At 64.4% G+C, this 56,707-nt stretch carries 54 protein-coding genes and 2 pseudogenes (1 of these 56 cut by a window edge); 39 read left to right on the top strand and 17 right to left on the bottom strand.

Going from position 1 to position 56,707, the window contains the following annotated elements:
- On the top strand, positions 1-135 hold the end of the coding sequence (locus AKN84_RS31230; protein ID WP_050424327.1) for an MBL fold metallo-hydrolase. 705 nt of this gene lie to the left of the window's left edge; only the last 135 of its 840 coding nucleotides appear in the window; its start codon lies off the left edge, out of view; the stop codon is at positions 133-135.
- Between the two features lie 174 nt (positions 136-309).
- Positions 310-1,425 (top strand): helix-turn-helix transcriptional regulator, encoded by a 1,116-nt coding sequence (locus AKN84_RS31225; protein WP_050424326.1) that lies wholly within the window; start codon positions 310-312, stop codon positions 1,423-1,425.
- On the opposite strand, the gene AKN84_RS31220 is transcribed toward AKN84_RS31225, so the two are convergent.
- Genes AKN84_RS31220 through AKN84_RS31210 form a run of 3 tightly spaced genes read right to left on the bottom strand, consistent with a single transcriptional unit; the run spans position 1,422 to position 4,904 of the window.
- The gene (locus AKN84_RS31220) at positions 1,422-2,042 is read right to left on the bottom strand and encodes a DUF1254 domain-containing protein (protein ID WP_050424325.1); all 621 of its coding nucleotides are present in this window, start codon (positions 2,040-2,042) and stop codon (positions 1,422-1,424) included. The two genes, AKN84_RS31225 and AKN84_RS31220, sit on opposite strands and share 4 nt — an antisense overlap.
- Positions 2,039-2,617 carry a DUF1214 domain-containing protein gene (locus AKN84_RS31215; protein ID WP_050424324.1) on the bottom strand — a complete coding sequence of 193 codons (579 nt, stop codon included), beginning with the start codon at positions 2,615-2,617 and terminating at the stop codon, positions 2,039-2,041. Before AKN84_RS31215 ends, AKN84_RS31220 begins: the two co-directional genes overlap by 4 nt.
- 1 nt (position 2,618) lies before the next feature.
- Positions 2,619-4,904, bottom strand: coding sequence for a transglycosylase domain-containing protein (locus tag AKN84_RS31210; RefSeq protein WP_050424323.1), 2,286 nt, complete (start codon positions 4,902-4,904; stop codon positions 2,619-2,621).
- Positions 4,905-5,192: 288 nt separating this feature from the next.
- Between AKN84_RS31210 and AKN84_RS31205 the strand changes: the two genes are divergently transcribed.
- From AKN84_RS31205 to AKN84_RS31175, 7 genes and pseudogenes are all read left to right on the top strand, one after another.
- Positions 5,193-5,714, top strand: coding sequence for a YcgN family cysteine cluster protein (locus AKN84_RS31205; protein ID WP_050424322.1), 522 nt, complete (start codon positions 5,193-5,195; stop codon positions 5,712-5,714).
- A gap of 192 nt (positions 5,715-5,906) precedes the next feature.
- Positions 5,907-7,501 (top strand): annotated as a pseudogene (locus AKN84_RS31200) (MDR family MFS transporter).
- Between the two features lie 458 nt (positions 7,502-7,959).
- Positions 7,960-9,183, top strand: coding sequence for an ABC transporter substrate-binding protein (locus AKN84_RS31195; protein ID WP_050424321.1), 1,224 nt, complete (start codon positions 7,960-7,962; stop codon positions 9,181-9,183).
- Positions 9,184-9,277: 94 nt separating this feature from the next.
- Complete coding sequence (locus AKN84_RS31190) at positions 9,278-10,153, top strand: branched-chain amino acid ABC transporter permease (protein ID WP_050424320.1); 876 nt, start codon at positions 9,278-9,280, stop codon at positions 10,151-10,153.
- A gap of 1 nt (position 10,154) precedes the next feature.
- Positions 10,155-11,081 (top strand): branched-chain amino acid ABC transporter permease, encoded by a 927-nt coding sequence (locus AKN84_RS31185; RefSeq protein ID WP_050424319.1) that lies wholly within the window; start codon positions 10,155-10,157, stop codon positions 11,079-11,081.
- Complete coding sequence (locus tag AKN84_RS31180; protein WP_050424318.1) at positions 11,081-12,562, top strand: ATP-binding cassette domain-containing protein; 1,482 nt, start codon at positions 11,081-11,083, stop codon at positions 12,560-12,562. The genes AKN84_RS31185 and AKN84_RS31180 overlap by 1 nt, the downstream gene beginning before the upstream one ends.
- A 38-nt stretch (positions 12,563-12,600) precedes the next feature.
- Positions 12,601-13,844: pseudogene (locus tag AKN84_RS31175) on the top strand (ABC transporter substrate-binding protein).
- 118 nt (positions 13,845-13,962) lie between these two features.
- Here AKN84_RS31175 and AKN84_RS31170 read toward each other — a convergent pair.
- Entirely contained in the window at positions 13,963-15,177 is a 1,215-nt protein-coding gene (locus AKN84_RS31170) for an NAD(P)/FAD-dependent oxidoreductase (RefSeq protein WP_050424317.1), read from the bottom strand.
- An 82-nt stretch (positions 15,178-15,259) separates the two neighbouring features.
- Positions 15,260-16,894, bottom strand: a complete 1,635-nt coding sequence (locus tag AKN84_RS31165; RefSeq protein ID WP_050424316.1) for a thiamine pyrophosphate-requiring protein — start codon at positions 16,892-16,894, stop codon at positions 15,260-15,262.
- Between the two features lie 323 nt (positions 16,895-17,217).
- Between AKN84_RS31165 and AKN84_RS31155 the strand changes: the two genes are divergently transcribed.
- Positions 17,218-17,382: a Flp family type IVb pilin gene (locus AKN84_RS31155; RefSeq protein ID WP_050424338.1), complete on the top strand. Its 165-nt coding sequence runs from the start codon at positions 17,218-17,220 to the stop codon at positions 17,380-17,382.
- A gap of 30 nt (positions 17,383-17,412) precedes the next feature.
- Here AKN84_RS31155 and AKN84_RS47840 read toward each other — a convergent pair whose 3' ends face one another.
- Positions 17,413-17,562, bottom strand: a complete 150-nt coding sequence (locus tag AKN84_RS47840; RefSeq protein WP_162240916.1) for a hypothetical protein — start codon at positions 17,560-17,562, stop codon at positions 17,413-17,415.
- A gap of 55 nt (positions 17,563-17,617) precedes the next feature.
- A complete protein-coding gene (gene ku / locus AKN84_RS31150; protein WP_050424314.1) occupies positions 17,618-18,595 on the bottom strand; it encodes a non-homologous end joining protein Ku in 978 nt (325 codons plus the stop codon).
- A 254-nt stretch (positions 18,596-18,849) separates the two neighbouring features.
- Here ku and AKN84_RS48210 point away from each other — a divergent pair, with 254 nt between their 5' ends.
- The 8 genes from AKN84_RS48210 (at position 18,850) to AKN84_RS31110 (ending at position 23,423) form a co-directional block, all read left to right on the top strand.
- Positions 18,850-19,002 carry a hypothetical protein gene (locus AKN84_RS48210; protein ID WP_167351887.1) on the top strand — a complete coding sequence of 51 codons (153 nt, stop codon included), beginning with the start codon at positions 18,850-18,852 and terminating at the stop codon, positions 19,000-19,002.
- Positions 19,003-19,448: 446 nt separating this feature from the next.
- Positions 19,449-19,607: a hypothetical protein gene (locus AKN84_RS48205; protein ID WP_167351886.1), complete on the top strand. Its 159-nt coding sequence runs from the start codon at positions 19,449-19,451 to the stop codon at positions 19,605-19,607.
- A 176-nt stretch (positions 19,608-19,783) separates the two neighbouring features.
- Positions 19,784-19,981 (top strand): hypothetical protein, encoded by a 198-nt coding sequence (locus tag AKN84_RS31135; RefSeq protein ID WP_050424311.1) that lies wholly within the window; start codon positions 19,784-19,786, stop codon positions 19,979-19,981.
- Positions 19,982-20,142: 161 nt separating this feature from the next.
- Entirely contained in the window at positions 20,143-20,463 is a 321-nt protein-coding gene (locus AKN84_RS31130; RefSeq protein WP_050424310.1) for a hypothetical protein, read from the top strand.
- A gap of 55 nt (positions 20,464-20,518) precedes the next feature.
- Positions 20,519-20,935, top strand: a complete 417-nt coding sequence (locus tag AKN84_RS31125) for a hypothetical protein (RefSeq protein ID WP_050424309.1) — start codon at positions 20,519-20,521, stop codon at positions 20,933-20,935.
- Positions 20,936-21,032: 97 nt separating this feature from the next.
- The gene (locus AKN84_RS31120) at positions 21,033-22,061 is read left to right on the top strand and encodes an NAD-dependent epimerase (RefSeq protein ID WP_430649945.1); all 1,029 of its coding nucleotides are present in this window, start codon (positions 21,033-21,035) and stop codon (positions 22,059-22,061) included.
- Between the two features lie 60 nt (positions 22,062-22,121).
- Positions 22,122-22,376, top strand: coding sequence for a hypothetical protein (locus AKN84_RS31115; protein WP_050424308.1), 255 nt, complete (start codon positions 22,122-22,124; stop codon positions 22,374-22,376).
- A gap of 837 nt (positions 22,377-23,213) precedes the next feature.
- On the top strand, positions 23,214-23,423 hold the full coding sequence (locus AKN84_RS31110; RefSeq protein WP_050424307.1) for a hypothetical protein: 210 nt from the start codon (positions 23,214-23,216) through the stop codon (positions 23,421-23,423).
- A gap of 186 nt (positions 23,424-23,609) precedes the next feature.
- Here AKN84_RS31110 and AKN84_RS31105 read toward each other — a convergent pair whose 3' ends face one another.
- Positions 23,610-23,798: a hypothetical protein gene (locus tag AKN84_RS31105; protein ID WP_050424306.1), complete on the bottom strand. Its 189-nt coding sequence runs from the start codon at positions 23,796-23,798 to the stop codon at positions 23,610-23,612.
- A gap of 667 nt (positions 23,799-24,465) precedes the next feature.
- On the opposite strand from AKN84_RS31105, the gene AKN84_RS31100 reads away from it, so the two are divergent.
- Positions 24,466-24,840: a helix-turn-helix domain-containing protein gene (locus AKN84_RS31100; RefSeq protein WP_050424305.1), complete on the top strand. Its 375-nt coding sequence runs from the start codon at positions 24,466-24,468 to the stop codon at positions 24,838-24,840.
- 14 nt (positions 24,841-24,854) lie between these two features.
- Here AKN84_RS31100 and AKN84_RS31095 read toward each other — a convergent pair whose 3' ends face one another.
- Positions 24,855-25,160, bottom strand: coding sequence for a hypothetical protein (locus AKN84_RS31095; RefSeq protein WP_050424304.1), 306 nt, complete (start codon positions 25,158-25,160; stop codon positions 24,855-24,857).
- A gap of 128 nt (positions 25,161-25,288) precedes the next feature.
- On the opposite strand from AKN84_RS31095, the gene AKN84_RS31090 reads away from it, so the two are divergent.
- Positions 25,289-26,698, top strand: a complete 1,410-nt coding sequence (locus AKN84_RS31090) for an undecaprenyl-phosphate glucose phosphotransferase (RefSeq protein WP_283805551.1) — start codon at positions 25,289-25,291, stop codon at positions 26,696-26,698.
- Between the two features lie 54 nt (positions 26,699-26,752).
- Here the strand turns inward: AKN84_RS31090 and AKN84_RS31085 are convergent, their stop codons facing one another.
- Together AKN84_RS31085 and AKN84_RS31080 are read right to left on the bottom strand one after the other, a co-directional pair.
- Positions 26,753-27,337, bottom strand: coding sequence for a hypothetical protein (locus tag AKN84_RS31085; RefSeq protein ID WP_050424302.1), 585 nt, complete (start codon positions 27,335-27,337; stop codon positions 26,753-26,755).
- Positions 27,338-27,341: 4 nt separating this feature from the next.
- The gene (locus tag AKN84_RS31080) at positions 27,342-27,944 is read right to left on the bottom strand and encodes a metallophosphoesterase (RefSeq protein WP_347337371.1); all 603 of its coding nucleotides are present in this window, start codon (positions 27,942-27,944) and stop codon (positions 27,342-27,344) included.
- A 23-nt stretch (positions 27,945-27,967) separates the two neighbouring features.
- On the opposite strand from AKN84_RS31080, the gene AKN84_RS49425 reads away from it, so the two are divergent.
- Entirely contained in the window at positions 27,968-28,156 is a 189-nt protein-coding gene (locus AKN84_RS49425; RefSeq protein ID WP_244485609.1) for a hypothetical protein, read from the top strand.
- Here the strand turns inward: AKN84_RS49425 and AKN84_RS31075 are convergent.
- From AKN84_RS31075 to AKN84_RS31065, 3 genes are all read right to left on the bottom strand, one after another.
- Positions 28,128-29,420 (bottom strand): hypothetical protein, encoded by a 1,293-nt coding sequence (locus AKN84_RS31075; protein WP_050424301.1) that lies wholly within the window; start codon positions 29,418-29,420, stop codon positions 28,128-28,130. The genes AKN84_RS49425 and AKN84_RS31075 overlap by 29 nt on opposite strands.
- 124 nt (positions 29,421-29,544) lie before the next feature.
- Positions 29,545-29,808 (bottom strand): hypothetical protein, encoded by a 264-nt coding sequence (locus AKN84_RS31070; RefSeq protein WP_050424300.1) that lies wholly within the window; start codon positions 29,806-29,808, stop codon positions 29,545-29,547.
- A gap of 130 nt (positions 29,809-29,938) precedes the next feature.
- Complete coding sequence (locus AKN84_RS31065) at positions 29,939-30,241, bottom strand: hypothetical protein (RefSeq protein ID WP_128971292.1); 303 nt, start codon at positions 30,239-30,241, stop codon at positions 29,939-29,941.
- Positions 30,242-30,494: 253 nt separating this feature from the next.
- Between AKN84_RS31065 and AKN84_RS31060 the strand changes: the two genes are divergently transcribed.
- The 11 genes from AKN84_RS31060 (at position 30,495) to AKN84_RS31010 (ending at position 42,929) form a co-directional block, all read left to right on the top strand.
- Entirely contained in the window at positions 30,495-31,652 is a 1,158-nt protein-coding gene (locus tag AKN84_RS31060) for a polysaccharide biosynthesis/export family protein (protein ID WP_050424298.1), read from the top strand.
- A 76-nt stretch (positions 31,653-31,728) separates the two neighbouring features.
- Entirely contained in the window at positions 31,729-33,141 is a 1,413-nt protein-coding gene (locus AKN84_RS31055) for an O-antigen ligase family protein (protein ID WP_244485607.1), read from the top strand.
- Between the two features lie 115 nt (positions 33,142-33,256).
- Complete coding sequence (locus AKN84_RS31050) at positions 33,257-33,913, top strand: hypothetical protein (protein WP_244485605.1); 657 nt, start codon at positions 33,257-33,259, stop codon at positions 33,911-33,913.
- Positions 33,914-34,042: 129 nt separating this feature from the next.
- The gene (locus AKN84_RS31045; RefSeq protein ID WP_050424296.1) at positions 34,043-36,316 is read left to right on the top strand and encodes a polysaccharide biosynthesis tyrosine autokinase; all 2,274 of its coding nucleotides are present in this window, start codon (positions 34,043-34,045) and stop codon (positions 36,314-36,316) included.
- A complete protein-coding gene (locus AKN84_RS31040) occupies positions 36,300-37,142 on the top strand; it encodes a hypothetical protein (RefSeq protein WP_244485603.1) in 843 nt (280 codons plus the stop codon). The genes AKN84_RS31045 and AKN84_RS31040 overlap by 17 nt, the downstream gene beginning before the upstream one ends.
- Complete coding sequence (locus AKN84_RS31035; RefSeq protein ID WP_050424294.1) at positions 37,139-37,897, top strand: class I SAM-dependent methyltransferase; 759 nt, start codon at positions 37,139-37,141, stop codon at positions 37,895-37,897. The genes AKN84_RS31040 and AKN84_RS31035 overlap by 4 nt, the downstream gene beginning before the upstream one ends.
- A gap of 3 nt (positions 37,898-37,900) precedes the next feature.
- Positions 37,901-39,016 (top strand): glycosyltransferase family 4 protein, encoded by a 1,116-nt coding sequence (locus AKN84_RS31030; protein ID WP_050424293.1) that lies wholly within the window; start codon positions 37,901-37,903, stop codon positions 39,014-39,016.
- Positions 39,013-40,305: an O-antigen ligase family protein gene (locus AKN84_RS31025; protein ID WP_050424292.1), complete on the top strand. Its 1,293-nt coding sequence runs from the start codon at positions 39,013-39,015 to the stop codon at positions 40,303-40,305. Before AKN84_RS31030 ends, AKN84_RS31025 begins: the two co-directional genes overlap by 4 nt.
- Positions 40,302-41,621 carry a lipopolysaccharide biosynthesis protein gene (locus AKN84_RS31020; RefSeq protein ID WP_050424291.1) on the top strand — a complete coding sequence of 440 codons (1,320 nt, stop codon included), beginning with the start codon at positions 40,302-40,304 and terminating at the stop codon, positions 41,619-41,621. Before AKN84_RS31025 ends, AKN84_RS31020 begins: the two co-directional genes overlap by 4 nt.
- The gene (locus AKN84_RS31015; protein ID WP_050424290.1) at positions 41,618-42,244 is read left to right on the top strand and encodes a class I SAM-dependent methyltransferase; all 627 of its coding nucleotides are present in this window, start codon (positions 41,618-41,620) and stop codon (positions 42,242-42,244) included. Before AKN84_RS31020 ends, AKN84_RS31015 begins: the two co-directional genes overlap by 4 nt.
- Before the next feature lie 13 nt (positions 42,245-42,257).
- Complete coding sequence (locus AKN84_RS31010; RefSeq protein WP_050424289.1) at positions 42,258-42,929, top strand: class I SAM-dependent methyltransferase; 672 nt, start codon at positions 42,258-42,260, stop codon at positions 42,927-42,929.
- Positions 42,930-42,950: 21 nt separating this feature from the next.
- On the opposite strand, the gene AKN84_RS31005 is transcribed toward AKN84_RS31010, so the two are convergent.
- From AKN84_RS31005 to AKN84_RS30995, 3 genes are all read right to left on the bottom strand, one after another.
- Positions 42,951-43,664, bottom strand: coding sequence for a class I SAM-dependent methyltransferase (locus AKN84_RS31005; protein WP_050424288.1), 714 nt, complete (start codon positions 43,662-43,664; stop codon positions 42,951-42,953).
- A gap of 8 nt (positions 43,665-43,672) precedes the next feature.
- Positions 43,673-44,983, bottom strand: coding sequence for a nucleotide sugar dehydrogenase (locus AKN84_RS31000; protein ID WP_050424287.1), 1,311 nt, complete (start codon positions 44,981-44,983; stop codon positions 43,673-43,675).
- A 97-nt stretch (positions 44,984-45,080) separates the two neighbouring features.
- A complete protein-coding gene (locus AKN84_RS30995) occupies positions 45,081-46,391 on the bottom strand; it encodes a glycosyltransferase family 4 protein (protein WP_050424286.1) in 1,311 nt (436 codons plus the stop codon).
- A 117-nt stretch (positions 46,392-46,508) separates the two neighbouring features.
- Between AKN84_RS30995 and AKN84_RS30990 the strand changes: the two genes are divergently transcribed.
- The 7 genes from AKN84_RS30990 to AKN84_RS30965 all read left to right on the top strand — a co-directional run.
- Entirely contained in the window at positions 46,509-47,747 is a 1,239-nt protein-coding gene (locus AKN84_RS30990; protein WP_244485601.1) for a glycosyl hydrolase, read from the top strand.
- A 110-nt stretch (positions 47,748-47,857) separates the two neighbouring features.
- Entirely contained in the window at positions 47,858-50,044 is a 2,187-nt protein-coding gene (locus tag AKN84_RS30985) for a bi-domain-containing oxidoreductase (RefSeq protein WP_050424284.1), read from the top strand.
- Complete coding sequence (locus AKN84_RS30980; RefSeq protein ID WP_050424283.1) at positions 50,041-52,032, top strand: heparinase II/III family protein; 1,992 nt, start codon at positions 50,041-50,043, stop codon at positions 52,030-52,032. The genes AKN84_RS30985 and AKN84_RS30980 overlap by 4 nt, the downstream gene beginning before the upstream one ends.
- Positions 52,029-52,496: a glycosyltransferase gene (locus AKN84_RS49420; RefSeq protein WP_244485599.1), complete on the top strand. Its 468-nt coding sequence runs from the start codon at positions 52,029-52,031 to the stop codon at positions 52,494-52,496. The genes AKN84_RS30980 and AKN84_RS49420 overlap by 4 nt, the downstream gene beginning before the upstream one ends.
- Complete coding sequence (locus AKN84_RS49415) at positions 52,493-53,182, top strand: glycosyltransferase (protein WP_244485597.1); 690 nt, start codon at positions 52,493-52,495, stop codon at positions 53,180-53,182. The genes AKN84_RS49420 and AKN84_RS49415 overlap by 4 nt, the downstream gene beginning before the upstream one ends.
- 671 nt (positions 53,183-53,853) lie before the next feature.
- Positions 53,854-55,125, top strand: coding sequence for a calcium-binding protein (locus AKN84_RS30970; RefSeq protein WP_050424282.1), 1,272 nt, complete (start codon positions 53,854-53,856; stop codon positions 55,123-55,125).
- A 208-nt stretch (positions 55,126-55,333) separates the two neighbouring features.
- Positions 55,334-56,707, top strand: a 1,374-nt coding sequence (locus AKN84_RS30965) for a calcium-binding protein (RefSeq protein ID WP_050424281.1), incomplete at its 3' end; no start/stop codon positions are given.

The raw sequence follows: 56,707 nt of genomic DNA, 5'->3' as shown, positions 1-56,707 counted from the left end.
GCGACGCGGATCCAGAACCAGGAGCGTTTGCGCCAGCTGAAGGCGGCGCATGGCTCCGATGTCACGATCGTCAACAGCCACGATCCCGTCGACTACGAGACCTGCCGTTGCGGCCGACACGCGCTCGCTCTTTGATTTGACCGCGCGGCCCGCATTTGACCTTCGTCGCAGAGTTTGCCAGCGATGCTGGTGTGGTCGTTGCATCCATCTTACCAATTGAAATTCGGGCAATGGAAATGCCAGTATTTGGACGGAGTTGCGCCGGCTGCTTGTTTGACGTCGATTGTCTTGGGGTGGATAGGGGTGGCAATGACGGACAATGACTTCGAGCGCATCGTGGATCGGATCCATGAGGCTGCTGTCGTTCCAGACCTGTGGCCGGACGTTCTGGAAGACATTGCGCATGCCGGCGGCGCCCATGGCATGGTGATGATCAGCTCGGGCAGCGATCGGTGGAGCGGTGTCTGGAACGGCGTGGTGATGTCACCTTCGATCGAAGAGGCATTCTCGGCCTTCATCAGCCAGGGGCTGGCCAGTCGTACCGAGACGACCCCGAGGCTGCTGGCACGGGATCACCCTGGTTTCGTCAGCGAACAAGACGTCTTCACGCTTGAGGAATGGGAACGCGATCCATATCGGACGGAGTGGAACAAGAAGTGGGGTTTCGAGCACGCCTGCGCGACGGCCGTCCATAGTCCCTCCGGCGAGCTCGTCGTGTTTCATATGGAAAGGCTCGCAGGCCAGCCGGCCTTTTCGCGGCAGGATCTCGATTTTCTCGACCGGTTTCGTCCCCATCTCGCGCGGGCGAGCCTGCTGGCGACGCGCTGGCGTCTGGCGCGGATGCAGGCGGCGACCGAGGCTCTGGCGCTCGTCGATCTGCCTGCGTTGGCGATTGAACGATCCGGACGTGTCCTGGTGGCGAACGCCTTGATCGAAGGCATGACGGACGTCTTGCGCTGGCTCCCCGGGGACCGTATCGCGATGAGGGACGCCGCGGCTGACGCCCTCCTGCGTGCCGGTTTGTCCCAGCTGGGGTCGCCGCTTGAGAAGGGCGTGCGTTCCTTTGCGGCGTGCCGCGCCGACAATCAGGACCGCGTGGTCGTTCATCTGGTGTCGATGCCCGGCGAAGCGCGCGATCTTTTCGATGGAGCGGTGGGCATCCTGATCGTGACGCCGGTTACGGCACCTCAGGCGCCGAGCCTTGCACTCATTCGCGGACTCTTCGATCTCTCCCCCAGCGAAGCGCGGGTTGCCCGCGGCATCGTGCAGGGACAGACGATCGGTGATATCGCGGCGCTTCACGGGCTAAGCCGCGAAACGATCCGCAACCAGGTCAAGGCGGTGTTTGCCAAGACAGGAACGCACAGCCAGCGGGATGTCGTCGCGCTGCTCGGCGCTATCCCGAAACTGACGGTCGCCGGCTAGCGCTTGCGTGCCGCCGGCGGCGGGGCCGGAGCGGGCAGCGGCGGCGGCGCTTCCTGCTTGGCCGCGACCGGCTCGGTCTGCACCTTGCAGGATGAAGCCGCGAGCGAGGCCTGCGCCTGCGGCATCAGGCCGGGCTCCGGCGCCAGCGCCTTCAGCAGGATCAGGCCGGTCGAGGTCGGCGAGTCGATGATCAGCCGGTCGGCGGCGGTGACTTCCTCGTCCTCCGGCAGCTCGTTGTGCTGCGCCTCCGTCATCAGGTCGAGCTCGATCACCTTCTTGCCGGCGGAGCGATCGTTGATCGCGTAATAGGCGACCTCGTTGCGGGTGTAGAACGATACCGAGGTATAGGCCTGGCTGACTGGCACGGTAAGCTTGAGCGGCCCGGTCGAGAGATCGTAGCGGCAGATCGCGACCGCGAAGGCCGGATCCATCAGCGGCATCGGCGAGTGGCTCGGATCGGCCAGCGGCAGCTGCGTCACCTCGTTGAGCTTGGTCATCGGCGTCAGCCGCGAATAGGCGTCCTGCGAGGCGATGCGCGGCAGCGCCAGCACGCTGACGAGGTGCACCACGCCGCCGAGCAGCACGCCTGCGAGGATCGTGAACAGCACGCGGATCATGGGCAGCCCGTCGTTGCGATCGAGGGCATCGGCGCGTCGCGCTGGGTGCGGGTCGCGACCCCGACCGGCGTGTCGTAGAGCCGCAGCATCAGCGCGTAGCGCTCGATGCCGCCGGTCGGCAGCCAGTTGCCGGCGCGCGAGCGCGATGCGATATGGATCTCGAACGTGCCATCGGAGGCGCGCATGATCTCCTGGCTGGTGAAGCCGTAGCGCTGCAGCGAGTTGGCGACGAGGTGGCCCTTGCGGTCGAACAGCGTCAGCGTCCAGAACCGCGCCGCCGGTGTCACGCCGCTGACGACGATGTCGCAGCGGCCGTCGAGCGGCTTGTTCTTGTCGTCCGTGGTTGCCGAGAACGCGATGCCGTCGCCGGTGCCGATCGGCAGTTCGCCGCTGCGCGCGATGGTGGCGCGCGAATAGGGGTCGACGTCGGAGGTGCCGTTCTTCGGCCGCGCGGTCCAGGCGCCGATCTTTAGCGTGCCGAGATCGGTGCCGCGCGTCGCCGTCGCGTAGGTCAGGCCGAGGCCGACAGCGGTGGCGATGACGAGTGCCAACAGGGTGGTGAGGAGGAGCCGCACGTCAGTTCTTGCGTGGCGCAGGTGCCGTCGCGCCGTCCGGCCCGGCCGCGGCAACGTAGTTTTCGGGGAACGCCAGCGCGCTCGAGGACTCCGTCCTGCCGGTCTTCGAGGGCTCGTTCAGCGTGGTCTTGCCGGTGGTCTTTTCAGCGGTCCTGGCCGCATCGTCGAGCAGCTTCTCGACCCGCACCAGAATATCCGCACCGCGCTTGGTCAAGACCGGCGGCGGACCGGGCTTGGTTTCCAGCACGCGCGGCGCAGCGTTGGCCTGGGCATTGGCCTGCGCCGGTTGCGGCGGCAGCTTCTGGCCCATGCCGACGCCGACGAGTTCCTTGACTTCCACGCCCTGATGCGCAGCAACCATGATGTCGTGCCAGGTCTGCGCCGGCAGCGAGCCGCCGGTCATGCGGTTGGTCGGCGAATAGTCGTCATTGCCGTACCACACCGCGCAGGTGAAGTTGCCGGTGTAGCCGACGAACCAGGCGTCGCGATAGGCATTGGTGGTGCCGGTCTTGCCCGCGGTCGGAATGCCGTCGAGCGCGGCGCGGCGCGCGGTGCCTTCGCTGACCACGTGGCTCATCATGCCGGCCATGTCGGCGGCGATGTTCGGCGGAATCGCCTGCCGCGGTTTCGGCCCGTCGCGGTCCCAGCGCCACACCAGATCGCCGGCGCCGGTGCGCACCTCGAGCACCGAATGCGGCGTCACCGACTTGCCGCGGTTCGGGAAGGTCGCATACGCAACTGCGTGCTCCAGTACCGTGACTTCGTCGGAGCCGATTGGCAGCGACGGCGTATCGGGCAGCGGCGCCTTGAGGCCGAAGCGGCGCGCCACCTCGACGATCTTGGCGCGGCCGGCCTTCGGGCCTTCCTTGCCGCCCAGCATGATCGAGAGCTTGACCGGCACCACGTTGATCGAACGTGTGATGGCCTGGGTCAGTGTGACCTGACCCGAATAGGAATGGCCATAGTTCTGCGGGCACCAATTGCCGATACAGACCGGGCCGTCGACAACCTTGGAATTCGGCGTGAAGCCGTTCAGCAGCGCCGTGGTGTAGACGTAAGGCTTGAACGACGAGCCGGGCTGCCGGTACGCATCGGTGGCGCGATTGAACTGGCTGGCGCCATAGTCGCGTCCGCCGACCATGGCGCGGATGCCGCCGTCGAGATCGGACACCACGGTCGCGGCCTGCGTCGCGTGATAGTCGCGCCCGAACTGCCGGAGCTGGTTCTCGATCGCTTCCTCGGCCGCCTTCTGCACGTTCATGTCGATCGCGGTGCGGACCACGAAGACACGCTCGGTGTAGGATTTCGGGAAGGTGTCGACCAGCTTGCGCATCTCGTCGAAGGCATAGTCGAGATAGTAGTTCGGCGAATTCTCGTCGCGCCGGTCGACCGCGACCGCCGGGTTGCGGCGGGCGCCGAACACCTGGCCTTCGGTCATGAAGCCGGCATCGACGAGGTTGTCGAGCACGACGTTGGCGCGGGCGCGGGCCGCCGGCAGGTTGATGTGCGGGGCGTATTTGGTCGGCGCCTTGAACAGGCCTGCGAGCATCGCGGCTTCCGCGAGGTTCACGTCGCGCACCGACTTGTTGAAGTAGAAATGCGCGGCGCCGTCGACGCCGAAGGTGCCGCCGCCCATATAGGCGCGATCGAGATAGAGCTTCAGGATCTCGTTCTTGGTGAGGCGCGTCTCCAGCCAGATCGCGAGGAAGGCTTCCTTCACCTTGCGCTCGATGGTGCGCTCGTTGTTCAGGAACAGGTTCTTGGCGAGCTGCTGGGTGATCGACGAACCGCCCTGGCGGACGCCGCCGGCTTGCGCGTTGGTGACGAGCGCGCGGGCGAGGCCCGGCACGTCGATGCCGAAATGGTCGTAGAAGCGGCGGTCCTCGGTAGCGAGCGTCGCCTTGATCAGATTGTCCGGAAAATCTTCCAGCGGGATCGAGTCATTATGCTTGATGCCGCGGCTGCCGATCGGGTTGCCGTAGCGGTCGAGGAAGGTCACCGCGAGGTCGGATTTCTTCAGCCAGTCCTCGTCGGCGGTCTCGCGGAAGGCGGGGATCGCCAGCGTCAGCATCAGGATCATGCCGCCGAGCCCGATGGTCGCGGCCTCCGACAACGGCTCGATGAACACCCAGCGCTTCCAGCGGCCGACATAGAAGCGGTCCATGAAGGTGGAATAGCGCTCGTAGAGCTCGCGCAGGCCCTTGCCCGACGAGAACAGCGTCGAGTCGATACGCGCATCGAGGTCCAGGAAAAAGTTCCGGACCTTCTGTTTCCAATGCGACGGCATGATCTGAAAGGACCGGACCCTTGATCAGTTCGACAGCGCTGCGGGCGCCCGAAATGGGCACAGGCCAGCGTCTTGCTTCGATGTTGCGGCAATCCCAAGGCGCTTTTGCGTCGTTGGGGACTCGTTCCACGTTCTATCCGAGCGGCTGCCATAAACCAATGGCGCGGCTTGCGAATTTAATGAAAGCCCTAACGCTGCCCACCGGCTTTTTCGACCCCGCAATACCACCCACTTGCGCGAGCCGCGCCGGCGCCCCAAGAAGAGCAGTACCGCCATTTCAGGGATATCATGACCGCACCGCCCAAGCGCCCGTCGGGCCAAGAGGGATTCTTCTGGAAAACCAAGACGTTGGAGGAGATGTCCAACGCCGAATGGGAAAGCCTGTGTGACGGCTGCGCACGCTGCTGCCTGGAGAAGCTCGAGGACGAGGACACCGGGAAGATCTATTTCACCCATATCTCCTGCAAGCTGCTCGATGCCGGCCTGTGCGCCTGCAAGGACTATTCGAATCGCTCCGAGCAGGTTCCGGATTGCGTCCGCCTCACGCCCGAAAATGTCCGCACCCTGAACTGGCTGCCGCCGAGCTGCGGCTACCGCCTCGTGGCCGAGGGGCGCGACCTCTATTGGTGGCATCCCCTGATCTCGGGCGATCCCAACACCGTTCACGAGGCCGGGGTCTCGGTGCGCGGCCGGGTGGAAGGCACCGAGATCGATGTCAACGACGCCGATCTCGAGGATCACATCGTGCGCTGGCCGGCCTTGCTGCCGAAACGGGCTCAGTTGAAGAAGCGGCCGAAGGCCGCCAAGTAGATTTTTGAGACGTAAGGCCGACGTCGCGAGAGCCGGCGCCGGCTGCTCTGCGATCACGTCATCGCGAGAACATCGCGGCGGGATGCACCCATGCGCTGAGGTGCCTGCCTCAGCAGGCAATTGCTGCATAAATTGCGAACCAGAGAATGATTCCATCGCGGGACGCGCCCGCGCAGCAGCATTACGCCCCAGATGAACAAGTATGAACGGCAGAGCCCGTTTCCTGCCGACCAATCCACATTGCCTGACGACATTGCCGAAGAGCTGTCTCACCTCCCGAGCGAGGTGATCGAACTCAGCGATGCGCCGCCGCTGGCGCCGCCGGCACCGCTCAATCCGGATGAAGTCCGCACCATCGTGATCAGCCTGATGCTGACGATGTTCCTGGCCGCGCTCGACCAGACCATCGTCGCGACCGCGCTGCCGACGATCGGGCGCCAGTTTCACGACGTCACCAATCTCTCCTGGGTGATCACGGCCTATCTGCTCGCCTCGACCGCGGTGGCGCCGGTGTTCGGCACGCTGAGCGACATCTATGGCCGCCGCGTCATGATCATCACCTCGCTCAGCCTGTTCGTGGTCGGCTCGGTGCTGTGCGCCATCGCGCCCAGCATGACCATGCTGATCATTGCCCGCGGCCTGCAGGGCCTCGGCGGCGGCGGCATCATGCCGGTGGTCCAGACCGTGATCTCCGACGTGGTCACCCCGCGCGAGCGCGGACGCTACCAGGCCTATTTCTCCAGCGTCTGGATGGCCGGCGCATTCTCGGCCCGGTCGTCGGCGGCGTGTTCGCCGAGCATCTGCACTGGTCGATGATTTTCTGGATCAATTTGCCGCTCGCGGCGGCGGCGCTGGCGCTGCTGCTGCCGAAGATGAGCAAGATCCCGGTGTTCCACCGCAAGCGCAAGGTCGACTGGCTCGGCGGCGTGCTGCTGATGGCCTCGGCCGTGGTGCTGATGCTGGTGCTGACCTGGGGCGGCACCCGCCTGTCCTGGCTGTCGCCGACCATCACCGCGATGATCGGCGCCTCGATCGCGCTCGCCGGCGCCTTTGTCTGGCATGCGCGCCGTGCCGACGAGCCGTTCCTGCCGCTGTCGCTGCTTGGCGGCTCGGTGGTGCCGTTCGCGATGGGCGCGGGCGGCTGTGCGCTCGGCGCCATGGTCGGCCTGACCGTGCATCTGCCGCTGTATTACGAGGTGGTCTATCACCTCACCGCCAGCGAGGCCGGCCTTGCGCTGATCCCGCTCGCGGCGATCTCGACCTTTGGTGCGGCGATCGCCGGCCGCACCATGGCGAAGGCCAAGCACTACAAGCGTGTCGCGATCGTCGGCACCTCGGTGGCCGCGATCTGTGCGGTCGGCATGGCCGTGACGACGCTGCCGCTGTGGGGCTTGCTGACGCTGATGAGCGTGTTCGCACTCGGGCTCGGCACCACATTCCCGATCAGCGTTGTATCGCTGCAGAACGCCGTGGCGCGGCCGCAGGTCGGCACCGTGACCGGCGCGATGAACTTCTTCCGCGCGATGATGGCCTCGTTCACGGTCGCCGCCTTCACGACGATCCTGCTGATGACGCTCGGCACCGACATCTCGCTGGCCGGCGAGCATCATGCCGCGGCCGCCGGCACGGTCAGCGCGATCCCGATGGCCGACATGATCCATGCGTTCCGCTACGTGTTCGGCGCCGCCGCCGTGCTGCTGACCACCGCTTCGATCTGCATGATCACGATGGAAGAGCGCCCGCTCGCCGGTCCCGCCGCGCGGCCGCCGGCTGAGATGGCGGAGTAGGGCGGGCTTACGTCGCAGCGGAAGTTGCAGGCGGGACTCATCGTTCGTCGTCCTGGCGAAAGCCAGGACCCATAACCACCGCCTTCGGTGATGAGCGGGATCGCGGCCCTGGCGTCGCGCAGCAATTGAGATTTGGGGTAATGGGTCCTGGCTTTCGCCAGGACGACGGCGCGTATGTTGCCATGCAGCTTGTTCGGTGTCATCGCTCTCGAGCTCGGCAATGACGCGAGGAGAGATTGCCGCCCCGCGATCTTATTCCCGACTGCCTCATATTTATTCAGCCTGCCTGCGCCGACCCACTACTTTAGTTGCCGTCCACGCATGGCGATCTGCGCGCAGTTTCACTTGCTGCGCATTTTGTCGCGGCTATAGTCCGGCCCCAAGAGCTCGAAGCAGCCGAAAAACAACAAGAGGAGAGAAACAGAGTGACAAGAACATCGCGACTGCCATTTCATGCGATGCAGCAATTCGCCGGAGCAGCCGCTTTGGGCCTTGTCGCGCTCGCGCCCGGTGGGGCGCAGGCCGCCGACACCCTCAAGATCGGCGTGATTGCCGAAGCGCAGGCGATTGCCGGTGCCTCGATCCCGCAGGCGGCGCAGCTGGCCGCCGACGAGATCAACGCCAAGGGCGGCATCGACGGCCGCAAGATCGAAATCGTCTCCTACGACAATCATTCATCCTCGGCGGATTCGGTGCGCGCGTTCCAGCGCGCCGTCAACGAGGACAAGGTCAACGTCGTCATCTCGAGCTACATCAGCGAGGTGGTGCTGGCGCTCGAGCCCTGGGCTTCGCGCCTGAAGACACCGTTCGTCACGCCCGGTGCGGCCTCCAACGAGATCAGCAAGAGCGTCCACGCCGATTACGAGAAGAACAAGTACACCTTCCACGGCTACCTGACCTCGGCGGCGCTGGCGCTGTCGGTCTGCGACGCCGCCAAGGAGCTCCTGGTCGATCAGAAGCACATGAAGACCGCGGTCATCATGAGCGAGGACGCGGCCTGGACCAAGCCGCTCGATGTCGGCTACGAGGAGTGCCTGCCGAAGATCGGGCTCAAGGTCGTCGACCATATCCGCTTCTCGCCCGACACCACCGACTTCACGCCGATCTTCAACAAGGTCGAAGCCGCCAAGCCCGACGTGATCATCACCGGCATCTCGCATGTCGGCGTGCAGCCGACGGTGCAGTGGAAGAACCAGCAGGTGCCGATCCCGATGTTCGGCATCTCCTCGCAGGCCACCAACGAGACCTTCGGCAAGGACACCAACGACGCGGCGGAAGGCGTGCTGTATCAGGGCGTGTCGGGCCCGAACGTCGCGGTGACGCCGAAGTCGGTGCCGTTCGCGGAAGGCTTCAAGAAGCGCTACGGCAACTATCCGTCCTATGCGGGCTACACCGCCTATGACGAGGTCTACTACATCGCGGATGCGGTGAAGCGCGCCGGCTCGGTCGAGGCCGACAAGATGGTCGATGCGCTGGAGAAGACCGATTGGGAAGGCACCATCGGGCGCGTCCAGTTCTACGGCAAGGACGATCCCTTCACCCATTCGATCAAGTACGGCAAGGGCCTGATCACCGGACTGATGCTGCAGTGGCAGGGCGGCAAGCAGGTCGCGGTGTGGCCGAAGGAGGTCGCCAAGAGCGATCTCAAGTTCCCGAGCTTCATCAAGCTCACCACGAACTGACTGATGATCATGCTCCCGGGCCGCTCCCGGGAGCATCCCTATTCAGTTCCGCCTCCTCCACAACAGGCAGCCCTGCTGCCGCGGCCGATATGAGATGCTTGCCTTACAAATCCTGATCGATGGCTTTGCCATCAGCGCGCTCTATGCGCTCGGCGCGACTGGCTTCACCCTGATCTTCGGTGTCTCCGGCGTTCTCAACCTCTCCCACGGTGCCATCATGGTGGCCGCAGCGGTCGCGGCCTGGGCCGCGGCCAGCGTGCTGCACCTCGACATCTACACCGGTGCGCTGTTCGGTGTCGGCGTGGCGCTGATCGTGTCGTTCGCAACCTATTTCGCGGTCGTGAAGCCGATCCAGAATTCGACGCGGATCCCCAATGAGGAGAAGGAAATCTTCGTCCTCACCGGCACCCTGCTGTGGGGCATCATGATCCAAGAGCTGATCGCCTATTTCTTCACCAACAACGCCAAGACGGTGCTGCCGATCGTCGAGGGCGTCGTCGATATCTTCGGCAACCGCACGCCGCGCAACAACATCTTCACCGCGCTGGTATGCTGCCTCGTGATCGGCCTGCTGTGGCTCCTGGTGAACCGAACCCGCACCGGCAAGGCGGTGCTGGCGGCCTCGATGAACCCGCGCGGCGTCACGCTGCTCGGGCTCGAGCTCACCCAGATCTACATCGTGGTGTGGGGCATCTACGGCATCCTCGCCGGTATCGCTGGCGTACTGCTCGGCATGTTCCTCGGCGTCAGCTCCTACAGCGTCGGGCCGCTGACGGCGAGCGCGTTCTCGATCGTGGTGCTCGGCGGTCTCGGCAGCGTGTCGGGCTCGCTGATCGCGGCCTTCGTCGTCGGCTATCTCGAGACCATCACCGCCTACATGATCTCGCCGGCCTACCGCACCATTCCGGCGCTGCTGCTGCTTGTCTTCGTGATGTATATCCGGCCTCAAGGCCTGCTCGGGAGGCGCTGAGATGGCCAATTTCTTCACGTCGCGCCTGTTCTTCATTTCGCTGGTATGCGTGGTGGTTGCTGCGACGCTGCCGCTCTACGTCTCGGGCTACATCCTCGGGCTGCTCACCGTCGCGTTCTATTTCGGCGTGTTCGCGATGGCCTGGGACCTGCTGTTCGGCTTCGCCGGCGAGGTCAATTTCGGGCCGACCTTCCTGATCGGCACCGGGGCCTATACGGCCGGCATCCTCAACAACCAGTTCGGCTGGTCGGTCTACGTCTGCATCCTGCTCGGCGCGCTGGCGTCTGTCGTCGCGGGCTTCGTGCTGGCGCTGCCGGCGCTGCGGGTGAGGGGACCGTATTTCGGCCTCACCACGCTGGTCGCGGTCTTGATGCTGCAGAACTTCGTCGTGGTGTTCGCTGACCTGACCGGCGGCGAGATCGGGCTGACCATCCCCGACGTCATCACCATCAATGCCGGCGCCAATTACTGGATCGCGCTCGGGTTCATGACCATCAGCGCGGCCATCCTGTACGGCCTGTCGCAATCGCCTGTCGGTCTCGTGTTGCAGGCGAGCGGGCAGGATCCGGTGCAGGCCGGCGCGCTCGGCTTCAACATCGTCAAGCACAAGCTCGCGGCCTTCATCGTCAGCGCCTTCTTCTCCGGACTGTCCGGCGCGCTGCTGGTGTTCTACTTCGGCACCGCCTCGGTCGGTACCGTGGTCGACGTCGCGGTCGGCGTGAACGTGATCGTGTCCGCGGTGCTCGGCGGCCGGCGTACCGTGCTGGGGGCTGCGTTAGGTGCGATCTTCCTGATCGTGGCCGGCGAATTCCTGCGCCCGACCGGCGAGCTTGCGACCTTCATCGTCTCGGCGGTGGCGCTGCTCGTCGTCCTGTTCTTCCCCGGCGGTTTCCTCGGAGCGGCCCTGTCACGCGAGGCGCGCTCCTGATGGACCAGACTGTGACCAAAACTCCGACGCTCGCGGTTCGCGGCCTGACCAAGCGGTTCGGCGGCCTGACCGCGGTGAAGAATCTGAACTTCGAGCTGCGCCCCGGCGAGATCCTCGGCCTGATCGGGCCGAACGGATCCGGCAAATCGACCGCGATGAAGAGCGTGATGGGCATCGAGCGCCCGACCGCAGGCGAGGTGCTGTTCGAGGGCGAGAATGTTGCAGGCCTGCCGGCGCACAAGATCGCGCGCAAGGGCTTTGGCATGGTGTTCCAGCACTCGCGGCCGCTGAACCGGCAGACGGTGCTCGAGAACATCATGGTGGCGCTGCTGCCCGACAGCCTGTTCATGCTGTTTCCCGACAGGGCGCTGACCGAGCGCGCCAAGTGGATCGCTGAGCGCGTCGGCCTCGGGGCGGTGATGGACCGCCGGCCGCCGACGCTGCCGTTCGCCGATCTGCGCCGGCTTGAGCTGGCGAAGGCGATCGCGCGCGACCCGAAGGTGGTGCTGGTCGACGAGCCGTTTGCCGGCCTGACCAGCGCAGAGGTCGGCACGTTCTCCGCATTGATCCGCAGCTTCCGCGACGAAGGGCGCGCGGTGATGCTGGTCGACCACAACGTCAAGAGCGTCGCGGCGCTGGTCGACCGCGTGCTCGCGATGTATCTCGGCGAGGAGATCACGACCGGCCGCGCCGAGGACGTGATGAAGAACGAGACCGTGCGCCGGGTCTATCTCGGCGGCGCGATCGAGACCCATGCGCGGCCCGAGACCTCGTTCAAGGACAAGGTGCCGCTACTGCAGGTCGAGAATGTCAGCGTGCATTACGGCAAGGCGCAGGCGCTGGAGAACGTCTCGATCCACGTCCATGAGGGCGAGTTCGTCTCCGTCGTCGGCCTCAACGGCGCCGGCAAGACCACGCTGTTCAACACCATCTCGGGCTTCCTGCCCTACACCGGCGAGATCCTGCGTGGTGGTGAGAAGCTGCGCGGCACCGGGCCGGCGAAGATCGCCCGCTCCGGCCTCGTGCAATGTCCGGAATCGCGCGAACTGTTCGGCGAGATGACGGTGCGCGAGAACCTCGATCTCGGCGGCCAGCACCTCGATGACGCGGCACGGGCCAAGCAGCTCGCCTGGCTGTTCGAGCTGTTCCCGATCCTGAAGGAGCGGCAAGGCCAGATGGCGCAGACGCTGTCCGGCGGCGAGCAGCAGATGCTGGCGATCGGGCGTGCATTGATGATGCAGCCGCAGATCCTGATCCTGGACGAGCCGACGCTTGGCCTTGCGCCCGTCATCCTCGAACTGCTGTCGAAGGCGCTGGAGAGGCTGCGCCAGACCACGAAGATCACGGTGCTGCTCGGCGAGCAGAACGTGACCTTCGCGCTTCCGCATGCCGACCGCGTCTACGTGCTGGAGCACGCACGGATCGTCTGGGAGGGCGATCCGGGCCGGTTCGCCGCGGAGGCCGGCAAGGACTTTCTCTGACGTTCGACGATTGAAAAATAACAAAGCAAAGGGAGATGATGATGTCAGGATATTCAACCGCCGCCCGCGGGAGCCTGCTGGCGACGGCGCTCGCGCTGTGCCTCGCGGCGCCGGCCTATGCGCAGTCCAAGGATCCGATCAAGATCGGCGTCATCGCCGAGGTGCAGTCGATCGCAGGTGCGGCAACCCCGGGCGGCGCGCAGATCGCGGCCGACGAGATCAACGCCAAGGGCGGCGTGATGGGCCGCAAGATCGAGATCGTCACCTACGACAACAAGAGCTCGTCGGCGGACTCGGTGCGTGCGTTCCAGCGCGCGGTGAGCGAGGACAAGGTGTCTGCCGTGATCGCGAGCTACATCAGCGAGGTCGTGCTGGCGCTTGAGCCGTGGGCCGCGCGGCTGAAGATGCCGCTGATCACGCCCGGCGCCGCCTCGAACGAGATCACCAAGGCGATCCACAACGACTATGAGAAGAACAAGTTCACCTTCCACGGCTACCTGACCTCGGCCGCGCAGGCGCAGCTCGTCTGCGACGCCGCCAAGGAGCTCTTGGTCGACCAGCTCAAGTTCAAGTCGGTGGCGATCATGAGCGAGGACGCGGCGTGGACCAAGCCGCTCGACGTCGGCTACGAGGCCTGCCTGCCGAAGGCCGGCCTGAAGGTGGTCGAGCACATCCGCTTCTCGCCCGACACCACCGACTTCACGCCGATCTTCAACAAGATGGAAGCCGCCAAGCCCGACGTGATCGTCACCGGCATCTCCCATGTCGGCGTGCAGCCGACGGTGCAGTGGAAGAACCAGCAGGTGCCGATCCCAATGTTCGGCATCAGCGCGCAGGCGCTGAGCCCGACCTTCTGGGGCGACACCAACGGCGCGGCCGAAGGCGTGCCCTCGCTCGCGGTGGCGACGCCGGATGTTGCGGTGACGCCGAAGACAAAACCGTTCGCCGCCGCCTTCAAGGCCAAGTTCGGCACCCCGCCGGCCTATACCGGCTACACCGCCTATGACGAGGTCTACATCATCGCCGAGGCGATCCAGCGCGTCGGCTCGACCGATCCGGACAAGATGGTCACCGAGCTCGAGAAGACCGACTTCGACGGCACGATCGGCAAGATCCAGTTCTACGGCAAGAACGACGAGTTCACCCACGGCATCAAGTCCGGCCCGGGCGCGTCACCGGCCTCGTGTTCCAGTGGCAGAACGGCAAACAGATCACGGTCTGGCCGAAGGCGATCGCGGAAGGGAAGCTGAAGTTTCCGGATTTCGTGAAGCTGTCGCAGTAAGGCAGAGTCCGAACAGCACCGTCATTGCGAGCGAAGCGAAGCAATCCATTCCTCCATACGGGGATAGATGGATTGCTTCGTCGCTTCGCTCCTCGCAATGACGGTCGTGAAGACCGCCTTACTTCCGCGTCGGCGGCGCCGCCTGGATCGTCGGCGCGGCGGCCGCGAGCAGCGCGGCGCGATCGCCGTTGCGCGGCGGATAGATGCGCTGCCGGTTGATGGTCCGCTTGGTGAGCTTGGCGGCGGCGCCTGTGGTGTGCACCTCGCGGTCCCAGCCGGTGGTGTAGAGCGCGCCCCAGGCACCGAGATCGAGCACCGTCACGTACCAGTCGATAGTGAGCGGCAGCAGCTCTTCGCCGAACAGGTCCGCCACCACATTGTGCCCGGCAAACCGCCCCATCGGCCGCGCGAACTGGCACGACATCACGGTCGGATGCGCGCCGTCGATCAGGCAGGCGGCGACGTCGCCGGCGGCGAACACGCCGGGAAGCCCTTCGACGCGCATGCAATGATCCACCGCGAGGCGGCCGAGCTTGTCGCGCTCGGCCGGAAGCGTTGCGGCGAGCGAGCTGGCATGCATCCCGGCGCACCACACCACAGTCGCCGCCGGAATGATCTCGCCCGAGCTCAACGTGATGCTGTCGGCGCCGACGGCGCCGACCCTGACATTCAGCCGCGTCTCGACGCCGAGCGCGGCCAGCGCCTCGTTGATGACCGGGCGGCCATGCGCGCCGAACGTCGCGCCGACCACCGGATTGGGATCGATCAGGATGACGCGATGATCGCCGGAGATGCCGGCATGTGCGAGCTTGGCCGGCATCTCCGCTGCGACCTCGATCCCGGTGAACCCGGCGCCGACGACCGCAACCGTCGAACGTGCCGGCGACGGCGGCTGCTTGCCGAGCGCCGCCAGATGCGCGTCGAGCCGCATCGCCGCTTGATAGGTGTCGACGTCGAAGCCATGCGCGGCAAGGCCAGCAATGGCGGGGCGCACCAGCTCGCTGCCGGTCGTCAGCACCAGCCGGTCGTAAGTCAACGTCTCCGCGCCGGAGTTCGTCTTGACCACGACCTCGCGCTTCGCCGGATCGATCGCCGCGACCTCGGCGGTCCTGTGCCTGACGCCAACCGGATCGAGCAGCTCGTCGAGCGGCAGCGCGACGTCGCCGAGATCGACCTCGTAATTGCGCACCCGGATGTTGTGATAGGCGTTGCGATCGACGACGAGAATCTCTGTGTCAGCCGCCCGCGCACCGATCTCGTCGCGCTTGCGGGCCGCACCAAGCGCGGCCCACAGACCGGCAAAGCCGGCCCCCAGCACCAGGATGCGCGCCATCTCTCCCTCCGATCTTTGGCCGGAGGGAGCTTGCCTGCGCAGGCGCGGTCAAATCAAGTGGGTGAGGGCGTGTGAGGTGCCGTCACGTCCCCGGCCGCGACACCTCGGTCTCCTTGCTGGTGATGAACTCCAGCAGCACCGGCACGCCTTCCTTGGTCTTCTGGATGCCGCGCTTGATTGCGGGGATGATGTCCTCGGGCTTGGTCACCCGCTCGCCATAGCCGCCGAAGGCGCGAGCCATCGCGGCGTAATCGCCGGAGATGTCGGTCGAGCGATACTTCTCGGTCGAGATCGGCATCACCTTCAGTTCGATCGCCATCGAGAAATTGTTGAGCAGGATCGACATGATCGGAATCCGCTCGCGCACCGCAGTCTCGAAATCCATCCCCGTGAAGCCGATCGCGGCGTCGCCCCAGACGTTGATGCAGAGCTTGTCTGGCTTTGCCAGTTTGGCGCCCATCGCGAGGCCGAGGCCATAGCCGAGCTGCGTGGTCTTGCCCCAGCCGATATAGGACAGCGGCTCGACCGACTTCCAGAACGGCGAGAGCTGGTCGCGCGGGCTGCCGGCGTCGTGGGTGATGATGGTGTTGTGGATGTCGACGGTGTGCTGCAGGTCCCACAGCACGCGGTAGGGATTGAGCGGCGCGTCGTTGTGCGTCAGCTTCGGCATCCACTTGGCGAGCCATTCCTTGTGGGAGGCGGCGATCTCCTCCGCGACTGCGCTGGCGTTGCGGTCGGACGTGACGGTCTTGCCGATCTCCTCCAGCAGCGCGTCGAGCACGAGGCCGGCGTCGCCGACCAGCCCGACCTTGGCCTCGACATCCTTGTTGATGTGGTTCGGATCGAGCGTCGAATGGATGATGGTCTTGCCCTTCGGCATCGCGATGCCGAACGACGTTTCGGTGAAGGAGCAACCGATGCCGAAGATCACGTCGGCGTCGGCCAAAAACTTCGGCACCGCGCGCGGCACCGCAAGGCCGCCGGAGCCGAGCGACAGCGGATGCGTCTCCGGGAATGACGACTTGCCGCCGAGACTTGACGTGACGGGGATCGCGAGCCGTTCGGCGAGGCGCTTCAGCTGCGGCCAGGCTTTTGCATAATGCACGCCCTGGCCGGCATAGATCACCGGACGCTTGGCGTTGACGAGCAGGGCGGCGGCTTCCCTGATGTGAACGGGATCGGCGCCGTAGCGGGTGCGCAGCACCGGCGTGTAGTTCAGCGGCTCCGGCACCTCCTCGTTCCACATGTCAGCGGGGATCTCGACGATCACAGGTCCGCCGCGGCCGTTCTTCAACTTGGTAAACGCGCGGCGGAAAATGTTACAGACCTCCGGTGCGAGATTGATCGGCTCCGAAGATTTGGAAAACGCCTTCATCGCCTGGCTGGAATTGAAGTTCGGATCGATGTTGGCGAGCCGCCGCGCATAGCCCATCGGCAGCACCAGCACGGGGACGGATTCGCCATAGCATTGCGCGACGCCGCCCATTGCGTTCTCGGCGCCCGGGCCATGCTGCATGCAGAACGCGCCGATCTTTTCGCCCGAGGTGACGCGGGAGATCGCATCCGCCATGTGCACGCCGATGCGCTCCTGGCGCACCATCACGGGGCGGATATCGGCGGCGGCAGCGTATTCGATCAAATGGTTGACCGGGTAGCCCGTGAGGATCTCGATCCCCTCGCGCTTCATGATTTCCGCGATCGCGGTGCCGAGCTTCATGACGGTCACTCCCTTTGGATGCGGCCGGTTCGCTCCGGCCTCGTTGTCGTCCTGTCCGATAAAGGAACAGGATTCCGCTGGCCGGTAAAGCCGAGCTGCGGGCCGGATCAGGTAGTCCTGATATGCGTTTACGCCCAATCGCGGCTGGCCGCCTCGCCGGACGAGGTCAGGATGCAGGCAAAACTAGCACGGAGTTTCTCTGCAACCCTTAAGCGATCGTTCATCCTGTCCCTCAATGAGCCGTCAACCAATGTGGCCTAGTTTTGCTGGAATATTACTACGGCGCGGGAGAAAAAGCCGCGAGCGTCGGACAGGAGCTTTTCATGCGCGCGTTGCTTGCAAGATTTCTGCGTGACGATGTCGGCGCTACGGCGATCGAATACGCCATCATTGCCGGCGGCATCAGCATCGTGATCGTCGCCGGCGTCAAAGGCATCGGCACCAGCGTGAGCGGCCAGTTCAGCGCCGTCGGTGCGGCATTCAAGTAAGCGCCGCCGACGCGCTTCGCATTTTAATGTTCAGCCGCCTCGGCGGTCTCCGTTCAACGCGCGCAGCATCGCGATGCGCGCGAGCATCAGCCAGCCGGCGCCTCGTTCCACCGCGTTGATGAGATGCTCAACCGCGACCTGCCAGCGAGCTTCCTGCTGGGCGTCTTCCGATAGCTTCATGATGTAGTCGGCGACTTGCTACGGCATCACCAGCGTGCCGCCGCGTATGCGCCGATCAACCGGCCTTCTTGCGCGCCGCGGTACCTTGAGCCCGCGTTGCCTTCTCGGCCTTCTTCGGCTCGGGCTTGACGGCTTCCTTGGGCTCGCGCTTGCCGCTGCCCGAGATCGGCAGCAGCATCTCGCGCTGGCCCTCGATGCGCTTCTTCGGCTTCTTGCCCTTCGCGGCCTTTGCCTCGGCCTTGGCGGGAGCGGCCTGCTTCTCGTTGGCGAGGCTCTTCTTCAGCGCGTCCAGCAGGTTGATGACGTTGCCGCTGGCCTTCGCCGCGGGTTTGGCGATCTTGATGCCGTTGCGCTTCTGGTTGATCAGGTCGATCAGCGCCTGCTCGTAGCGATCCTCGAACTCCTCCGGATCGAACTCGGCGGACTTCTGCTCGACGATATGCTTGGCGAGATCGAGCATGTCCTTGGTGATCTTCACATCCTGGATGTCGTCGAAATATTCCTTCTCGCTGCGCACCTCGTAGGGGTAGCGCAACAGCGTGCCCATCAGCCCGTTGTCGAGCGGCTCGAGCGCGATGATGTGCTCGCGGTTGGTCAGCACGACGCGGCCGATCGCGACCTTGTCCATGCTGCGGATGGTCTCGCGGATCACCGCGAAGGCGTCGTGGCCGACCTTGCCGTCGGGGACGAGGTAATAGGGACGGATCAGGTAGCGGCTGTCGATTTCGCTGCGCGGCACGAACTCGTCGATCTCGATGGTGCGGGTCGAGTCCAGCGCGATGTCGTCGAGCTCTTCCTTGGTGACCTCGATATAGGTGTCGGTGTCGACCTTGTAGCCCTTCATGATGTCGTCGGTTGAGACTTCCTCGCCGGTCTCCGCATCGACCTTGGCGTATTTGATGCGGTGGCCGGTCTTGCGGTTGATCTGGTTGAAGGAGACCTTCTCGGTATCCGATGTCGCCGGGTACAGGGCAACCGGGCAAGTCACGAGCGAAAGGCGCAAAAAGCCCTTCCAGTTGGCGCGAGGGGCCATAGGGAAAACTCCGATTACGCAACCGACGGAACGGTCAAGGATAACACCGGCAACCCCAGTTTGAAACAACACGGCCCCGTGAATCTGGCAACGGCGTTAACCGTGGCTTCAGCCTGCGCCGGTTTGACGCGGTGGCCGCAACGGCTGCCGGACCGCCGCCAAGCAGTTCGGAACATCACTCCGGATCCCGCGTTGGCCTTTCGAGGGGGAGCGGCAATCGCCGTAATTACAGGCGCTTAAGCAAAGAGGTCGCGATGCCCAGGGAACGACACGGTCAGATCATCGAAACCCCGACCGAGGCGCGCCAGGCCGAGCCCGGACCTTCGGTTCTCGCGCTGCTCACAGCCTCGACCGGGCTCGCCGTGCTGATCCTCGGCATCATCTGGTTTGCCTTTTTCCGGGTGTAGGCGCTGCTGACGATCGCCCCCCGCGTGCGGGGTCCTCATTGTTAGATTGAGATGCTGTCGGAGCAGGGCGCCATGCGTGTGCGGATGCTTGCGGCCGATTACGCTCGCCTCCGGTGCGGGCCGCTCGGATGCACGGCACCTGTCAGGCTGCGCGACCGTTTTGACACGCGACGCGCATCCGCGCCGCAGATCGCATCATGCGAGCGGAAATTCCGGCGCGGGTGGCTGCAATCGCCGGAGTCAAATCATGCGTGACCATCTCGCGTAGAAAATTGAGCCAGGAAAAATTTGAGCGAAAATTCGAGCCAGGATTTCTTTGAGCGAAGGTCCAGGCCTTCGCGAGATTTTGCACTGGAGAGATCTGTGATGCGCGCTGCCGCGACGCGTCACGAGATCATCGAAATTGGCTGCTAGCTGATTTGAATCCGATGCGTCTTGAGCTTGAGATGTTCTATCCGCAAGAAGAAAAAAACTCGTTGCTGGCGCGCTTCAAGGAGAAAAGCGTTTCAGGTGTTTTCGTCGGGCTGACGGTGCTGGCGATGGCGGGATGGATCTATCTCCTCAGCTCGATGTTCCTGAAATTCATGCTGTGGTGGTTCTCCTGAGGTGGTTCTCCTGAGACGTTGATCTCTCGAGAGCAACCGGTGTTGGCGCCTGACCATTGTTGCGCCGTTTGATTGCACAAAAATTCCAGCGGCTGAACATTCTTTCGGCGCGCCCAATCATGATGTCGTCACAACTTCGAATGTTAATAACATCGGGGCTAACGTGGACGATTGTTATGCTTTCTCCTGTTCTCATTCTTGCAGCGGCGTTCGTCGCCGGCTTCCTCTCCGGCTTCGCCGCGCGCTCGTGGCGGTCGCACAAGCGCCGCGCGCAATATCGGATCTATGCACCCTATGTGGCGCCGCCAGCCGCGCGGTCGTCGAGGCGGGAACAGCCGGTCTCCGCGTTCGGCCACATGCGCCGCGCGTTCTAGCGGGGCTAGCTCCGCAGAGGTAGCGCGACGGTGTGGTGAGTTGGGGTTGGCGGGCGATATGCAATCGGTCATCTTGTCTTCGTTGCGGCAGCCGGGCTGGGTTCGCGTGCCGGCCAGGTCTCGCCGTCGGCTTGCGCGGATTGCGAAGGAACTTGCACAGCATGAGTGATCTCAGGGGGCATTCGCCGAGGCGGTATGTCGTCGACGTCAGTGGCCGGCGCGTGCTGGTCGGTCTCACGCTTGAAGAGACGTCGGAATTCGAGGGATTGGACACCTCCCTGCCGGTGCTGGATGGGGAAGGCCGGGACCGGGAAGCCCGAGACCTGGAAGCCCAACACCGGGAAGCTTCGGGCGCCGGGCCGATGCCGTCGGCCGTCGAGGGACGGTGGCTCGAACTCTATCACAAGCACGACAAGGCCTGGATCAAGTGGAAGGCCGACCTGAGGGCCGGGCAAGAGCGCGATTCACCCTTTTTTAACTAAGACCGGGCGATTTTCGAGCGATACTGCCTGAATGGCCCGAACCGGATACTGACAGATGTTTCAGCTGTTTTTGCGGGCTCGCGCGCATGACCTGATCCGGTCGCGGCGTAGCGAGGAAGGTTTCAAGGCACGCTCGGCCGAGCGCGATGCCGAGACCGATCGCGCCCGGATCGGATCGATCATGGCCGCCATCGAGGCCGCGTTGCAGGCGGCCGAAAGCGAGCAATCCGGCCTTGGCCGCCGCGTCGACGATGTTCTGGCCCGCGCAGCGGTAACACTGGGCAACGGTACCGACGAATATCTGGAACGCGAGGCGCTTGACAATTATCATCAAGACCTGTTTGACGCCGAGATCTCCAACGGTCAGCGTCGGCTGAAGGAACTGGCGACCGAGATTGCGCACTTCAAGTTCATGAAGGCCGCGGTACTGAGCCGCTTTCCGGACTACAAACCTGCGGCCGCCAGCATCTGACGCACCCCGCGGCCGGTACGCGAAGGCAGAAGCTGCGGCCCGCGCTTGACGGCGTGTGCGGCCTGGTCCGGCGCAAGGCGAAAGGCACAGGCGGAACGTGGTGATCGCAGGCAATCTACTCGTCACGGGCTGCGCCGGCTTCATCGGCTTTCATCTGGCGGAGCATTTGCTGCGGGCAGGGCAGCCGGTCATCGGCATCGACAACCTGAATCAGTATTACGACCCTGCGCTCAAGCGCGCGCGGCTCGATCTGCTCAAGCAGCACCGGGGTTTCACGTTCCTCGAGCTCGATCTGGCCGACCGCGCCGGGATGAAGGCGCTGTTCGAGCGCTATCGCTTCGAGGTCGTGGTGCATCTCGCGGCCCAGGCCGGCGTGCGCTACTCCCTGCAGAACCCGCATGCCTATGTGGATTCCAACCTGGAGGGCTTCCTCAACATCCTCGAGGGCTGCCGGCACACCGCGTGCAAGCATCTGCTGTTTGCATCCTCATCGTCGGTCTACGGCGCCAATACCAAGCTGCCGTTCTCGATCCACGACAATGTCGATCATCCGGTCAGCCTGTATGCCGCGACGAAAAAGGCCAACGAGCTGCTCGCCCATTCCTATAGCCACCTCTATCGCATTCCGACGACGGGGCTGCGGTTCTTCACCGTATACGGGACCTGGTATCGGCCCGACATGGCGCTCTATGCGTTCGCGGACGCAATCACCAAGGGGAAGCCGATCCAGCTGTTCAACAACGGCAACATGCGGCGCGACTTCACCTATGTCGATGACGTGGTCGAGGCGATGGTGCGGCTGATCGGCCGCGCGCCGGAGGGCGACGTCAACTGGTCGGGAGCGCATCCCGATCCGGGGTCGAGCAAGGCGCCGTGGCGCGTCTACAATATCGGCAACAGCAAGCCCGAAGAACTGATGCACGTGGTGGCGCTGCTCGAGCAGGGCTTCGGCCGCCAGGCCGAAAAGCAGTTGCTGCCAATGCAACCAGGGGATGTTCTTGAGACATCGGCCGATGTCTCCGATCTGGAGCGCGACATCGGATTCCAGCCGCAGACGCGGATCGAGGATGGCATTGCCAGATTTGTCGACTGGTATCAGGCTTATCACGACGTCGATCGGAAATAATGCGCTCCTCGTAGATCCGGGCTCGAGAAAAATTTGCGCGGCGTGGAACGGAGTGTGGCGATGAGAGTTATCAGTGGTTTTGCCGTTGCTTCAGCCGTGATCGCGTCAGGCGCGGTCGCTCCGGCATATGCGATCGACGTCCAGGTCGCACGTGCCTGCGATGCTCTGGTCGCGCGGGCATTTCCGCCGCGACAGCCCGGCAATCCCGCCTCCGGCAGCGCGAGGGGCGGCGCGAAGGATCAGCGCGACTATTTCAACAAGTGCGTCGCCAATGGTGGCAAAATGGACGACGACACGTCTCCCAAATCGAAATAGCGCGGGATCACGACGCGCGTTGCCAATTAGCGATGCTTATGGCGATTGATGGCACGACCGGCGGTTCGCTGCGATGATCGCGCCGAGCGCATGCGAGAGAAACGCGAGGCCATTTGCTCCTTCTATTGAAGCCGAAACGCACCGGCGTCGTCCATTGAATTAGAATAGCATTGTCGCATTCGGCCGAGGTCGAGGCGAATCTCCTGCACGATCGAGCGTGTATCGTTGAATCTTTCCATCTCATCGTCAGAACCGATCAGAGCGCCGATGTCCCCGCGGCGCCTCGATGCTAGTAACGGTTCGAAACATTTTGCGGTCGGCGCAGATCGCGGCGTCAGTCGCTGCATCTATGCCGCTCGGTTCAACCTGTTATGCGCAGCGCGAATCTGATTGATTGAGAGCAGCAGATTTAGTGTGTGCATGTCGTCGTTGGTGGAATATCTGGTTCGAGGCTGGAACATCGCTTGAAGCCACAGGCCTTTGACGCGGCGACATTGTGATAGCCCGCAGATGTTCCGCCGGTTTCACCCGCGATTGCTGCGATCAATGATCGTCAAATGATTTCATGCTGTTGGTCACGCCCCGCGGTCGGCGCCAGCTGCGCTGTTTGGCCGCGTGTCGCATCGCTGCCGTCGACATCCCATCGCAGCGACACAATACGGCCATCGATTAAACCTTTCGCGATCAGGTTGTGGAACCAAATTGGAAAAATTTCTGTCAGCGTAACGTTGGTCGCAAACCTGCCCCATTAACCGCTTTCCATGTGCGCCATCTAACTCTGTCATCGAAACTTCAATCACATCGCTCATACCCTTAACCGCAGAGCGAGGGCGCGCCATGAAGCAGCACAAGATCCAACATTTGCATCAGCCGATCGAAGAGGCGTTGCTCGCGACCAACCAATCGCTGCGCAACGAGGTCGTTGCGCTGATGTTGGATATCGCGGAGCTGCGTGAAATTCATGAGCGCCCGGTTGCGTCGCGCTCGTTTGGTGTATCGCGTGAGCAGGCCACCCCGCGCGCTGCGTTGCGCCGGGTTCATCGCTGACGTTCGTCCGCGAATTTCTCACCGCGCAATTGTCGCCACTACTTCCGCGCCGGCCCGGCGAGGGTGGTGGCTTGCCCGTGCTCGCGGATAGCTCAATTTAAGATTGAGGTATGGATCGGCGGCCGATTGCGCTGCGGGCCGCCTGTCGGCTTCCGCGACACGTATGCGTTGAGGTTCGTGTCTGGGTCAGTGCTCTTGCCGCACCGGCTTGTGCGCCACCACATCCGACAGGCGCTCGCGCAGGATCCAAGTCTGCAGGACCAGTTCGACGGCGGTATGCCGGAGCTCGGAATTCTCCGCGACGAGCCGTTCCAGGGCGTCGGTCGCCTCGCTTGACGCGGATTGCTTCCCTTCGAAGACCTTGAGACGCGCCATAGTGTCGATCCTCGTAAAAAGTGTTGATCAGAGGCTGGCCCTGACAAGCGTCAGCACAGAATAGTTCGCAGATCATCCGGCGGTCGTGGTTCCGCCTGATGGCCTGGGGTGGGAAAGCGCTTAATTGATAATTTGTGGATCGAGCTATGAGTGTTAGGCCTCGTGAAAATAATCCTCAAATATGTTGAAACTCTCATGACGCCTAACGTCTTAGTAACTACCGCTGCGCGAGCGCGCCCGCAAGCTGCCGGACGCGAAGGTCGCGGGATTAATTTGTTAGAATTTTGTGAAACTCTCGCTTGGCCGGTGGCGTAACTATCGCGGAGAGGCATGGTGCACTCACAATCTGTCGACGGACCGATTGGATGTTCTCATTTGCTTCTCATTCGGGAATGCAAACGGTGCGCCAGTTATCCAGATCAAATTCTCATACACAGAAAGTCGTATAACTTTTCCTGTGAGGTCGGTCCGGCGCGGGAATATTGCTCATATATTTCGGTAAATACCTTGCAGCTTCGGCATTTCTTCGCAAAATGCAGCATTACCGACGGCAAGTTCGAGGCTCCCGAAAGACCCCCGGGAAATCCTCAATTTGAATTTCCTGTTGCATTTACATAGCTTATAGGCCATGCGATGATTGCTAATCTAGGGGGCAATGAGATGACCAATGAGGCGTCATTCAACTGACGAAATCAGTTCCAAGGTCAAGCAGGCCGAGGAACTCATGGCGCGGGGGCAGTCACAAGCCCAAGCGTGCAAGGTGCTGGGCGTTAGCGTGATGACATTTCACCGCTGGCGCAAGCAGGAGGCCGCACGCGGCCACCAGCCGAATGGTACTGTGACCGAAATCGCCGCTCGCACCGATGATCGAGATGGTATCCCCCACGTCCATAACCGTATTGACGAATTGCGGCTGGAAAATGAACGGCTGCGCCGGATCGTGACCGATCTGCTGCTCGAGAAAATGAAGATCGAGGAGAAGCTTGCGCTCAGGTCCGGTGGCGGGAACGGTTTACCCCGCCGTGGTGAAGTCCAGAGCTGACGAAAGCTGATCCGTTAATGGATACGTGAAGGCCTGGGCGCCAGCAGCAGCTGGTCGCTCAGATGCGCCTTCTCTGACCGTGCGCGCAGCTCCTCGAGGATTGGGCGCAGCCTCGCCTCGGCAAGATCCAGACCTTTGACGATGTCCTGATTCGGCATTTCGGCCGGAAAACGGGCCGATCGCAGCTTTGTTTCGACCGCCTTGACCAGTACCTCGACGTCGTCGCGGTGCTGGCCTGCGACGAGCTCGGCGCCCATCAGGCGGATCAAGTGGAGGAGGGCCACCATGGCGGCCTCGGTTTCGCCAGCCGATGAACTCATGGATGCTCTCTGCCTGATGTTGCCGGCAGGTCTTGCGAGCTCACGACCTGCCTGATATGAAACATAAGAATTGTTAACACGAATGTTAATTCCCGATGACCGACCTTTCGGACGCTCGATTAGCGAAGGTGCCGGTTAACTTCGGCGCCTTCTCGTTCGCGTTTGCCTCTCTCGAAGTGTTTGCCATCGCCTTCGAGATGATCATAGTCGTGCTCTCCAGCATCATCGGCGGCGCGGCCTATCATCTGTTCTACTACCACACGGTTTATAGCAACAGCTTCGAGGGTTTTCTAGGGATCGGGGTCCTCGCCGCCATCCTTCACATGTTCGTGGCGAAGTCGCAGGGGCTCTACAATGCGCAGGTGCTGGCCGGCCTCGACCGACGCTGGAGCAGCCTGCTCGGCGGATGGCTGCTGGTCGTCCTGCTGATGACCCTGATTATCTTCCTCCTGAAGGTCGGCTCCGGCGTCTCGCGCGGATCGGTGATCTCATTTGGCATGATCGGTGGCCTCGGGCTGGTGGCCGGGCGGATGCTGCTGCAGGCGCCGCTGCAACGCGCGATCGATCGCGGCATGCTGGCGACCCGCCGCGCGGTCGTGGTCGGGATGGCGGACGAATTGTCCCGGGTGCGGCAATCGAGCCTGCTGCGCGATTTCGGCCTCAGCGAGGTGCGGCGGATCCAGCTGTCCGGCCAGTCCGACGACGAAGGCGATCGCGCGGCCGTCGCGTCGGCCATTCGTGCGGCACGGGAGTGCGGCGCCGATGAGATCATCCTGGCCATGCCCTGGCAGCAGGAGCCGCGCATTCAGTTCGTCTGCGATCAGTTGCGGGCGTCGCCGCTGCCGGTGCGGCTGCTGCCGGATCGGACGGCGGAGCGATTCCTCGCGCTGCGGATGGTGGCGAGCGGCCCGATACCGACGCTGGAAATGCAGCGCTCACCGCTCACCTCGGTTGAGCGTGCGGGCAAGCGGCTGTTCGACATCGTGGCGTCGAGCGGCCTGCTGGTGCTGTTCGCGCCGCTTCTGCTCGGCACGGCGATTGCGATCAAGCTCGATTCCAGGGGCCCAGTCCTGTTCCGGCAGCGCCGCAACGGGTTCGATGGCAAGCAATTCACCATCCTCAAATTCCGCTCGATGCATGTGCTCGAGGATGGCGACGTCATCGTGCAGGCGCGTCCGAACGATTCACGGCTCACCGGGATCGGCGCGACGCTGCGCCGCCGCAGCATCGACGAGCTGCCGCAGCTGGTGAACGTGCTGCGCGGCGACATGTCGCTGGTCGGGCCGCGGCCGCACGCGCTGGCCCATGACGACAAATATTCGAAGCTGATCGCGAGCTACGCGCAGCGTCAGCACGTCAAGCCGGGCATCACCGGTCTCGCGCAGGTGCAGGGATTGCGCGGCGCGACGCCCGCGATCGAGGACATGCAGCTGCGCGTCGCGCACGACCTGATCTACATCAAGAGCTGGAGCTTTGTCCTCGACCTGCGCATCCTGCTGCGCACGGTCGGCGCGGTGCTGCGGCACAAGGGTGTCTGACGGCCGGACGTCGTGACGGCTTGGCATCCGACGGTCGCCCCGTGCCGGCGCGCCTTACTCCGGAAGGCTCTGGTTGGCGTCCTTGAATTCCGCCTCGATGATGCGCCGGTTGGAGTCGGTCGCCACACGATAGGCCTGGCCGATCGCGCCCTTCAGCTCGGGCGCGCGGGTGAGGATCAGGCGGATCTGCCGCTGCAGCAGATCGACCAGCTCCACATCGCGCGTGGTATCGACCTGCGCCAGCAGGATCAGGCGCGGTGCGATCAGGTCGCTGCGGTTGAAGCCGGTGTAGTACGACATCTTCAGCGCCTTCGATGCGGTCGGGTTCAGCCAGTCGAACCGCCCGGTCGCCGAGGCGAGGCCGAACCAGGCGCCGGCGTCCATCGGCGAGAGCCGGAGCGCGCGCGTGAAGGCGGCTTCGGCCGTCTCGGGCGAGGTCTGCAATTCGCTCCAGCCGTCACGCAGCCACAGCTCGCTTCTGACCACGCCGAGGCCGGCTGCCAGCGCAGGCTTGCCGCGCAATGCATCGGCCGCGAGCCACCAGGCCGACAACGCCAGCGTCGCGGCACCGATCGCGGCCGCGGCCGGCGCGAACGCCGGCGACAGCTGCCGCGCGTATCGCCGGATCGCGTCAGCCATCGTGCTAGCCATGGCGTGCAGCCCGGTTGCCGGTCATCAGCAGGGTTCGCCGCGCGCCCTCCAGCTTGACGCAGGTCAGGCGGCCGGTCGCATAGGCGCCGGTGTCGACATTGATGCGATTGCGCAGCAGCTCGGCCTCCTGCACCGGCGTGTGGCCGTGGACTACGACCTTGCCGAAATCATCTTCCGACATCAGGAAGTCGTCGCGGATCCAGAGCATGTCTTCTTTGCGTTGCTGGTTGAGCGCGACGCCGGGCCTGACGCCGGCATGCACGAAGAAGTAGCGGCTGTGCACGTAACAGATCGGCAGCGAGCGCAGGAAGGCAAGATGGGCCGGCGGCATCTGGCGAACCAGTTGTCGGGCGAGCGCGCTGCGTTCCTCCGCGTCGGGATTGGGCGAGGGTGTCAGTCCATAGGACATCAGCGTTTGCAGGCCGCCGAACTGCCGCCACTGCGCGAGCATGTCGGGATTGACGAGAAACTCAAGCAGGCAGGCCTCGTGATTGCCGAGCAGGCAGACCATGCTTCGGGTGCGGCGGCGCTGATCGAGCATCGCAATCACGTCGCGCGAGTCCGGTCCGCGATCGATGTAGTCGCCGAGGAACACCTGGATCGGCCGCGCGGCCGGAATTGACGGATATCGGCATCGATGCGCGCGCAGATCTCGTGCAGCAGGTCGGCGTGGCCGTGGATGTCCCCGACGGCATAGATGCAGGTTTCGTCGCCCTCGTCATGTTCGAGGTCGCCGGTCTGGCCGACAATACGCCGGAGGAGGCTGCGCATCTGCCGTTTAGCCCGCCTGCAACCGTGAACGGCTGATCCGTTGTGCCAGTCCTGTTCCGATCACGGCTCCCAACACGATCACTCCGGCCAGCGCCGGCAATTCCGGCAAGGTGAAGGCGGCAAGCGCCAGCGTCAGCAGCACGGCCGCTGCCGCCGCGGGATAGGACCAGTCGCGGCCGCGATTGCGTGCACCGGCCGTGAACGCCGCGATACCCACGATGGTAACCGCGAGTAGAGTCCAGAACATGGCGGAACCGAACTGCACGATCAAGGCGGCGGCACTGGTCGCCACCACGGGCCGCGTGGTTGCGCCTTGCCAGTCCATGTAGGTCGACGCCAGCATTGCGGTGGTGCCGGCGCCGCTGCCGAGCGCGGGCAGGTCGGCGAGCAGATTGTGGGTCGATTGCACGAGCTCGGCCGGCGCGTCGGCGAAAGCTGTGGCAAGCGCCACATCGGGATGACGATTGGCGATCGCAGTTGCCAGCGCGATCAGGGCGATCGTCGCGGCAGCGCCGGCGCTGCTCCAGCGGTGCAGATGAAGCTTTCGCGCGGCGAAGGTCATCACGACGAGCGCGATGCCTGCAGCGATTGCGATCGCGGCGCCGCGCCGCCCGTACCAGCAGGCGCTGGCGGCGCAGAACAGCGCGCCGGCGGCAAGCAGCCAGCGCAATCGCGCCAGCTGCGCCGCCGTGCGGCCATCGGCATGCCCGCCGCCATCGAGCGCGCGCGCCAGGCTGAGCGGAACGCCGATGAGAACGACGACCAGGAAGCCGTTTGCGGTCTCATCGCGCGCGGCGTCGACAGCACCAAGCCAAGTTTTGATCGGATCGCTGTATAGCAGCAAGATCAGGGCAGCGACAGCCGCCGTCGCTGCAATGCTGCGGGCCACCATGTCGGCGCGGCGCGGATCGATCGCGATCGCCGCGGCTGATATCATGACCGAGATGAGCGCGAGCCAGAGCAGGAGCGCGCCGAGGCTTGCGCCGGTGTCGATCGTGATGCTGCCGCTGAGCGGCGTTCCCAGCGTTTCGCCGGCGAATTTCCACACCGGGTGCGCCAGGAACGGCAGTGGCAACATCTGCAGAATGATCCAGAGCATCGGCACCAGCGCCGCTGCAACGGCGGGCCCGGCGACCGACTTCAGGAACGACAGTTCACCGGGACGGATCACCATCAGGCCTGCCAGCAGCCCAAGCGACGTTGCGGCGCCGACGAGACCGGTGGCGAGCGAGGCGTCGAACAGACCCAGCGGAATCGACGCACCGATCAGGATGCAGATGAAGGCTGTGACGTTCCACACGAGAGGGACAAGTCCTGAGGAGGGGTTCCTGCGGAAGATGAGAACGCAAGCCAGCGGGATGCCTCGCGCTCGCGTCGAGGTCAATGGAAATCGGGCGCGCCAGATGCGGCAGCGTGGTGCCGCATCAATGTGGGCGGCGCAGGGCGAGCAGCGGCGTCGAGGAGCGGGACCAGAACCGCGGCGCGAATGCGCTCGCGAGGTATCCGCCTTGCAGCGATACGATCGCGGTGATTATGAGCAGCGCGGTCTCGGACCATGCGAGGCGCGCGCCGTCGACGACGGCGAGCAGCGTGAGTTCCGCGAGCATCACCGGCACCAGCACCAGGCAGTGCTGGCGCAGCCCGAGCACGGCGCCGCCGATCAAATTGCCAAGGAAAACAAATAACATAACCAAACCCTGCGCCCGCATCCTAGCGGGCCGGGTCCTAAGCCGGGGTTAAGTCGATCGTCACAAAACGTGTCGGCATGATACCGGCCGGCATGCGAGACGCCGGGCGGATTTGTTAGTCTGTTAACATTCAGAACGGGCGCAGATCGCCATAACTATAGGCGGCCCAGTAGTCACGGCCGCCATAGGGGCCATAGGCGCCGTAGAGCGGCGCGCAGGAGTAGCGATCGGGGCAGCCGTGCCAGCAGACCCGTTTCCACTGGCAGACATCGCCATGACAATATTGCAGCCGCTGGCAGTTGCCGCTGACGCGCTGCACGGCGCGCGGGGTCGGGGAAATGCTCAATTCCGCAGCAAAAGCCCCGGAATTGCCAATGCCGTGCAGCAAGGCGACGGTTCCCAACGCGATCGCCAGTGGCTTCATGCGAACCATCGAACCCTCAATCGTTTAACCCAAACCATCTCATTCACCGATAACTGGAACATCACACGAAATCAAAGCCGGATTGATGTCGCGCGAGCCGTTTGCCGCACGGCAGTGCGCCGGTGTCGCCAAATTGCCTCATCTTGCTAACATTATTTATCAATTGTACCGCACTATATCGCGGAACCTTGTGATTGTGATAGTCGGCGTGTTACGGCACGGCCGGAGTATTTCAATGTGGCGTGCGAATTTCATTCGGATAATGATATTGCTTGCGGCCGCCGTTTCGGTCAGCGGTTGCCACTACATGCCGACCAACGGTCCGACCAGTTCCGATGTCGTCGCCGGGCAGAGGGATCCGGAAAGCCTGCCCTATGCGATGGTCAAGATCACGCCGCAGGTCGAGAACGTGCTGGCGTCATTCGCGCCGCAACTCGCCGGAGGCATTCAGGGTCCGCCGCCCAAGGACATCCATTTCGGCATCGGCGACGTCGTCAGCGTCACGATCTTCGAGGCCGCTGCCGGCGGTCTGTTCATTCCGGTCGAGGCCGGCGTGCGCCCCGGCAACTACATCACGCTGCCGAACCAGAATGTCGATACCGACGGCAACATCTCGGTGCCCTATGCCGGCGCGATCCGTGCCAAGAACCGTACGCCGACCGAGGTGCAGCGCTCGATCGTCGATGCGCTGAAGAACCGCGCGATCGAGCCGCAGGCCGTGGTCGCCCTGATCGAGCAGCGCACCTCGCTGATCTCCGTGCTCGGCGAAGTCAATTCGCCGAACCGTTTCCCTGCCAACGCCGCGGGCGAGCGCGTGCTCGACTCGATCACGCGCGCCGGCGGCCCGAAGGGGCAGGGTTTTGACACATGGGTGATGCTGGAGCGTGACGGCAAGCGCACGACCGTGCCATTCGGCCAGCTGGTCTATGAGCCCAAGAGCAATATCTACGCGCATCCGGGCGATACCATCTATGTCTACCGCGAGCCGCAGACCTTCGTCGCCTTCGGTGCGTCGGGCGCGCAGGGTCAGTTCAATTTCGAGGCCTGGCGCATCTCGCTCGCCGAAGCGGTCGCGAAGGCGGGGGGCCTGAACGATTCCTCGGCCGATCCGGCCTCGGTGTTCGTCTATCGCGGCGAGTTGCCGGAAGTGGCGGCCAAGCTCGGCATCGACGTCAGCAAATATGCAGGGCCGATCATCCCGGTCGTCTACAACATCAATTTCCGCGATCCGGCCGGCTATTTCCTGGCCACGCGTTTCCAGTTGCGCAACAAGGACGTGCTTTATGCGTCGAACGCGGCATCCGTCGAGGATGCCAAGCTCATGCAGCAGATCCGCCTCGTGACCGCAACGGTGAACGATCCGATCGTGGCTGCCTACAACGCAACATTACTTCGTAATTCGATCAAGCTTGCGCCCTGATATTGGGGCGTGAGCCGGCCCGTCCGGCTTCATGACACGCTTACGATTACCTACCGGCTCAAGCGGGGCGACGGCGTTGCCGTGGCCGGTGCGATGGTCGTCGTGGCTGTTCTGCGCCGTCATCGCCTTGGCGCCGCTGCCGCTCGGCTCGGTCGGCGGCGTCGCGTCCGCGATCTGGTCGGTCCTGCTCGGCATCGCGCTGCTCGGCGTGCTGCCGATGCGGTTGCGCGGCAGCCAGCTCGCAATTCTCGCGGTGACGGCGCTGCTGACGGCGCTCGCCATGCTGGTGCTGCACGAGCAATCGGCACAGCGGCCCTGGCTCGGTGTGGCGCCGAATGCGCTGTGGGCGCAGGCCGGCAAATTGCTGCCCGCAGACCTTCCGCCGGCGGTGTCGATCGCAACCAATCTGCCGTTCTACTCCGCCGGTGTCGGGATCGTCTGCCTGCTGAGCTTTGCCATCGGCGTCATGCTCGGCGCCAACCGCACCTTGGCGCGCGGGTTGTTGCGCACGGTGGCGGTGGCCGGCTTGGTCTACGCGGTCACCGGTATCGTCACCTTCGCGATCGATCCCGCCCGGATCTATTTGCTTCACGAGAAGCAGGCGCAGCTGGAGTGGCTGACGTCTCCCTTCGTCAACCGCAACACAGCGGGCATCTATTACGGCTGCTGCGCGCTGATCTGGCTGCTGTTCGGCTGCGAGCTGATCGAACGGCATTGGCCGTCGCGCCGGGCCAGCTTGTCACGCTTGCTCACGCGCCTCGATAGGCCGGCACGGCGCTGGCTCGCCGGTCATGCGCTCGGCTGGCTCGCTTGCCTCGTCGCGATGTTCCTGACCGGATCGCGCGGCGGCGTCGGGATATCGCTGCTCGCCGCGGTCGCAGCGGCCGCGATCTTCTTTCGCAACCGGGTGCCGCGCCGCTACGGCCTGATCATGGCCCTCGGCGTCGGCAGCCTGATCGCGCTGGCGCTGTTTCAACTGCTCGGCGGCGGCGTCGGCGCGCGCTTCAGCACGATCGGCCTGTCGGATGAGGGGCGGTTCTCGACCTATCGCGCGACGTTGCGGATGATCTGGGATCATCCCTGGCTGGGCGATGGTTTCGGGTCCTTTGAATGGGTCTATCCGGCCTATCGCACCGACGACATCTCGCTGCGCGGGACCTGGAACCGGGCGCACAACAGCTGGCTCGAACTGGCGTCCGACGGAGGAGTGTTAATGGCCGGCGCAGTCATGATCGAGCTGCTCGCAGCCTTCGGCGTGCTCGCGCATGGCGTGCGGACCCGCCGCCGCGACGTGATCGTGCCGCTGGTGGCGCTCTGCGCGTCGGCTGCCGGCGCGCTGCATTCGATGATCGATTTCTCGCTCCAGATCACCGGCTACGCCGTTGTTATCGCGGCCCTGCTTGGGGCGGGCCTGTCACAATCGTTCCGCTCCGGCGGAGCCGCCGGCAGCGGTCGCGGCGACGATGACGCCGATGTTACATCGGGTTAGCCAGTTAACGTTGATTTCGCCGGCGAGCCCGGGCGCGCGGCCGGGCAGGGGTTTTAATTGGCGCGATAACTCCGACTATGCTAACGAACTGTTAGTATTCGTTAGGGAGATAGCAGTGTTCACATTTGAGCGATCCGGCGGTTTTTCCGCCCTGGCGATGGTGGTCTTGTTGGCGCTGGCGGCGCCCATTGGCGCCGCGGTGGCGCAAACGCAGGGCGGGCTGATCCAGCTCTCGCAGGCGGTCACGAATTTCAAGGCCAATCCGGAGCAGTTGCTGGCCCAATTTCCGAACGCGGGCGTGGAATTGACCTCGCGGGCGCGCGACTTCGCCCTCAACGATCCGACATCGCTCGGTCCGCTCATCGCGTTGCTCGCCAAGGCGAGCAAGGACCAGAAGACGGCGATCGCCGCCGGTCTCGCCCAGGCGGCGCGGATCGTGGTGCGCAGCAACCAGCCCTATGCGACGCGCATCCAGCAGGCGATCGCCGACACCAAGGATCTCGACACCGTGATGGCGTTTGCCGCAGCGTCAGGTGATAGCGGCACCGCCGCGACCGGTGCCGGCGGCGCGGGCAGCGCCGGCGCATCCGGCGGCCAGACCAGCGCGATCGGCGTCACCGGCGCCGGCGGCGGCGCGCTCGAGGCGATCGGCGGCAACAGCGTGAACACCGGCATTTTCAGCTTCACCTCGTCGGTCAGCAGTTCGGGCAACACGACGACGGGGACGACCACGGGCACCGGCACCGCGCTGATTTCAACCGTGACTCCCTGAGCGGGCTTCCGGTCGCCAATGGAGAACTCTCTGCAGCAATGCACTTCGATGTCGGCGGCGGGACGCTACCCGATGCCATTGGAGGGCGCGCGGGCAGGCACCAGCCTGCCGGCGCGGCGATAGGACGAAATGCTTCAGCGCAACCAGATTCCGCCGTCTGTCGATCTGAGAAATCGTCCGGCCGAACTGCCGTCGCTGGCGGAAACCTTCGACGCTTTCGTCACCTATCTGCTCCGGCAGTACTGGGTGATCCTCGGGACGGCTGGCCTGTGCCTGTTCGGCGGCATCTGCTATCTGATGACGGCGGCGCCGAGCTATACCGCGCTTGCCACGATGATCATCGACACGCGCAAATTCCAGGCCTTCCAGCAGCAATCGCCGGCAAATGACGTCCCGGTGGATTCCTCCGCGGTCGAGAGCCAGGTCGAAATCCTCAAGTCGGAGAACGTGGCGCTCGCGGTGATCCGCGATCTCAAGCTCAACGAGGATCCGGAATTCATCGGCTCCAGGGCCGGTGCGGCGGGAGCGGTGCTGGATTTCGTGTCCGGCCTGTTTGCCGGCAGCGCGCCGCCCAACGAATTCGACCGGACCCGGCGTGCGGTGCGCGCCTTCCAGAAGCAGCTCGACGTCCGCCGCCGCGGCATGACCTATGTGATCGAGGTCAGCTTCCGCTCGCTCGATCCGGAGCGCGCGGCGCAGATCGCCAACGCCGTCGCCGACGCCTATATCGTCGACCAGCTCGACTCCAAATATCAGGCAACGCGTCGCGCCAGCGTCTGGCTGCAGGACCGCATCCAGGAGCTGCGCACGCAGGCATCCAATGCCGAGCGCGCGGTGCTCGACTACAAGAAGAGCAACAACATCGTCACGTCCAGCGGCAAGCTGCTCAACGAACAGCAGCTCGGCGAGCTCAACACGCAGCTGGTCCATGTGAAGTCGCAGGTCACCGACGCCAAGGCCAAGCTCGACCGCATCGAGGCTGTCGTGAAGGGCGGCGTCCCCGATGCCACGGTTGCCGATACGCTGAACAACCAGGTCATCACCAAGCTGCGCTCGCAATATCTCGAACTCGCCAACCGCGAGGCCGACTGGTCGTCGCGCTATGGCTACAATCACCTGGCCGCCGTCAATCTGCGCAACCAGATGCGCGAGATCCAGTCGTCGATCATCGACGAATTGAAGCGGCTCGCCGAGAGCTACAAGAGCGACTATGCGATCGCGCTGCAGCGCCAGAACGAGATCGAGCGCGCCGTGAACGATTCGGTGTCGCAGTCGCAGTCCACCAACCAGGCGCAGGTCACGCTGCGTGAGCTCGAGAGCTCGGCACAGACCTATCGTTCGCTCTACGACAATTTCCTGCAGCGCTACATGGAGAATGTGCAGCAACAGTCGTTCCCGGTCAGCGAGGCGCGGGTGATTACCCGTGCCTCGCGCCCCCTCGGCAAGAGCCATCCGCAGACCCTGGTCGTGCTGGCGCTCTCGGCGCTCGGCGGCCTGATCGCCGGGCTCGGGCTTGGCGTGTTGCGCGACCTCTATGACCGGGTGTTCCGCACCGCTGAAATGGTCGAGACCATCCTCGACGCCGATTGCGTCGCCATCGTTCCCCGCGTCTCGCCAAGCCAGCTCAAGGCACCGGTGGCTGGGCGTCCCAACTTGCCGGTGGGGCCGCGCACGATCCGGCGCGGCGACGAGCCGGTGCTGTGGGCGGCGATCGATGCGCCGTTCTCGCGCTTCTCGGAAGCGATCCGCTCGATCAAGGTCAACGCCGACCTCAATGTTACCAAGCCGTCGAAGATCCTTGGCCTGACCTCGGCGCTGCCCAACGAGGGCAAATCGACGCTGGCCTTCGTGTTCGCGCAACTGGTCGCCCAGAGCGGGGCGCGCGTGCTGCTGGTCGATTGCGACCTGCGCAATCCTTCGCTCAGCCGCAAGGTCGCCGCCAACGCCGAGCGCGGCATTCTCGATGTGCTGTCGAACAATGCGACCTTGCACGACACACTGTGGCGCGATCCGGAGACCGGCCTTGCCTTCCTGCCGGGTGCCACCCGGTCGCGCATCGCGCATTCGCACGAGGTGCTGGCCTCCGACCAGATGAAGGATTTCATCGATGGGGTCCGCGGCCACTATGATTACGTCATCGTCGATTTCCCGCCGCTGACGCCGGTGGTCGATGTCCGCATCACCGCGCACTTCGTCGATTCCTTCGTCTTCATCGTGGAGTGGGGCAAGACCCAGGTGCAGGTGGTCGAGCGCGCGCTGCGCAGTGCGCGGGCGGTCAACGAGAACCTGCTCGGCGTCGTGCTCAACAAGGCCGATATTGCCGCGATGAGCCGCTACAGCGGCTACGGCGGCAAGAATTACTATTACAACTCGCACTATGGACGATATGGCTACACCGAGTGAGACGCGAGGCGAGATGCCGCGGCGCGCCGCCGCTTGGCTTGCGCGCGGCTTCCTGGCCGCGGTCGCGTGCTGGTCGGTCGCCTGGGGCTCGGTCACCTTGCCGGTCTTTGTCGAGCAGACCCGGCTGGATGGCGCCAGGGACCTGATCCTCCGCAACGTACCGGTCAGCGACGCCGAGCTCGGTGACCTCGTGCCGTTGCTGTCGCGCGCCGAGGCGGAAAAGGATTGCGTCCCGGCAATCGATCGCAGCGCGGCGGTGATCCGGCTGCGCCTCGCCGAGAACGCACTCGCATCCGGCGATCAGGTGGACGCAAGGATGGGGGAGCTCGACGCGGCGGTCCGCAAATCGCTGGGCTGCGCACCGGCCGATCCCTATCTCTGGGTCGTGCTGTTCTGGCTTCGCAACACAAGGCAGGGCTTGAGCGATGCCAATTTCGACCTGCTGCGAATGTCGTATCGGCTCGGACCCAATGAGGGCTGGATCGTCGTCAAGCGCAGCGCCATGGCGCTCGCCATGCTCGATGCGCTGCCGCCCGACCTGTCGGACGCGGTGGTTGCCGAGTTCGCGCGCCTCGTGAAGACCGAACTGTACACCGAGGCGATCGATCTGCTGAAGGGACCGGGCTGGGCGCACCGGGACAGGCTGCTCGCCGGCCTTGCAGCGGTCCCGCAACGGAACGTCGACATCCTGACCAAGACCATGGCCGACATCGGATACGACCTCGACCGCCGCTCGCCGGCCGAGCGGCGCAATCTGGAGCGCAAATCGAACGACCGCCTCGACGAGCTTGCCCGAATGCCGCCGGAGGCGAGGGCCAGACCATGACGATGGAATTCAGCGTCGGACAGCACAACGCGCATTATGAAGGCGTCTACTCGGCGCAGGAGCGCGACTGGCGCCGCGTCTGTGCAGTCGACAAGGCCGATCATATCGCCGGCCTGCTCGGTGCGTCCGCGGCCGGCGTCGGCAATGTGCTCGAGGTCGGCTGCGGCACCGGCGCGGTGCTGGCGCGGCTGTCCGCGATCGGCATCGGCCGCGACTTCACCGGCATCGACGTCATCGATCCCGCGACCAACCTGGAGATCGACGGCGCCGCAGCGGTGCCGTTCCGCTGGTCGAGCTATGACGGTGCAACGATCCCGTTCGCTGACGGATCGTTCGACCTCGTCTATGCCAGCCACGTGCTGGAGCACGTGCCCGAACCGCGCGCATTGCTGCACGAGCTTGCCCGCGTTGCGCGGACTTTCATCTACATCGAAGTGCCGTGCGAACTGCACGCGCGGACCAGCCGCCGGGCGCTGCAATCGACGCTCGACATCGGCCATATCAATTTCTACACGCCCGACACATTCCGCCTGGTGCTGGAGACCGTCGGACTCCATGTCACCGGCTTCGGCACCTATGACCACAGCCTGCCGGTGCACGCATTTCATTCATCGCGGATGAAGGGGCTTGCAAAGAGCATTGTGCGGAAGTCGCTGCTGGCGGTCAGCCCGGCGTTCGCCACCCGGCTTGCGACCTATCATTGCGGGGCGCTCTGCCGGCGCAGCGAGGCGCTGACGCCGCCACGGGGCGGTTAGGCCATGGCGCCGCGCGTGGTCGTCTTCAACAACATGATCACCCCCTACACCAACCGGCTCTACAACGAGCTGGTCGATCGTGGACTGGATCTCGCGGTGCTGTCCTGCACTGCGCAGGAGGCCGATCGTTCCTGGGCCGGAACATTCACGCCGCGTTACACGACGCGCACGGTGCCCGGAGTCTCGATCGCGCTCTCGCGGTCGCGTCACACCCATCTCAACATCGGGATCGGGCGCGCCTTGAACGCGCTTGCGCCCGACCTGCTGTTCGTCAACGGGCTTTATCCCTCGATGCTAACGGGCGCGGCGTGGGCGCGCGCCAACGGCAAGGCGCTCGCGCTGACGATCGACGGCTGGCGCGAGACGATGCCCAACACGGCGTATCATCGCCTGGCGCGGCCATGGCTGCTGCGCCAGTGCGAGGCGGTCGTGTGCTGCAGCGACAAGGGCAGGGCGTATTTCCGTGGCCAGGGCGTCGGCGACGACGATCTGTTCGTGGTGCCGCTGGTGCCGGCATGGGATCCGCCCGAGACCGTGCCGGGCTTCCACGACCGTCCATTTCATCTGCTCTGGTGCGCCCGCATCAACGATGACGCCAAGAACGCGGTCTTCTTCGAGAACGTCACCATCGCGCTCGGCCGGGTCTTGCCTAGGCTCAGGGTTCGCGTGGTCGGGTCCGGCGCCGCCGAGGCGCGGATGCTGGCGCGGCTCGATGGCGCCGGCATCGATGTCAGCTACGACAGCTATGTGCCGTGGCATGCGATATCGGAAGTCTTTCTTCAATCCCAGCTGTTGCTGCTGCCCTCGTTGCTGGAACCGTGGGGATTGGTGTGCAACGAAGCCTTGCAATGCGGGGTTCCGTGCCTGGTGTCGCCGCATGTCGGAGCGGGCGGCGAGTTGGTGCGCGACCATGTGAACGGCCATGTCTGCGCGCTTGATGAGCAGGCGTGGGTCGACGCGGCGCGCGGCCTGCTCGAGCATCCCGCGCGCTGGGAGGCGATGTCGCAGCGGGCCCGGCAGAGCGTGCGACGCGATGCGCTTGCCGACGCCGCGGCACGCTTCATGGCTGCGGTCGATCATCTCGCGAGGGCGCCGGCCCGGCAGGAGGCCGTTCAATGATCGGCCGATGGTGGTTTCGAACCGACGTCTTTCTGCACGCCTATCTGGTGATGGTGCTCGGCTGCATCTATTTCCTGTTCAATTTCATCGAAGGCATCTCGTTCGCGGAACGGGCCGGCGAATCCACGCTGTTCCGCGCTGCGTGGCTGTTGCTTTACATCCTCTTGATGCTGCACATCGCGGTCGATCGGAAACGCTTCGGCCTGCTGATGCTGCAATCGCATCTCTATCTCACATTCATGGCCTTTGCGCTGGTGTCGCTGGCGCTGAGCGCCGACCCCGCGGGCGCGTCGGTCAAGTTCGCGATGTATCTGCTCACCACGATGTTCTCGGCATGGGTCGTGGTCAGCTGTCCCGTCGACCGTCTCGTCGACACCTTGTTCCGGATCGGGATCGTGGTGCTGATCGTGCACGTCCTGCTGTTTCCGGTGATCGGCTCGCAATGGGATTACGATCCGCTGCATCGGCCGACGGTGCTCGGGACCCAGGCCTATGCCGGCGTGTTCGGCCACAAGAACCTCGCAGGCGCTTTCTTCGGCCTGATGGTGCTGATCTGTTTCGTGCGCATGCTGGCAGGGCCGCGCAAGCAGTTCGGCTGGTCGCTGTTGCTGATGGGATGTCATCTCTTTGCGCTCGCTGCGGCCGGCGCCGCCGGACCGCTGATCAGCATGCTGACGGCGCTCGCCGTGACCTTCGGGCTGCTGCTGGTGGTGCTTGGGCACAGAGGCGCGGCCTCGATCTACTGGCTTTGCCTCGCTTTTGTTGTGCTTGTCGTGTTCGCCGTGCCGAGCGACGAGTTGTACGGGCTGGTCGGCCGCAGCGGAAACCTGACCGGCCGCTCGTTCCTCTGGTCGGTCTGGCCCTACTTCTTCTGGCAACACCCCTGGCTCGGCTACGGCTTTTCCGGGTTCTTCAACGAATTGCCGAACTCGCCGGCGAACGAGCTGACCAGCATGGCGCCCTGGAATACCGAGTTCGGCTCATTCGAGAATTCCTATCTCGACGCGTTTCTCCAGTTCGGCCTGCTCGGTGGTGCGCTCTATATCCTGCTGTTGGCGCGCGCGTTGTGGAACACCATCGTCTTCACGTTCGAGCGGAAAGGGATGTATTGGCTCGCGCCGTTTGCGATGCTGCTGTTTGTCGTGATCGCGTCGGCCAACGATTCGAGCCAGCTGCTGCACAATTATTTCGGCTGTGTGTTGGTGTTCTGGTGCTATTTCGGCCCGGAGGCCCGGCTGCAAGTGGCGCCGCGGCGGGCGTTCACCAGGCTGCGTGTGAGTGAGGCGTGAGTGCGTTGACCGAAAGGCTCGACCGAATGGCGGCCCAGACCCGGGTCGCCGGCGCCGTTGGCGGAGCACTCCGCCGGCTGCGCCGCGCCGGGGGCAATGTCGCGCTCGGGCTGATCGACCAGGCGCTGCTCAGCGGCTCCGCCTTCGTGCTGACGATCGTGCTCGCCAACGTGCTCGATATCAGTTCGTTCGGCCAATTCAGTATCGCCTGGTCGTTCTCGATCCTGATCGAGGCGGTGTTCCTGCGCGGCCTGTTCGACGACGGCTTGCCGGCGACCGCGCATCGCATTCCGAAATCGCTGTGGCCGCAACTGCGGTTCGGCCTCTATCTGTCGTCGCTCGGCGTTTCCGCTGCGCTTGGCCTGCTGCTGGTGATTGCAGGTTCGGTGATCGTCGCGATCGGCGGCAACGCGGGTGGGCTCGTGATCGCAACCGGGCTCGCGATCCCCGCCGTTCGTTTGCAGAGCATGTTCCGCCGCATCTGCTATCTCGACGGGCGATTGCCGCGCGCGGTCGTGTCGTCGCTGACCTATTGCGTGGTGCTCGTCGCCTCGGCCGGGCTGATGATCACGCTCAAGCTGACCGGCGCCGCGGCGGCGATGGCCTGCATCGCGATCTCGGCGGCGGTGGCCGCGAGCCTGCTCCTGGTCCACACCGGTGAGCTGGCCCGGCCGCACGCCAGAATCTTCCGCGGCTCGTTGCGGCGGCTGTTCAGGAACGGCCGCTGGTTCGTCGCGACCTCGCTCACTTATTGGATCGGCAGCATCGGGCTGATCCCGGTCTGCGGCCTCCTGATCGGGCTGGACGCGAGCGCGTCACTGCGGATCCTGCTGCTGGTGTTCGCGCCGCTGAGCCAGTTCTGCGCGACGATGTTCTCGGTCCGCCTGCCGGAGATCGCAGCCGAACTGCGCGCCGGCAGGCGCCGCGCGGTCGCCGCCGCGGCGCGCGAAAATGCCCTGCTGCTCGGATCGATCGCCGCCGCCTATAGCGCGATGGTCGTGCTGTTCGGCCAGCGTATTCTTGCGCTTGTCATCCACGGCCAAACCTACGAAATCGGCACCGGCAGCCTCGCCTTGATGGGCCTCGCGATGGGGCTCGACGCGGTGTGGCTCGGCCTTGCGCTGCCGCTGTTTGCGACCGGGAAGCCGCAGCGGTTCATGCTGAGCCGCCTGGCCGGCCTCGTCGCGCTGTGCTGCGTGCTGCCGTTCGCGGCACAAGCGTGGCTGGTGATGGGCGCGGTTGCGGCGATGGTGGCCTCGAGCGGGGCGTCGGTGATCACGGTCGTGCTGACCAATCAGGCGCGGGAGCAGGCATGACCGACGACACAGCCGGCCGCGCGCTTTCGAAGCTGCATATCGGCGCCTTCAACTGCGGCATCGAGGGCTGGATCAACACCGACATCACGATGCATCTGTGGATCGCGCGGCTGCCGTTCGCGGCCAAAGCGCTGCATCTGGCAGGCCTCTTGAGCGACGCCCGTTATGCCGAGCACTGCCAGGGCAAGTTTGCCGGGCTCCGCTACATGGACCTGACCAAGCCGCTGCCGTTTGCCGATGGCAGCGTCTCGGCGGTGTTCAGCGCGCATGTCTTCGAGCATCTGTTTCCCGACGAGATCGAGCGGCTGGCGCGCGAGATCGCCCGGGTGCTGGCGCCGGGCGGGGTGTGCCGCATTGTTGTCCCGGACATGGAACGGATCGTCGCGCTCTATGATCCCTCTGCGCCGCAGGCCTTTCTCAAGGGCGTGTTCGAGATCGAGCACCGCAGCGAGGCCGCCTTCGCGCATCATTGGGGTTATACCCGCGCCTCGCTCGCAACGCTGTTCCGAGACGCGGGGTGTTCGCAGACCCACACAAGGGCGTATCGCGAGGGCGTTTGTCCCGATATCGACCGGCTCGACAACCGGCCGGACGAGTCGATCTTCTTCGAGGCCGTCAAGTAGCAGGAGACTGACATTGCTGGGCGCCATTCAAGCCCGATTTTCCAGTGCGGCACGCCTGCGGCGCGGCGAGTTCCTCGTCCGCACCGTGAACCCGCCGCTCAATGCGAGGATTCTCGATCTCGGCGGCGGCACCGGCCGGCACATTCGCGCAATCCTGCCGTTTCACACCGACATCACGGTCTGCGATATCTCTGCTGAGGATCTGAAGGCCGCGCACGAGCGCTTCGGCTTCAAGACCGTGCTGCTGAAGGAGACCGAGCGCCTGCCGTTCGACGACCAGGCGTTCGATTTCTGCTTCTGCTCGTCGGTGATCGAGCATGTCACCGGGCCGAAGCAGGACGTCGTGACGATCGCGAGCGACGCGGACTTTCTGAATGTCGCGCGCGAACACCAGAACCGCTTTGCCGGCGAGATTTCGCGAGTTGCAAAATCCTTCTACGTGCAGACGCCATACCGGTACTTTCCGATCGAGAGCCATACCTGGCTGCCGGGTTTCATCGTGCTGTTGCCGAGGCGGCTGCAGATCGCGCTGATCGAATTGTTCAACCGCTTCTGGTTCAAGCGGACCGCGCCCGACTGGCATCTGTTCGACTGGCGCGAGATGACGGAAACGTTTCCGGACGCGAAGATCTATCGTGAACGATATCTCGGCATGACCAAGTCGCTGATGGCGATCAAGGCTTGAGGCCGGCGTCTGCCCGCCGCATCAGCCGTCGCGTCGGGCCAGGATATTGATCAGCGTGCCTACCGTCGGCCGGCGATCGAGCGCTGGCGGGAGCGGGGAGCCGGCAAACCCGGTCGCCAGCATCGTGAGACCATGCTGCCGCAGCAGGCCCTGCATCGCGGCCGGCGAGGCCTCGAATTTGGAGAAGGCGAGGTAGCGGAACAGCGGCCGCGCCGACACGCGCGAGGAGGCCGCATGCGCGAGCTTGTAGCTCTGGCGCAGCAGCGATCCGCGATTTGGGACCGAGACCAGCAGCAGTCCGCCGGGCCTGAGTACGCGATGGATCTGGGCGAGGCACTGCGCCACGCTGGGGACATATTCCAGCACGCTCGCGCAGAGCACGCCGTCGAAGGATCGATCCGCAAACGGCAGGTTTGCGATGGTCGGGATCTGCCGGAATGTGAGCCGTTCGGCCGGCGTGCCGTCGGCGGGGCGGCCGCGCGCCGCCGCGATCATCTCCGGCGAGGCGTCGACGCCGGTAACATCGCAGCCGCGTGCGGCGAGCAGGCGGGAGAGCGTTCCGGTGCCGCAACCTGCATCCAGCCAGCGCTGCCCGTCGAGGTCCACCTTTCCGAGCAGATCGAACATCGCGGCGGTGCGCGCCCTGAAGGTGCGGCTCCGATGCAGCGTCTCCCATCCCGACGAAATCTCGTCGTGAAAGCGGATTTCGGGACGGTCGCGGGCCATGGTGGCCATGATGTTCCCTACCAGTGGAAGCCGCTCACTCGGGCGCTGACCTCATCGGGCAGTCCGATGTCCGACAGTTCGAGCACGGTCTGGTCGGGGCGGCTGGCCTTCAGCGCCGCGACGAAGCGCGGATCGGCCGTCGTCAGCACGATGATGTCGGCCCATTCGATCGTCTCCGCCACATCGTCATGCAGCAGGCCGACCAGGTCCGGATTGCGCATCATGAAGTCCCGGTTGGCGCCGATCAGCTGCGACAGCTGCACATTGGGGTCGTAGATCCGGATCTCGCGCTGCTCCCCGCGCAGGCTCTTGACCAGCTCGACGAACGGGCTGTCGCGCACATCGTCGGTGCCGGCCTTGAAGCTGATGCCGAGGAAGGCGATTCGGCGGCCCTCATGCGACAGGATCCAGTCGGCGCCGCGCGACATGATCATGTCGTTGCTCGGCAGGATGCTTTCGAGCACCGGGGTCGACAGTCCGCGGCTGTGCGCCAGATGCTTCAACGCCTTGACGTCCTTGGGCAGGCAGGAGCCGCCGAACGCAAAACCCGGCCGCAAGTAAGCCGGCGAGATGTTGAGCCGCGTGTCCTGCAGGAAGATGTTCATGACGTCGCGGCCGTCGATGCCGAGGGTCTTTGCGATCGCGCCGATCTCATTGGCGAAGCTGACCTTCAGCGCATGCCAGCTGTTGTCGACATATTTGGCGAGTTCCGCAGTCTCGACCGGCGGCGTGATCTTGGCGCCAGGCAGGTCCTTGTAGAGCGCCATGACGCGGTCGGCGGTTTCCTGGTTGAAGGCGCCGACCACGGTCTTGGACGGCGCGTTGAAATCTGCGATCGCGCTGCCTTCGCGCAGGAACTCGGGATTGAAGGCAAGATCGAAATCGCGCCCGATCTTGTTGCCGGAGGCTTCCTCGATCAGCGGCCCGACGGTGCCGCGGGTGGTGCCGGGCAGCACGGTGGAGCGGATCGTCACGGTGTGCGGCGCGTTCTTCGCGCGCAAACCGCGGCCGATCTCGATCGCGACCTGCCGGATGGCGGTCAGATCGAGGTTGCCATTGCAGGATGACGGCGTGCCGACGCAGACCATCGATATGTCGCTGTTGACGATCGCCTCGGTGGCGTCGGTGGTCGCGGTCAATTGACCGGTTGCGACGGCGCGCGCCACCTTGTCCGAGATGCCGGGCTCGATCACCGGCGATCTGCCTTCGCGGATCAGATCGACCTTCGCGACGCTCTTGTCGACGCCGATGATCTGGTGACCGAGCTCGGTGAAGCAGGCGGCGCAGACCGTCCCGACATAGCCAAGGCCGAAAATGCTGACGTTCATGCTTCGACCTTCAATAACGCAGGGACTTGCAACAACGCAGGGACTTGCGCGCGGCCGTGGCCGCGTCGTGTTTGACGCGAGTGAGGCGGCAGGGCATTCAACGCGAGGCTCGCCCGGCGGCCGCATTGGCGTTGACACCGGAGGCTTGTGACGCGGGTCGCTCGCCGGCCGGGCCCGTGCGCGGCGCGCGGCTCTGCCATGGGATTTTCCCGGCGAACAACGCCTCATAGGCGGCGAGCAGCTTCGGCTCCTCATGCGTCCAGGACAATGCGCGCTCGACGCGGCTGCGGCCAAAGCTACCCATCGACTGGCGCAGCGAGGGATCATCGATCAGCGTGATGATCTTGCTGGCGAAATCCTGCGGGTCGTTCTTCGCTGCATAGAGCGAGGCATCGAGCGCCGAGCGACGGCCTTCGCGGACGTCGAACTGAACGATCGGCCGTCCGAGCGCCATGTATTCCATGATCTTGTTCATGGTGGAGATGTCGTTCATCGGGGTGACGCGGTCCGGATTGACGCAGACGTCAGCGGTCGAGAGCATCGTGAACAGCGCATCGTCGGCGATCGCGCCGGTGAAGTTCACGTAGTCGGAGAGCCGCATCTCTTCGCAGAGCTTGACCACCGCATTCCACTCCGGACCGGTGCCGGCGATGTTGAACTGGATGTCGGTGCGTCCGAGGTCGTGCACGATGTGGCCGATCGACTGCAGCAGCAGATCGATGCCTTCCGACTGACCGATCACGCCGACATAGCCGACGCTGTAGCGCCGGCCGCGGCGCCAGACCGGATCGGCCGGGCGAGAACGCACGCGGTCGAGATTGGGGCCGGAGCGCACCACGAAGACGCGATTGGCCGGCATGCCGCCGCGCGTGATCGCGATCTCGCGATAGGATTCGTTGGTCGCGATCGAGATGCTCGCGGTCTTGAAGGTGAGATATTCGACCAGCCGCAGCAGATGCCAGAAAAAATCCCTGCGGCCGAATTTTGCCTCATAGAGCTCGGGATTGACGTCGTGATGATCGAACACGAAGCGCTTGCCGCCGAGCTTGAACAACAGGCCGATCAGGAAGATCAAATCGGGCGGATTGCAGCCCTGGATCACGTCGAAGCCGTGCTTCCACGCCACCTTGATCGCGAGCAGCGTCTCCCAGAACAGCGCGACCGGATATTCGATCAGATAGGCGGCAATCCCGCGCGCCTCCACCGGCATCGGATGACGGTAGATGTGAATGCCCTCGAGGCATTCGTAAGCTTCGTCATGACCGCGGCCCTTCGGACAGATCACCGAAACTTTATAGCCCGCCTTGCGCAGCGACGTTGCCTCGCACGACACCCTGCGATCGAAAGGAACCGGAAGGTTCTCGACGATGATCAGGATCCGCCGCGGTGATGGTTCAGCTCTCGACATCTGCGATGATCTATACCATTGACCTAACAGCATCACAATCCGACTAACATCGGCATTAACATACGCGGCTTCCATTATGCAATCCCGGCACCGATGTGACGGCGACGAGACAGGGACATGGCAGGCAGAGTGAGGGATTGGGGTCAAAGGGCGTTGATTGCACTGGTTTTGAGCACGGCGCTGCCGGTTGCCCATAAATGGCCGCTGCAATGGAGTGGCGCGGCCGCAAACGATGCGCTCAATGTGAGCCGCGTGAATGCCGTGATCCCGCCTTCACTTTTCGGCATGACGATCAACGCGATCGGACAGTCGCAACCATGGCCCGAGCTCAAATTCGACGGCGTCCGACTGTGGGGTGCGATCTACTGGGCGCAGATCAATCCGGCGCCGGGCATCTACAATTGGGCGCGCTTCGACGCCATCCTTGCCGCGGCGGAGCGCGAGCACGTCGAGATCGTTCTCAATCTCGCCTACACGCCGCGATGGGCCGCGTCGGTGAAAGATGCGCCGCCGGCGTTCACGCCCGGCGCAAGCTCGCCGCCTGCCGATCTCGCGTCATGGGATGAATGGGTGCGCGCCGCCGTCGCCCGTTCCGCCGGCCGCATCAAATACTGGGAAATCTGGAACGAGCCCGAGGATCCCAAATATTACTCGGGCGACATTGCGACCATGGTCCAGATGCAGAAGCGGGCCTATCAGATCATCAAGGCCAGCGATCCCAGCCTGACCGTGCTGACGCCGCCGTCCAACGGCACGCCCGACGGCTATCGCTGGCAAAAGGCCTTCATGGCGCAAGGCGGCGGACAATATGCCGATGTGTTCGCCTTCCATGGCTACACGAGCGAACCCGAAGCCGTGCTCGGAATTATCGCGCGCTTCAAGCAGATCCTTGCCGCGCACGGTCTGTCCGCGCGGCCGATCTGGGACACCGAGGCCGGCTGGTCGTCTTATGAAGACAATCCGGACGGGTGCCTGGCGCGCGCCTACATCCTGAAATGGTTCAGCGGCGTCGATCGGTTCTACTGGTATGAGTTCGCCGGCGGCGGCAGCGACTTCGGCAAATTATGGGACCCGGTGCACGGGCTGCTCCCGAGCGGAGTGGCCTACCGCACGGTGCAGAAATGGTTGGTCGGCGCCAGCGTCGTGGCCGCAGGCAGAACATCGCCGTTGATCTGGCGCGTCGAGCTTCGCATGCCGGATGGCCGCAACGGCTTGATCCTCTGGACCACCAAGGGGCGGTCCTCCTATCGGGTCGACCCGCGTTTCAGCCGTTACCAGGGCCTCGACGGTGGCGAGGGAGCCGTCGCCAATGGCGAGGTCGAAATCTCGCCCAAACCGGTTCTGCTGCTGGAATGATAACGATGTTAATCCGCGCGTCATGAAGTAACTTTGATGATATTCCCGGGTTCATTGCGGGCGGCGGGCGCGATACAAGGGCGCTGTTAACGTGAGGCGATTGACCGACTGTGAAGCAGATCGCGCAGAACTATAAGAGCGGCGAGCTCAAGCTGATCGACGTGCCGGCGCCGCGCTGCCGCCCCGGCGGGGTCCTGGTGCGCACGGCGTTCTCGGCGGTTTCGACCGGCACCGAGATGATGAAGTTCACCGAAGGCCGTCTGTCGCTGCTCGGCAAGGCGCGCGCGCGACCCGACCAGGTGGCCAAGGTGATGCGCTCGGTCCGCCAGCAGGGACTGGTTGCGACCTATCAGAAGGTGATGAACCGCCTCGATTCCTATACGCCGCTCGGCTACTCGTTGTCGGGCACCGTCGTGGAGGTGGGCGAGGGCGTCGCTGGCTTCTCGGTCGGACAGCGCGTGTGCTGCGGCGGCAATCAATATGCAACCCATGCTGAATATAATTGGGTGCCGGTGAACCTCTGCGTGCCGCTGCCGGATGGTGCCGCGCTCGACCAGGCCGCATTCGCCACGATCGCTTCGATCGCACTGCAGGCGATGCGCCAGTCGGAAATCGGCTTCGGTGAGACCGCCTGCGTGATCGGCCTCGGCCTGATCGGGCAGATCATGGTGCGTCTGCTGCGCAGCGCCGGCGTCGTGGTCACAGGGCTCGACAGGCTGGAGGCGCGCTGTCGTCAGGCCGAGGCTGCGGGCGCTGCGGTTTGCGCTGTGGCATCTGACGATGCCGCGGCAGAGTTTCGCGCGCGGATCGATCAGTTGACCGCGGGTAGCGGCGTCGACTGTGTGTTCATCACCGCAGGCAGCGACGATCCCGATCTCGCCTCGCGTTCGGCAGCATTGCTGCGCGACCGCGGCCGCATCGTCGATATCGGCAAATGCACGCTGAACCTGCCGTGGAACGAATTCTACGACAAGGAGCTCGACGTCCGCTTTTCGCGCTCCTACGGCCCCGGCCGCTACGATCCGCTCTACGAGGAGGGCGGGATCGATTATCCGATCGGCCATGTTCGCTGGACCGAGAAGCGCAACATGGAGGCGATCGTCGCGCTGCTCGCCGACGGGCGGCTCGACTTTTCGTCGCTGATTTCCGAAGCCGTGCCGCTGGAGCAGGCGACATCGGCGTTCGAGCGCATGAGCCGGGGCGAGGTCGGCCTCGGCATGGTGTTCGCCTATCCGGACGCTGCGCCCCGCGCGATGCAGATGATTTATCGTCCGGCCGTTGCCCTGCGCAGCGGCCGGGTGCGGCTCGGCGTCATCGGCGCGGGCAATTATGCCTCCAGCATGTTGTTGCCGCAGCTTGCCAATCACGCGCGCGTCGATCTCGTCGAAGTCGCCACCAACACCGGCCTCAGCGGCGCCACCGCGGTGCGCAAATTCGGCTTCGCGCGCGCCTCGACCGATGCGGCCTCGGTGCTCGAGGCCGACGATATCGATGCCGTGCTGATCGCGACGCGTCACGCCTCGCATGCCAGCCTCGCGGCGCAAGCGTTGCGTGCCGGCAAGGCGGTGTTCGTCGAAAAGCCGCTGGCGATCGACACCGATGCGCTCGATCAATTGGAGCAGGTGATCCGCGAGACCGGCAACGACCGGCTGATGGTCGGTTTCAACCGCCGCTTCTCGCCGCTGCTGCAGGGCATGCGCGCGGCGTTCGCACCCGCCGGGCCGCAGACGCTGCAATATCGCGTCATCGCCGGCCCGCTGGAGAAATCATCCTGGTATCTGCAGGCCGAGAGCGAAGGCAGCCGCTTCGTCGGCGAGGGCGGGCATTTCATCGACGTGTTGTCATGGTGGGTCGGCGCCGGGCCGGTGCGCGTCTCTGCAAGTGCGGCGGGCAAGGACGTCGATAATCTCGTCGCCACCTTCGATTTTGCCGATGGTTCGGTCGCGAGCCTCAGCTATCTCACCGGCGGCGATCCGCGTGTGCCGAAGGAAGCGGTCGAAATCTCGGCAGGCTCCGGCTTTGCCGCCTTCGACAATTTCTCGGGCTTCGAGGTCTGGCACGCCGGACAACGCACGGCGAAGACGGCGCGGCTCGACAAGGGGCAGCGGCCGATGCTGGATGCCTTCGTGACGGCGGTGGCATCGGGGGCCGCGATGCCGATCGCGCTGGATTCGCTGCTTGCGACCACCCGTGCGACGCTCGCGGTGCAGGAGAGCGCGGCCGCCGGCATGCCGGTCGATCTGACGACCGGCGCGACAGAGCAGGGCGTCGCGCGCGCGTCGACTGCGTTGAGATGAATCCGGCCTGGTATCTGCGCCGGCTGCGGCGCATGGAGCCGTCCGAGCTTGCCGGACGGGTCAATGATCAGGTGCTGCGCCTGCTCTGGCGCATCACGCCGCCCGACATCGCGCGACATGCCGGCGCGAGGCTCGCGCCGGGCTCAAGGCAGCCGCGGCTGAAGCCGTTGCCGTCGCCGGCGTGCGCGCCGCGGCAAGCCGCCGAGTGCCTGATCCAGAGCGCGGAGCGGGTTCTCGCCGGCCACTGGCGGATCTTTGCCAGGGATCATGAAGTGCTCGGCGAAACGCCCGACTGGTTCGTTGATATCCGCAGCGGCAAGCGGGCGCCTGCGGATGTGTGCGCGTTTGCAGTTCCCTATCGCGACGAGGCTGCGGTCGGAAACATCAAATACATCTGGGAGCCGTCGCGTCACCACCATCTCACGGTGCTGGCATCAGCGTATTATCTGACTTCGGACGAGCGCTACGCGAGGCGCGTGGCCGAGCATCTCACAAGCTGGTGGCGTGAAAATCCATTCCCCCGCGGCCCGCACTGGATCAGCGGCATCGAGCTTGGCGTACGGCTGATCTCGTGGGCCTGGGTGCGCCAGTTGCTGCAGAACTGGCCTGGCGCCCCCGCGTTGTTCGAGGACAACGACCTGTTCCTGACGCAACTCTACGCGCATCAATTCTGGCTGTCGCAGTTCCCGAGCCGTGGCTCCTCCGCCAACAATCACGTGATCGCGGAGGCTGCCGGGCAGTTCGTGGCGGCCTGTGTATTTCCGTTCTTCCGGGACAGCGCGCGATGGCGCGAGCAATCCGCCGGCACGCTGGCACACGAAGCCGTTGCGCAAACGCTTGGCTGCGGCAGCAATGGCGAACTTGCGACCGATTATCACGGCTTTGTCCTCGAACTGCTGCTCGCCGCGGCGGTGCAGGGCGAGTCGTCCGGACATCCGCTTGACGATGCGGTCTGGACCACGATGTGCCGCATGAGCGACGTCATCGCCGCGATGCTGGACGATGGCGCGCACCCGCCGCGCCAGGGCGATGGCGACGACGGCATCGGCCTGTTGCTCGACGATCACGCCGGCAATCGCTGGCTCGGGCTGCTCGCCACCGGCGCGCGTCTGTTCGGCGTTCTGCCATGGTGGCCCGGACTGCCGGAGCCCGATCTGCGCAGCTTTGTCCTGACTGACGGCATCAACGCGCGCGCAATCGCCGCGCGGCCCGAACGCCGCCCGTATTTGCTTGATGAAGCCGGCCAGACATTCCTTGTCGATGCCGACAGGGCGGTGTGGTGCCGCTGCGATCACGGCCCGCATGGCTTCGGCCGCATTGCGGCGCATGCCCATGCCGATGCACTGTCGCTCGAATGCAGGATCGGCGGGGTCGAGATCCTCGCCGACCCCGGCACCTATTGCTACCACGGCGATCCGCGCTGGCGCGTCTACTTCCGCTCCACGCTGGCGCACAACACGCTCTGCCTGTTCGCGCGCGACCAGTCGGTGTCGGGCGGGCCGTTTCTCTGGACGCGGCATGCGCAGAGCCGGCTGGTCGCCTCAAGCGGCCTGGATGATCGTGATGCGGACGCAAGCTGGGTCGCGGAGCATTTGGGATATCAGGACGAAGCCGGTCTCGTGCATCGCCGCTCGGTGCGATTGCAGCGTCAGGCGATGCGGCTCGTCGTCAGGGATATTGTGCTTGCCGATGCAGGGCTTGCGGTGCCGGCGAGCCTCAGCTGGCATCTCGGTCCTGAGGTCGAATGCAGGCTCGACGGACGCACGGCGCAGCTCACATGGCCAGGCGGGCGCGGTGAGCTCGATCTGCCGGCGGCGCTCAGCTGGACATCGTATCGCGGTGACGAGGTCACGCCGGCCGGTTGGTATTCGCCGTCCTTCGATCTCAAGGTGCCGGCGACCACGCTGATCGGCACCGGGACGCTCGCCACCGGCCAAGATCTGATAACCGCGCTGCGCTGGTTTCCCGATCCGGCGCGCCGGTCATGAGGATCCTGGTCGCGCACAACAGGTATCAGGGACGCGGCGGCGAGGACGTCGTGTTCGAAGCCGAAGTCGACCTGTTGCGCAGCGCAGGACACAGCGTTGACGCGCTCACGGTCAGCAACGAGGCGATCAACTCGCTCGCCGCGCGGATCGCGACGACGCTATCGATCGCCGACAATGCGCGTGGAAAACAGGCCATGGCGGAGGCAATCGACCGCTTCCGCCCTGACATCGTGCACGTCCACAATTTCTTCCCGCTGCTCTCGCCCGCCGTGTTCGACGTCTGCCGGCACAAGCGTGTGCCCGCGGTGGTGACGCTGCACAATTATCGCACCATCTGCACCGGCGGCATGCTGCTGCGAGACGGCCGCATCTGCACAAGTGCCTGGACCACGGCCATCTCTGGGGCGTTGCCCATCGCTGCTACCGCGGATCGTTGCCGGGTTCGCTGGCCTCGGCCTACATGATCGCGCAGCATCAGCGCCGCGGCACCTGGACGCGTCCCGGCCTGCGCCTGATCGCGCTGACGCAGTTTGCCCGCACCCTGTTCACGCAGGCAGGCTTCGACGCCGGCCGGATCGACGTGAAGCCGAATTTCATGGCCGATCCGGGGGCGCCTGATCCGGCCATGCCGCGCGCCGGGCTGCTCTATGTCGGGCGGCTGAGCCCCGAGAAGGGCGTCGGCGTGCTGCTCGACGCTGTTGCGGGGACCGATGTGCCGTTGCGGATCGTGGGCGAGGGGCCGGAACGTGCCGCGCTCGAGGCCCGGGCGCCCGGTCATGTCAGTTTCCTCGGCGCGCGATCGCGCGCGGAGGTGCTTCGGGAAATGGCCAATGCCCAGGCATTGGTCGTGCCGTCGTTATGGTACGAGGGCTTTCCCATGGTGGTGGTCGAGGCCTTCGCACAGGGCACGCCGGTGATCGCATCCGAGATCGGCGGACTTGCCGAGGTGGTGAGCGCCGGCAAGACCGGCGCGCTGGCGCCGCCGGGTGACGCGGCCGCGCTGAGAAACCGGATTGCTGAGCTTCTGGCCGTCCGCGATCGCGCCGCGGCATGGGGGCAGGCCGCACGGGCCGTCTATCTCGCGCGCTACGCGCCGGATGAGAATCTCCGGCTGCTCGAGGCCATCTACGCGCGCGCCGCGGCTGGATGAGCGATGCAGGCGGTTGCTCCGCCTGGATCGGGCGCCGTCCTGCGCAATTTCTGGGTCGTCGCCCCTAACGGGTCGCGGCAAATCTGATGTTAATTTGTTATATCGGGCGCCTGTTCCGACGCCGCCAGCTTCGACGAGGCGGTCGGATTGCTCCCGATTCTGCGATCGATTCCCCGATTCTGGCTCGCCCGGAGCCTGGGTTTGCAACCGGAACCAGTCATAACACCGGTCAGGCTGCTGGCCGGTTGTGAAGTTTGACGCTTTTTTGCAAAAGCTCTCACGCGGCGCAGAAATATTTTTTCAGAGCAGAAAATCGCTTCGAAGCACGCACAACATCAGTGAAATTCTGGGCTTTTGCGCGATCCCGGGGGGCGATGAAACCCCGTATAATCACTACCCTTTTTTGCGTCGCGGCTAACATTTGGGATTTGCCTGCGCTGAATGTTAGCGCAGGTGCGAAGTGGTGCTAAGTCTCACATAAATCAGATGGAACCAGTCGTTAATGGCACATCGCTGATTGACACTCCGGCATTGCGGTCTTAACAATGGACTTAACAAGTTCGTAACGTATGTCCACATTTGAGCTGCGTCGCAACAAACCAGTTGTGATTCAACAGCTTAGGTGCGGACGAGCGGCTTGATCCTCGTATCCCAAAGCAGGGGCTACATCGATGGCGACTTACAATCTCGACCAGACTGACCTCAAACATGCGATCAACTCCACGATCGATCACGCGACCCAGCAACAGATCTTCAACTATCTGATCAACTCGGGCATCGGCTACACCAATCCGGATGACGGAACGGCGGTCCCGGTGCAGGTGGGTGCGGGCATCTCCAACCCGGATCCGTCTGCCAATGTTCTCATCGAAACCAACGCCAATAACACCGTCAACACTGACGCCAACCTGAAGGCCATCATCGAGGCCACCAACAGCGACGTGACGCTGTCGGTCAACGGCAGCACCCCGGTGCTCGTCGCGACCGGCAATGGCAACGATCAGATCTTCATCAACAACACCGGTGATACGACGGTTCTCGCCGGCGCCGGCAATGACACGATCTTCGGTGGCGCGGGTCACGACTCGCTCAGCGGGGGCGCCGGCAACGACGTGCTGATCGACAATGCCTCCGGTCACAGCACGCTGGATGGCGGCTCTGGCAACGATCTGCTGGTCGGCACCGGCTCCGACACGCTGCTCGGCGGCTCCGGCAACGACACGCTTTACGGCGGTACCTCGTCTGATCTGCAGGGCGGTCGCGGCAACGACGTGCTGGTTGGCGGTACGGGCAACAACCTGCTCAGTGGCGGTACCGGCAACGACGCGCTCTACTCGAACTCGGATGCCTCGCACGGCTCGAGGCTCGACGGCGGTGCAGGCAACGACTCGCTGTATGGCGGTGCGGGTGCGGACACGCTGTATGGCGGCGCCGGCAACGACCTGCTGGTCGGCGGTACCGGCACTGTTGCCGAGTACGGCGGCGCCGGCAAGGACGTGCTCTACTCGGGCAGCGATGCGTCGCATGCGACGAAGCTGTTCGGCGGTGACGGCAACGACTCGCTCTATGGCGGTGCCGGCAACGACACGCTCTATGGCGGCTCCGGCAACGACACGCTGGTCGCCGGCTCGGGCAACCAGACGCTCATTGGCGGCGACGGCAAGGACTCGTTCGTCGGCTCCGCTACCGGTACGGCCTCGATGGTTGGTGGCTCTGGCCAGGATTACTTCTACCTGTCCAACCTCAACAGCAGCGATACCATTGACGGTGGCGCCGGCAACAAGGACTCCCTGACCTTCCTGGATCACTCTTCGACCGACGTGACCGGCATCACTGCCGGCAAGGATGGTTCTCTGGACGTCAACTTCAGCAATGGCCAGACGACCCAGATCAGCAACATCGAATACCTGATCTTCAACGATGGTCACTCGACCAAGCTGTAAGATCCCAGGTCTTCACTGCTAGTCTTCACTGAGCGAAGGCGCCGCCTCAATCCAGGTTGAGGCGGCGCTTTTTTGCGATTACAGGTGGTGTTTTGAAATCGCGTCTGATAATCTTGCAGTGTTGCGGCCTGCTCCAATTGCCAGCCATCGAGATAGTTTGAGTATTTGCCTAGCGATTGTGTAGCGCGTCCAAGCAGGGGCTACATCGATGGTGACGCAAAACCTGAACCAGACGCAGCTCAAGGCCGCGATCAGCTCCACGATCGATCACGCAAGCCGGCAACAGATTCTCGACTATCTGATCAGCGCGGGGATCGGTTACACCAGCCCGGATAACGGCGCAACGATCCCGGTGCAGGAGGGGGCCGGGATCAGCAACCCGGATCCCGACGCCAATGTTCTGATCGAAACCAACGCCAACAATACGATCAAGCTTGACGCCAAGCTGAAGGCGATCATCGAAGCCACCAAGAGCGACGTGACGCTGACCGTGAACGGCGCCGCTCCGGTAGTCGTCGCGACCAGCGACGGCAACGACAATATCACCATCAACAACAACCGCGGCACGACGGTTCTTGCCGGCGCCGGCAACGACACGGTGCAAGGCGGCGGCGTGGGTCACAGCCAGATCTACGGCGGCGCCGGCAACGACTGGCTTTGGGGCAGCAGCTGGTCGGACCTGCATGGTGGTAGCGGCAACGATACTCTGCTGTCCGGCAGCTCGCCGGACAGGCTGGACCAAATCAACACGCTGGACGGCGGTGCCGGCAACGACCTGCTGTTCGGTGGCTGGGGCAATGATCGCCTGTATGGCGGCGCCGGCGACGACTGGTTGAGCGCGGGTTACGGCAACGAGATCCTCGACGGCGGCACGGGCAACGACACGCTCGTTGCCGGCGTATACAGCTGCCAGCTCTACGGCGGCGCCGGCAACGACGTGCTCTACGCGGATCTGTTTGCGAATCAAGGCTCGATGCTGTCGGGCGGTGACGGCAACGACACGCTGGAGGGTGGTGCCAGCGGAGTTGCCGACACGCTTGATGGCGGCGCCGGCGACGACCTGCTGAAGGGCGGCATCAGGACTGCTGCGGAGTACGGTGGCAGCGGTAACGACATTCTCTATTCAGGCTCCGGTGCGACGTTCGGGACGTTGCTCGATGGCGGTGAGGGCGACGACACGCTGGTTGCCGGTGCCGGGTTTAACCCTGCCGATGTCGGCTCCGACACGCTGGACGGCGGTGCCGGCAACGATCTGCTGATCGGCGCTGCCGGGACTGTTGCGGAATATGGTGGCAGCGGCAACGATGCGATCTACTCGCACTCGGATGCGTCGCACGGCACGATCCTGGATGGCGGCACCGGCAACGACTCGCTGTATGGCGGTGCCGGTACCGACACGATGTACGGCGGCACAGGCAACGACCTGCTGGTCGGCGGCAAGGTCACCGTTGCCGAGTACGGCGGCAGCGGCAAGGACGTGCTCTACTCGGGCAGCGATGCGTCGCACGCGACCTCGCTCGACGGCGGTGACGGCAACGATTCGCTCTATGGCGGTGCCGGGCGACTGATACGCTGCATGGCG

Source organism: Bradyrhizobium tropiciagri, from assembly GCF_001189845.1.
GTDB lineage: Bacteria > Pseudomonadota > Alphaproteobacteria > Rhizobiales > Xanthobacteraceae > Bradyrhizobium > Bradyrhizobium tropiciagri.
Note: the sequence above shows the minus strand (reverse complement) of the source record. Positions and strands in the feature narration are given on the sequence as shown.

Bases quoted from the DNA above. Each gene is read 5' to 3' on its own strand.
- AKN84_RS31225 (WP_050424326.1), top strand. From the start codon at position 310: ATGACGGACAATGACTTCGAGCGCATCGTGGATCGGATCCATGAGGCT.
- AKN84_RS31220 (WP_050424325.1), bottom strand. From the start codon at position 2,042: ATGATCCGCGTGCTGTTCACGATCCTCGCAGGCGTGCTGCTCGGCGGC.
- AKN84_RS31210 (WP_050424323.1), bottom strand. From the start codon at position 4,904: ATGCCGTCGCATTGGAAACAGAAGGTCCGGAACTTTTTCCTGGACCTC.
- AKN84_RS31205 (WP_050424322.1), top strand. From the start codon at position 5,193: ATGACCGCACCGCCCAAGCGCCCGTCGGGCCAAGAGGGATTCTTCTGG.
- AKN84_RS31195 (WP_050424321.1), top strand. From the start codon at position 7,960: ATGCAGCAATTCGCCGGAGCAGCCGCTTTGGGCCTTGTCGCGCTCGCG.
- AKN84_RS31190 (WP_050424320.1), top strand. From the start codon at position 9,278: ATGCTTGCCTTACAAATCCTGATCGATGGCTTTGCCATCAGCGCGCTC.
- AKN84_RS31185 (WP_050424319.1), top strand. From the start codon at position 10,155: ATGGCCAATTTCTTCACGTCGCGCCTGTTCTTCATTTCGCTGGTATGC.
- AKN84_RS31180 (WP_050424318.1), top strand. From the start codon at position 11,081: ATGGACCAGACTGTGACCAAAACTCCGACGCTCGCGGTTCGCGGCCTG.
- AKN84_RS31170 (WP_050424317.1), bottom strand. From the start codon at position 15,177: ATGGCGCGCATCCTGGTGCTGGGGGCCGGCTTTGCCGGTCTGTGGGCC.
- AKN84_RS31165 (WP_050424316.1), bottom strand. From the start codon at position 16,894: ATGAAGCTCGGCACCGCGATCGCGGAAATCATGAAGCGCGAGGGGATC.
- AKN84_RS31155 (WP_050424338.1), top strand. From the start codon at position 17,218: ATGCGCGCGTTGCTTGCAAGATTTCTGCGTGACGATGTCGGCGCTACG.
- AKN84_RS47840 (WP_162240916.1), bottom strand. From the start codon at position 17,562: ATGAAGCTATCGGAAGACGCCCAGCAGGAAGCTCGCTGGCAGGTCGCG.
- ku (WP_050424314.1), bottom strand. From the start codon at position 18,595: ATGGCCCCTCGCGCCAACTGGAAGGGCTTTTTGCGCCTTTCGCTCGTG.
- AKN84_RS48210 (WP_167351887.1), top strand. From the start codon at position 18,850: ATGCCCAGGGAACGACACGGTCAGATCATCGAAACCCCGACCGAGGCG.
- AKN84_RS48205 (WP_167351886.1), top strand. From the start codon at position 19,449: ATGTTCTATCCGCAAGAAGAAAAAAACTCGTTGCTGGCGCGCTTCAAG.
- AKN84_RS31135 (WP_050424311.1), top strand. From the start codon at position 19,784: ATGCTTTCTCCTGTTCTCATTCTTGCAGCGGCGTTCGTCGCCGGCTTC.
- AKN84_RS31130 (WP_050424310.1), top strand. From the start codon at position 20,143: ATGAGTGATCTCAGGGGGCATTCGCCGAGGCGGTATGTCGTCGACGTC.
- AKN84_RS31125 (WP_050424309.1), top strand. From the start codon at position 20,519: ATGTTTCAGCTGTTTTTGCGGGCTCGCGCGCATGACCTGATCCGGTCG.
- AKN84_RS31115 (WP_050424308.1), top strand. From the start codon at position 22,122: ATGAGAGTTATCAGTGGTTTTGCCGTTGCTTCAGCCGTGATCGCGTCA.
- AKN84_RS31110 (WP_050424307.1), top strand. From the start codon at position 23,214: ATGAAGCAGCACAAGATCCAACATTTGCATCAGCCGATCGAAGAGGCG.
- AKN84_RS31105 (WP_050424306.1), bottom strand. From the start codon at position 23,798: ATGGCGCGTCTCAAGGTCTTCGAAGGGAAGCAATCCGCGTCAAGCGAG.
- AKN84_RS31100 (WP_050424305.1), top strand. From the start codon at position 24,466: ATGAGGCGTCATTCAACTGACGAAATCAGTTCCAAGGTCAAGCAGGCC.
- AKN84_RS31095 (WP_050424304.1), bottom strand. From the start codon at position 25,160: ATGAGTTCATCGGCTGGCGAAACCGAGGCCGCCATGGTGGCCCTCCTC.
- AKN84_RS31085 (WP_050424302.1), bottom strand. From the start codon at position 27,337: ATGGCTGACGCGATCCGGCGATACGCGCGGCAGCTGTCGCCGGCGTTC.
- AKN84_RS31070 (WP_050424300.1), bottom strand. From the start codon at position 29,808: ATGTTATTTGTTTTCCTTGGCAATTTGATCGGCGGCGCCGTGCTCGGG.
- AKN84_RS31065 (WP_128971292.1), bottom strand. From the start codon at position 30,241: ATGGTTCGCATGAAGCCACTGGCGATCGCGTTGGGAACCGTCGCCTTG.
- AKN84_RS31060 (WP_050424298.1), top strand. From the start codon at position 30,495: ATGATATTGCTTGCGGCCGCCGTTTCGGTCAGCGGTTGCCACTACATG.
- AKN84_RS31045 (WP_050424296.1), top strand. From the start codon at position 34,043: ATGCTTCAGCGCAACCAGATTCCGCCGTCTGTCGATCTGAGAAATCGT.
- AKN84_RS31040 (WP_244485603.1), top strand. From the start codon at position 36,300: ATGGCTACACCGAGTGAGACGCGAGGCGAGATGCCGCGGCGCGCCGCC.
- AKN84_RS31035 (WP_050424294.1), top strand. From the start codon at position 37,139: ATGACGATGGAATTCAGCGTCGGACAGCACAACGCGCATTATGAAGGC.
- AKN84_RS31030 (WP_050424293.1), top strand. From the start codon at position 37,901: ATGGCGCCGCGCGTGGTCGTCTTCAACAACATGATCACCCCCTACACC.
- AKN84_RS31025 (WP_050424292.1), top strand. From the start codon at position 39,013: ATGATCGGCCGATGGTGGTTTCGAACCGACGTCTTTCTGCACGCCTAT.
- AKN84_RS31015 (WP_050424290.1), top strand. From the start codon at position 41,618: ATGACCGACGACACAGCCGGCCGCGCGCTTTCGAAGCTGCATATCGGC.
- AKN84_RS31005 (WP_050424288.1), bottom strand. From the start codon at position 43,664: ATGGCCACCATGGCCCGCGACCGTCCCGAAATCCGCTTTCACGACGAG.
- AKN84_RS31000 (WP_050424287.1), bottom strand. From the start codon at position 44,983: ATGAACGTCAGCATTTTCGGCCTTGGCTATGTCGGGACGGTCTGCGCC.
- AKN84_RS30995 (WP_050424286.1), bottom strand. From the start codon at position 46,391: ATGTCGAGAGCTGAACCATCACCGCGGCGGATCCTGATCATCGTCGAG.
- AKN84_RS30990 (WP_244485601.1), top strand. From the start codon at position 46,509: ATGGCAGGCAGAGTGAGGGATTGGGGTCAAAGGGCGTTGATTGCACTG.
- AKN84_RS30980 (WP_050424283.1), top strand. From the start codon at position 50,041: ATGAATCCGGCCTGGTATCTGCGCCGGCTGCGGCGCATGGAGCCGTCC.
- AKN84_RS49420 (WP_244485599.1), top strand. From the start codon at position 52,029: ATGAGGATCCTGGTCGCGCACAACAGGTATCAGGGACGCGGCGGCGAG.
- AKN84_RS49415 (WP_244485597.1), top strand. From the start codon at position 52,493: ATGATCGCGCAGCATCAGCGCCGCGGCACCTGGACGCGTCCCGGCCTG.
- AKN84_RS30970 (WP_050424282.1), top strand. From the start codon at position 53,854: ATGGCGACTTACAATCTCGACCAGACTGACCTCAAACATGCGATCAAC.